The following is a 43,995-nucleotide window of genomic DNA, read 5'->3' on the forward strand; positions in this document are numbered from 1 at the left end:
CGCCACCCCCGAGGGCGATATCGAGACCGATTACGACTTCACCAACGTGATCCCGCCGATGGTGGCCCCCGACGTGCTGCGCAACTCGCCCCTGCCCTGGCAGGGTGGCCCCTGGATCAACGAGGGCTGGGCCGAGGTGAACCAGGAGACGATGCGCCATGTCCGCTATCCGAACGTCTTCGCGGTCGGCGATTGCGCGGGCGTGCCCAAGGGCAAGACCGCGGCCTCGGTCAAATGGCAGGTGCCGGTCGCCGAGGATCACCTGATCGCCGATATCGAGGACAGGCTGAGCCCGGCCACCTATAACGGCTATACCTCCTGCCCGATGATCACCCGGGTCGGCCGCGCGATGCTGATCGAGTTCGACTACAAGAACAACCTGGTCGAATCCTTCCCCGGGGTGATCGCGCCGCTGGAGGAATTGTGGATTTCCTGGCTAATGAAGGAGGTGGCGCTGAAGGCCACCTACAACGCGATGCTGCGCGGCAAGGCTTGAGGAGGACGGATCATGAAGGAACTGACTTTCGGAACGTTGATCGCCGTGTTCGAGGAAATGTATGGCCCCTGGCTGTTCTGGGCCATGGTGCTCGTCGCTGCAATGATTACTCTGGCATTCATCTTTGTCCTGATTCGGGACCGCAGCATCGAGGGCCGCTATCTGGCGCGGGCCGAGCTGACGGCACCGATCGGGGCAATCGCCGCGATCCTGTTCGTGCAATACATCACGAATTCGGGCTTTGCCGATATCGGCGGACCGATCGACGTGATCGTCGTGCTGATGATCGGGGTCGCGGGGGCGGGCGGCCTGACCTTCCTGGCCTATGTGGCGCAGGCATTCATGAGGCAGCCCGGGAACAACCGGAACTGATTGCAAGGGATCGCCACCGCGATGAACGCATCCGTCGAAACCGGGACGGGCCAGCCCGAAAGCCGCCTGGCCCATTTCCCGATCACCTTCTTCGCCACCGTCATGGGGATGCTGGGGCTGACGCTCGCGCTCCATGCCGGGGAACGGGCCTTCGGGCTGAGCGGGCTGTTTTCCAACACGGCGCTGATCGCCTCGGTGGCGCTGCTGGTGACGGTTGCCGCGCTTTACGGGCTGAAGCTGCTCACGCAGTTCCGGATGGCGGCCGCGGAATGGCACCATCCGGTGCGGCTGGCCTTCTTTCCCACGGTCTCGATCTCGCTGATCCTGCTGGCAACCGCGCTGGTGGGCGCGCACCCTGCGCTGGCCGAACCGATCTGGATCGTCGGCACCGTCCTTCAGGGCGGGCTGGCGCTTCTGGTGATCTCGGACTGGATCGGGCATCGCGACTTCAAGCCCGGACAGATGAACGCCGCCTGGTTCATCCCGGCGGTCGGCAACATCCTGGTGCCGATTGCCGGGGCGCCGCTGGGCTATCTGGAAATCTCGTGGCTGTTCTTCTCGGGCGGCCTGCTGTTCTGGGTGGTGCTGCTGACTCTGGTGATGAACCGGCTGACCTTTCACGAACCGCTGCCGAGCCGTCTGCAGCCGACGCTGGTGATCCTGATCGCGCCGCCTGCGGTGGGCTTCATCGCCTGGATGCGGCTGAATGGCGCGATGGACCAACTGGCGATGTTCCTGATCCATGCGGCCTATGTCTTTGCGCTGATCGTGGCCACGCAATTGCCGAAGATCCTGCGGCTGCCCTTTGCGCTGTCGTTCTGGGCGCTCAGCTTTCCGCTGGCCGCGCTGACCGTGGCGACCTTCGTCTATGCCGAGGAGATGGGATCGGCATTCCACAAGGGGCTGGGCGCGGGTCTGCTGGCACTGCTGCTCGTGGTGATCGCGGTTCTGGTCGGGCGCACCGGCGTGGCGATCGCGCGCGGGGAAATCTGTCGGCCGGAATAGGTCTGGACCGGCCCGGGGGACACTCCCGCCCCCGGGGCGAAGCGGCGCCTGCGCGCCGCGTCGCCCCGGGGTTGGGCGTGGCGCGCCCGGCTGACGCCGGGCGCGTGCCTCCGGCGGGGATATTTCGGGCCAGAAGAAGGGGCCGGGTCAGGCCCGGCGCGGCGCGAGGCGGCTGAGCGCGAAGAGCGCGGTCGCGGCGACCACGATGCTTGGGCCTGCGGGGGTGTCGAAGGTCAGTGAGCCCCAGAGACCGCCCAGCGCGGACAGCGCGGCCAGGGCGGTCGCCAGAAGCGCCATTTCCTCGGGCGAGCGGGCCAGCGGGCGCGCCGCGGCCGCCGGGATGATCAGCATCGCCACGATCAGAAGCGCGCCGACAACCTGCAGCGCCACGGCCACGACAAGGGCAAGCGCCACGGTCAGAACCAGACGCTCGCGCTCGGGGTCGAGGCCCGAGGCCTTGGCGAGATCCTCGCTGACGGTCACCGTCAACAGCGCGCTCCAGCGCCAGAGCAGCAGCGCCAGAACGCAAAGCGCTCCCGCCCAGATTGACGCCAACTGGCCCCGGCCCACGGCAAGGATATCGCCGAAGAGATAGGCCGAGAGGTCGACCCGCACGGATGGCAGGAAGGACACCGCGACCAGCCCGATGGCCAGCGCGCCATGGGCCAGCACGCCAAGCGCGGTGTCGATCGCAAGGCCGCGCCCCGCCAGCGCGGTGACGGTCAGAGCCATGGCCAGCGCCGTTGCAAGCGTGCCCGCGAAGAGCGAGATCTGGAAACCCAGCGCCAGCGCCACGCCGAGGATCGCGGCATGCGCCGTCGCCTCGCCGAAATAGGCCATCCGACGCCAGACAACGAAGCTGCCCAAGGGGCCGGCCGCGATGGCCACAGCCAGACCGGCCAGGGCGGCGCGCACCAGGAAATCATCCAGCATGGGCCGGTTCCTTGTGCGCGACGTGGCCGTCGTCATGGTCGTGGTCATGCGCGCAGGCATCGTGATCGTGGTCATGCGCATGCTGGTAAAGCGCCATCGTGCCCTGGGTGCCAAGTCCGAACAGTGCCCGGTATTCCGGCGCGGCGGTCACCACATGGGGCTGGCCCTGGCAGCAGATATGACCGTTCAGGCAGATCACCCGGTCAGAGGCGGCCATCACCACATGCAGGTCATGGCTGACCATCAGGATGCCCGCGCCGGTCTCGCGCCGGACATCCTCGACCAGCTGGTAGAAGGACGCGGTGCCGGGCTGGTCGAGGCCCTGCGTCGCCTCGTCCAGGATCAGCAGTTCGGGCTCGGCCAGCAAGGCGCGCGCCAGCAGCACCCGCTGGAACTGCCCGCCCGACAGCGCGGTCATCTGGCGGCCCTCGAGCCCCGGCACCCCGACATGGGCCAGCATCGCCGCGATCTCGGCCCGACCGCGGCGGTCGGGCAGCGACAGGAAGCGCGCGACACTCAGCGGCATCCGGTCATCCACCGCCAGCCGCTGCGGCACATAGCCGATACGCAGCCCGGCGCGGCGCGTCACCTGCCCCTCGGACGGCCGGATCACCCCCAACAGCGCGCGCACCAGCGAGGACTTGCCCGACCCGTTCGGGCCGACAAGTGTCACGATCTCGCCGGGCTCGATCGAGAAGGCGACATCGCGCAGCGCGACCATCGCGCCATAGCGCACCCCGAGCCCGCGCGCAGCGATCAGCGTCATTCGTCGCCCTCCTGGCAAGCGGGGCAGAGGCCGACCGCCTCGATGCTCATCCGCTCGACCCGGAAGCCGAGCGGCCCGGCCGATTGCCGAAGGGCCGTGGCCACCGCCGCCCCCGGCGCCTCGGCCAGCCCGTTGCAGGCCGAGCAGATCAGGAAGACCGGCACATGCGCCTCGCCCGGGTGCATGCAGGCGGCAAAGGCGTTCAGCCGCCGGATGCGATGGGCAAACCCATGCTCGACCAGGAATTCCAGCGCGCGATAGGCCACGGGCGGCTGGCGGCCGAACCCCTCTTCGGCCAGCCGGTCGAGCACATCATAGGCGCCCAGCGCCTGATGCGACTCGAGCAGGATTTCCAGCGCGCGGCGCCGCACGGGGGTCAGGCGCAGGCCCTTTGCCTCGGCCACGGCTTCGGCATGGGCCATCGCCCCGTCGCGGCAGGCGGCGTGGTCATGGCTGGCAAAGGCCAGCGTGCCGTCGGGGTCCATCCGATTCCCTCTTGACTAGTTATCTTATAACATATTCCTTGCCTGCCGAGCCGCACAACCCCGAAACGAAGGAGCCGCCCATGCGTTCGCTGACCGCCCTTGCCCTTGTCCTGACCGCCGCCCCGGCACTGGCCGAGCCGCCCAGAGTAATGACGGATATCCCTGCCGTCCATGCGCTGACCGCCGCTGTCATGGGGGATCTTGGTACGCCCGACATCCTGCTCGACAAGGGGGCTGACCCGCATCATTTCCAGCTGCGCCCGTCCCAGGCCAAGGCGCTGTCCGAGGCCGATCTGGTGCTCTGGATCGGGCCGCGCTTGACGCCCTGGCTGGAACGCGCCATCGCCGGCGTCGGGCTTTCGGGCGAAAGCGTTGCGCTGCTCGATCTGCCGGGCACGTTCCGGCGCGATTTCGGCGACACGGACGGGCATGATCACGACCATGACCACGATCACGGCCATGACCACGCGCATGAGACGGCCGAGACACATGACCATACCGGGCTCGATCCCCATGCCTGGCTCGACCCCGAGAACGGGCGCGTCTGGACGCGGGCCATCGCCGATCGGCTTGCCGCGCTCGACCCCGACAACGCCGCCACCTATGCCGCCAATGCCGAAGCGACGCTCGCCGCCATCGACGCGGCCGAGGCCGAGACACGCGACCTGCTGGCCCCGGTGGGCGATGCGCCGATCATGGTCTTCCACGATGCCTATGGCTATTTCGCCGATCATTTCGGGATCACGGTCGCCGGGTCCATCGCGCTCGGCGATGCCGCCTCGCCGGGCGCCGGGCGGCTGACAGAGCTGCGCGGCCAGCTTCGCGACGGCGCGGTGGTCTGCATCTTCCCCGAGGCCCAGCACGATCCGGCCTATGTCACCGCCATCGTCGAGGACACCGGAACGCGCATCGGCGGGCTGCTGGACCCGTCGGGCAGCACCATGGAATTCGGCCCCGGCCTTTACCCTGCCCTCCTGACCGGCCTTGCCCGGACCATCGCGGACTGCGTCACGGGCGAAACCGGCTGACGCAGGGGAATGCCCCGACCCGGTTGCCGGGCCGGGGCCCCCACCGCTTCAGAAGTCGATCTCGACCGCCACGCCGCGGGCCCGCGCGATTTCCACCGCCTTCGCCGCGACCGCCAGATCCTGCAAGCCCACGCCGGTCCCGTCGAACAGCGTGATCTCGTCCGCCGATTGCCTTCCCGGCTCCATACCGGCGATCACCGCGCCGATCTGGGTGATGTCACTCTCGGCGATCAGCCCCGCCGCCACCGCATGCTGCGCCTCGCCGATGCTGACCGATTGCGCCACCTCGTCGGTGAACACCCGCGCGCGGCCCAGGATCGCCGGGTCCACCTCCTGCTTGCCCTTGGTATCGGTCCCCATGCAGGCCAGATGCGTGCCGGGCCGCACATGGGCATCCAGCAACTGCGGCTCGAAGCTCGACGTGATCGTGACGATCACATCCGCCTGCGCGCCCAACTCCGCCAGCGATGCCGCCTCGAAGGGCAGGCCCAGCTCCTCGGCGGTCTCCGCGAGCCGCGGCAGCATTTCGGGGTGATAGTTCCAGCCCACCACCTTCTCGAAATCCCGCTCGCGCACCGCCGCCCGCATCTGGAAGGCCGACTGGTGCCCCGCGCCCATCATGCCCAAGACCTTCGCATCCTCCCGAGCCAGATGCCGGATCGACACCGCGCTCGCGGCGGCCGTCCTCAGCGCCGTCAGCAGGTTGCCCCCCACAAGCGCCCTGGCCTGCCCCGTATCGGCGTCGAACAGCACGACCGTCGACTGGTGATTGGTCAGCCCCCGGGCCATGTTGCCCGGCCAGTAGCCGCCCGATTTCAGCCCCAGCACCAGCCCCGCCCGGTCGAACCCCGACTTGAACCCGTAAAGCGCATCCGCATGGCCGATCGCCTCGCGGATCACCGGGAAATTATAGGCATCCCCCCGGGCCATCGCTGCAAAGACCGCCTCGACCGCCTCGAAACACTCCTCGGCCGAGATCAGCCCTGCGATCTCTCTCTCGGGAACGATGATCATCCCTGCCCCTCCTTTTCCCTCATTCAAAGGGGCGCCGACACAGCGCCCCTCCCCTCGCTTCTTCTTGGCCGAAATACCCCCGCCGGAGGCGCCGCGCGCGTCCGCGCGCGGCCACGCCCAACCCCGGACAAGCGGGGGCGCGCAAAGCGCCCCGCGCCGGCCCGGGGGCGGGAGAGCCCCGTCAATACGCCTTGCCGCGCGCCGAGACCGGCCAGACAACCTCGACCTTGCCGCCTCTGACGCCCACATACCAGTCATGCACGTTGCAGGTCGGGTCGCAGTGTCCGGGCACCAGCTTCAGCTTCTCGCCGACCTTCAGCACGCCCTTGGGATCGGCAATCACCCCGTGCTCGTCCGAGCACTTGACGTATTCCACATCGTCGCGGCCAAAGATGAAGGGCAACCCGCTATCGACCGATTGCGCCTTCAGCCCCGCATCGCAGATCGCCTTGTCGGCCTTCGCATGGCTCATCACGCTGGTCAGGATGAACAGCGCGTTCTCCCATTCGCCTTGGTCGATCCGCTTGCCGTCCTTGTCGAGGATCCGCCCGTAATCGGCATCCATGAAGGCGTAGGAGCCGCATTGCAGCTCGTTATAGACCCCCGAATTGCCCTCGAAGTAATAGGATCCGGTGCCGCCGCCGCCGACGATGTCACATTCCAGCCCCTCGGCCTTCAGCCCCTCGACCGCATCGCGCACCATCGCCACCGCGATATCGATCTTGGCCTTGCGGTCCTCGTAGAGATCCATGTGCTGCATCGCGCCCTGATAGGCCTGGATACCGGCGAATTTCAGCCCCGGTGCCGCGTCGATGGCCTTGGCGATCTCGACCACGGCGGGCGTGGTCGTCACCCCGCAGCGCCCCGCGCCGCAGTCGATTTCCACAAGGCATTCGATCTGGGTGCCATGTTTCACCGCCGCCGCCGACAGGTCGGCCACGTTGGCCACGTCATCGACGCAGACGATGGCGCGCGCGCCCAGTTTCGGGATGCGCGCCAGCCGGTCGATCTTGGCGGGGTCGCGCACCTGGTTCGAGACCAGCACGTCCTTGATCCCGCCGCGGGCAAAGACCTCGGCCTCGCTCACCTTCTGGCAGCACACGCCGCAGGACCCGCCCAGGCGCTCCTGCAACAGTGCCACATCCACCGACTTGTGCATCTTGCCATGCACCCGGTGGCGCATGCCGTGTTCCTTGCACCAGTCGCCCATCTTCCTGATGTTGCGCTCCAGCGCGTCGAGATCCAGCACCAGGCAGGGCGTCTGGATATCGGCCTCGTCCATCCCTGGAACGGCGGGGATGTCATAGCCAACCTCGAGCCCCTGGAAATCGGTCACGTCCTTCATCTGCGTTCTCCCTGTTCAGCCCTTGGTCCAGGGCAGCTTGTCCAGATCGACATTGCCGCCGGTGATGATGACACCCACGCGCTTGCCCGCGAAGACCTCACGGTTCTTCAGGATGGTGGCCAGCGGCACGGCGCAGCTTGCCTCCATCACGATCTTCATCCGCTGCCATGTCAGCTTCATGGCGTCGATGATCTCCTGCTCGCTGGCGGTCAGGATGTCGGTCACGTGGTTCGACACGAAATGCCATGTGAGTTCCTTGAGCGGCACCTTCAAGCCGTCGGCCACCGTCTCGGGCGCGTCGTCGGCGATGATGTGACCGGCCTTGAAGCTGCGATAGGCATCGTCCGCCTGCTCGGGTTCGGCGGCGTAGATCTCGATCCCCGGCGCGATGTTGGACAGCGTCAGGCAGGTGCCCGACACCATCCCGCCGCCGCCGATCGGCGCGATCACCGCGTCCAGCCCCGGCACCTGTTCGTTCAGCTCGCGCGAGCAGGTCCCCTGCCCCGCGATCACCCGCCAATCGTTGTAGGGGTGGACGAACTCGGCCCCCGTGCGGGCCTGCACCTCGGCAAAGACCGCCTCGCGGCTGGACGTGGACGGTTCGCATTCGGTGATCGACCCGCCATAGCCGCGCACGGCGTCCTTCTTGGCCTGCGGCGCGGTCCGCGGCATCACCACATGACAGGGAATACCCCGCCGCCCGGCCGCGTAGGACAGCGACAGCGCGTGGTTGCCCGAGGAATGCGTCGCCACACCCTTCTTCGCCGTCTCGTCGTCCAGCCCGAACACCGCGTTGCAGGCGCCGCGCACCTTGAACGCGCCCGCCTTCTGGAAATTCTCGCATTTGAAGAACAGCTCGGCCCCGGTCAACTCGTTGAAATAGCTCGAGGTCAGGACCGGCGTGCGATGGATGTAGGGCGCGATCCGTTCATGCGCCGCCACCACGTCATCATAGGTCGGGATGTACATCTGCTTGTCGTCCTTCATCGCAGCCTCACGCTGCCGCCTTCACCGGGGCGGCCTTGTTCGTCCGGTAATAGTCCTGCGCCGCGGCGACACCGCTGCCCAGCGTGACCGGAGCGCCCATATCCGCCATCGCCATCTCGGCCGCAGCGATCCCCGACAGCGCCAGAACGTCGGTCAGCATCCCCAGATGGCCGATGCGGAACACCTTGCCCGCGACCTCGCCCAGCCCCGCGCCAAAAGCGACGCCATAGGCATCGGCCGCATGACGGCACAGCGCATTGCCGTCGATCCCCTCGGGCAGCACGATCGCCGTCACGGAATTAGAGTAGAGCGCAGGCGCCACCGCGCAAGGCCGCAGCCCCCAGCCGGCGACCGCCTTGCGCACCCCTTCGGCGATGCGGTGATGGCGGGCAAAGACATTGTCCAACCCCTCGGCCAGCAGCATGTCACAGGCCGCGCCCAGCCCGTTCATCAGCCCCACCGCGGGCGTGTAGGGCGTGCCCAGCTTCAGCATGTCGCGGAAATCGAAGAAACAGCGCGACAGCCTGGCCCCCTCCATCGCCGCCAGCGCCTTGGGGCTGACCCCGACGATGGCCAGGCCCACCGGCAGCATGAAGCCCTTCTGCGACCCGGTCACCGCCAGATCGACGCCCCATTCGGTCATCCGGAAATCCATCGAGCCGATGGAACTGACGCCATCGACCATCAGCAGTGCAGGGTGCCCCGCCGCGTCCAGCGCCCGGCGCACACCGGCCACGTCGGAAACGACGCCCGTTGCGGTCTCGTTATGGGTGACCAGAACCGCCTTGATCTCATGCGCGGTATCCGCGGCCAGGATCTCGGCGAAGCGTTCGACCGGGGCACCCTCGCCCCAGGGGCAGGTCACGACCTCGACAATCAGACCGTGACGCTGGCAAAGGTCGATCCATTTCATCGAGAACATGCCATGCCGCGCGGCCAGCACCTTGTCGCCGGGGCTCAGCGTGTTGGTGACCGCGGCCTCCCAACCGCCGGTGCCCGAGGCCGGGAACAGGATCACCTCGCCCTCGTCCATCTTCAGCACGCGCTTCACGCCCGATTTCGCACGCTCGAAGAGCGGCGGGAAGGCGGCCGAGCGGTGATCCATCGTGGGAATGTCGCAGGCCCGGCGCAGCGCCTCGGGGATATTGGTCGGGCCGGGAATGAAGACGGGGTTCTGACTGGACATGCGGACGATCCTCCCTGTGTCGCGCCCCGTGGATAGCGCGACATAGTCGGCGCAGGCAATTTTTTTGAAAAATTCCACCGCCTGACGAAAAAACATCCGACCTGCATGAATTCATGTAATTTTCTGGCTTCCCAGAAATGAAAAATCATTTCATTTTTCAGCGCAGCACGCCAGAGGACCGATTCGCATGACCCAGCCCCGGCCCCGCGGCCGCCCGCGCGCCTTCCATGACAAGACCGACCAGAACACCATCCAGTCGCTCGACCGGGCGATGTCGCTCTTGCGTGCGCTGGCCAGGACGAACGGCCTGACGCTGAGCGAACTGGCCGAGCGCAGCGGGCAAAGCGCCGCCACGGTCTACCGCGTTCTGGTCACGCTTCAGGGCCACGAGATCGTCGAGTTCGAGGAAGGCGCCCAGCGCTGGCATGTCGGCGCGGGCGCGTTCCGCATCGGCTCGGGCTTCCTGCGGCGGGCCAATGTCGCCGAACGCTCGCGCGCGGCGATGCAGATGCTGATGCGCGCCACCGGCGAGACGGCCAATCTGGGGATCGAGACCCGCGACGAGGTGCTGTTCCTGACCCAGGTCGAGACGCATGAGGCAATCCGCGCCTTCTTTCCGCCCGGCACCCGCAGCCCGATGCATGTCTCCGGCATCGGCAAGGCGCTGCTGGCCTATTACCCCGAGGCGCGGGTGGCGGCGATCGTCGCGGAAAAGGGGCTGCCCGGCTTCACCTCGCTGTCGATCACGTCCGAGGCCAGCCTCGCCCGCGACCTGGCCCGCACCCGCGAACGCGGCTTCGCCATCGACGACCAGGAACGCGCCGAGGGCATGCGCTGCGTCGCCGCCCCGATCTTCAACGCCCATGGCGAACCGGTCGCGGGGCTGTCGGTGTCGGGGCCGGCCTTTCGCATGACCCTGTCCGAGGCCACCCGCATGGGCCAACAGGTGCGCCGCGCCGCCGACAGCGTGACCGCGGCCATCGGGGGCAGCACGCCGGCCTAGCGCGTGCCCCAGCCCCCGCCGCCCGGCGTGCGCAGCTTGAACAGCGCGCCCGCGGGCAGCGCGATCTCGTCATTGCCCTTCAGCCGTTGCCGCCGGCCGTCGGGCCATTCCGCCCAGTTCTCGCCCACCGCGCCCGGCGCCCCGCCATCGACGCCGAAGGGCGGGATTTCCCGGTGCGAACACAGCGTCGTCACCGTCACGTCGTCCAGGAACCGCAGCCGCCGGATCACCCCGTTGCCGCCATGCCAGCGCCCCGCGCCACCGGACCCCGCCCGGATGCCGAACGCCTCCAGCCGCACGGGGAAGCGTTTCTCCAGCACTTCCGGATCGGTCATCCGCGTGTTGGTCATGTGGCTTTGCACCGCGTCGCAGCCGTTGAACCCGGGCCCCGCCCCGGTGCCGCCCGCGATGGTCTCGTAGTTCTGGAACCGGTCGTTGCCCCAGACGAAATTGTTCATCGTCGCCTGGCTGCCCGCGATCACCCCCAGCGCGCCATAAAGCGCGTTGCACGCCGCCTGGCTGACCTCGGTATTGCCCGCGATCACCGCGGCCGGATAGGCCGGGTTCAGCATGCAGCCCTCGGGCGCGATGATCTTCAGCGGCTTCAGGCAACCCTCGTTCAGGGGAATATCCGCCCCGACCATCGTGCGGAACACGTACAGAACCACCGCCCGGCAGACCGCGAAGGGCGCGTTGTAATTGCCCGCGTGCTGGGCGCTCGTGCCGGTGAAGTCGATCACCGCCTCGCGCGCCGCGCGGTCCACCCGCACCGCCACCCTGATGACCGCGCCGTGGTCCATCGGGTAGGTGAAGCTACCATCGGACAGCCGCCCGATCACCCGGCGCACGCTTTCCTCGGCATTGTCCTGCACGTGGCCTGTATAGGCAACGACCACGTCGCGGCCGTACTGTTCCACCACCTTCAACAGCTCGCGCCGCCCGGTCTCGTTGGCGGCCACCTGCGCCTTGAGGTCGGCCATGTTGTGCGCGACGTTGCGGCAGGGATAGCGGCCCGAACGCAGCACCGCCTCTGCCTCGTCCTCCAAGAGCCGCCCCCGGTCGACCAGTCGCACGTTGTCGATCAGCACGCCCTCTTCCTCGATATGGCTGGAGTCGGGCGGCGAAGACCCCGGCGTGCGCCCGCCGATATCGGCATGGTGCCCGCGCGAGCCCAGCCAGAACAGCACCTCGTCGCCCACGAAGACCGGCGTCACAACCGTCACGTCGGGCAGGTGCGTGCCGCCATTGTAGGGCGAGTTCAGCATGAAGGCGTCGCCCGGCCGGATCGCCCCCGCATTCTCGCGCATCACCGTCTTGATCGAGTCGGACATGGACCCGAGATGCACCGGCACATGGGGGGCGTTCGCAACCAGGTCACCGTTCGCATCGAAGATCGCGCAGGAAAAATCCAGCCGTTCCTTGATGTTGACCGACCACGAGGTATTGGCCAGCGTCGCGCCCATCTGGTCGGCGACCGACATGAACAGGTTCGACATCACCTCCAGCAGCACCGGGTCCGCCTCGGTGCCCAGCGCGCGGGGCCGCGCCTTGGCCGCAATGCGGGTCAGGATCAGGTTGCCGCGCGAATCGACCTCGGCCGCCCAGCCCGGTTCCACCATGTTGGTGCCGGTGGGTTCGGTGATGATCGCGGGGCCGTCGATCCGGGCGCCTGCGCCCAAGGTCGCGCGGTCGTAAAGCGGCACCTCGACCGTTTCGCCCTCAAGGTAGACCGGCACGCGGGCCTTGACCTGCGCGCGGGCCTCGGGCGCCATCGCGGCAGGCGCCTCGCCGGTCTCGCCGATCGCCTCGACGTCCAGCATGTCGAAGAACAGCGCCCGTTCCGGCGAGGTGAAGCCGAAGCGCGCCAGGTGCGTTTCCTCGAACGCCGCCTGCATCTCGTCCGCGTTGCCGAACGGCACCTCCAGCGTCTGGTGCGAGCCCTCGTAACGCAGATGGGCGCGGGCCACGCAGCGGATGGCATCCTCGGGCACGCCCTGCCCGGCCACCTCGGCCACCGCCCTTTGGCGCAACCCGTCCAGCGCCGCCTGGGCCTGCGCGATATCCGCCAGCGGCGCGTCCAGCTGGCATTCCTCCATCGCCCGGATCTCGGCCAGCCCCATGCCATAGGCCGACAGAACGCCCGCAAACGGGTGCAAGAACACCCGCGTCATGCCCAGCGCATCGGCCACCAGGCAGGCATGCTGCCCGCCCGCGCCGCCGAAACATTGCAAGGTATAGCCGGTGACGTCATGGCCCCGCTGGACGCTGATCTTCTTGATCGCGTTCGCCATGTTGTCGACCGCGATCTTCAGGAAACCCTCGGCCACCTCCTCGGGGCTGCGCGGCGCCTCGCCGGTCTCGGCGGCGATCTCCTCGGCCAGCGCGGCGAACCCCGCGCGCACCGCTTGAACGTCCAGCGGCTGATCCCCGTTCGGCCCGAACACCGCCGGGAAATGGTCGGGGTTCAGCTTGCCCAGCATCGCGTTGCAATCGGTCACGGTCAGCGGCCCGCCGCGCCGGTAGCACGCGGGCCCCGGGTCCGCCCCTGCGCTTTCCGGCCCCACCTGGAACCGGCCCGAGGCGAACTTGCAGATCGACCCGCCGCCCGCCGCGACCGTGTGAATGTCCATCATCGGCGCGCGCATCCGCACGCCCGCGACCTCGGTTTCGAAGCTGCGCTCATAGGCGCCCGCGTAGTGGCTGACATCGGTCGAGGTGCCGCCCATGTCGAACCCGATCAGCCGGTCGAACCCCGCCGCCTCGGCGGTCTTGACCATGCCCACGATGCCCCCCGCTGGCCCCGACAGGATCGCGTCCTTGCCCTGGAACAACGCCGCATCGGTCAGCCCGCCATTCGACTGCATGAACAACAGCCGCTCACAGCCGCCCTGGCCGACATCCAGCGCGCCCGCCACCTGGTCGACATAGCGGCGCAGGATCGGCGAGAGATAGGCATCGACCACCGTGGTATCGCCCCGCCCCACCAGCTTGATCAGCCGCGAGACGCGATGGCTGACCGAGACCTGCGCAAACCCCTCCTCGGCGGCGATTTCGGCCAGCCTGTCCTCATGCGCGCCGTTCAGATAGCCATGCATCAGCGCGATGGCGACGGCCCGGATGCCGCGCCCATGCGCTGCCCTGAGCGCCGCCCGTGCCGCGTCTTCGTCCAGCGGCAGCAGGATATTGCCGTCGGCATCCAGCCGCTCGGCCACCTCGGCCACGTCCTCGTACAGCAATTCGGGCCGCCGGATATGCAAATCGAACAGCCGCGGCCTTGTCTGGTAGCCGATGCGCAGCAGGTCCGCGAAACCCTGCGTGATCAGCAACAGAACCCGCTCGCCCTTGCGCTCCAGAAGCGCGTTGGTGGCAACCGTCGTACCCATCTTGACCGCCCGGATCGCACCCTCGGGCAAGGGCGCATCCCTGCCCAGCCCCAGCAGGTCGCGGATGCCCTGCACCGCCGCATCCCGGTAACGTTCCGGGTTCTCGGACAGGAGCTTGTGGGTGGCAAGCCGCCCATCGGGCGCGCGCGCGACGATATCGGTGAATGTGCCGCCCCGGTCGATCCAGAATTCCCAGCCGCCCATGTCCCTGCCCCTGCTGCCCCGCGCACCATGTCCGCCCCGCGCACCAAAGGTCAAGGCCGCCACGGGCATTGTGCGGAACATCGTCCCGCCGATTTGCCGTTTGCCCTTGCATGAATAGAACTTTGTTCCGATTGTGACCCAGCCCCGGAAGGAGAATACCATGGCCCGCCACGACGACAGATCCGAACTTGACGCGCTGGACCGGCGCATCCTGGGCGAGTTGCAGGCCGATGCCGCCCAGTCGCTGGACGATATCGCGAAAAAGGTCGGCTCGTCCAAGACGCCCGTGTGGAACCGCATCCGCAAGATGCGCGAGGCGGGCGTGATCCGCCAGCAGACGGTGATCGTGGACCCCAGGGCGCTGGATCGCGGCACCTGTTTCTTCGTGCTGATCCGCACCTCGGAACACGAGGCGGACTGGCAGCGCCGCTTCCTTGCCGCGCTCCTGAAACGCCCCGAGGTGCTGGAAGCGCACCGGCTGGCGGGCGAGATCGACTATATCCTCAAGGTGCGCGTGTCGGACGCCGCGGCCTATGACACGTTCTACCAGGCGCTGATCGCGGATGTGCGCATCTTCAACGTCACGGCGCTTCTGTCGATGGAGGAGATCAAGGCGACCACCGTCCTGCCGGTTGGATGAACCGTCCGCCCGACCGTGACGCTTGACTTGTCGGCACCGATGGCCCATGTGACACGCAACGCTGCGCTGCCGCGTGAGCAGGCCGCATCCCCCGGGTGCATCAGCGCAAACGAAACCAAAGTTCCCCATCACGCAGGGTTCCTGATGCGACGGCCGGATGGCGCGGGATTCCCCCGTCCGTTCCGAGGCTGCGCAGACCCAATTGCGCCGCGCTGGTTGCGCTGCGTTCCGGCTTTCCGTGCGGGGCCTCATGCCCTTGCGCGACCAGTAAAGGATATCCCTTGACCGACTTCACCACGCTTGGCCTTGCACCGGCCCTGACCGACGCGCTCCGCCAGGCGGGCTTTACCCAACCGACCCCGATCCAGACCCAGGCGATCCCGCTGGCGCTGGAAGGGCATGACATCCTGGGCCTTGCCCAGACCGGCACCGGCAAGACGCTGGCCTTCGGCCTGCCGCTGATCGACCGGCTGTTGGCGACCCCCGACAGGCCCGCACCGAAATCCGCCAGGGCGCTGATCCTGGCCCCCACGCGCGAACTGGTCACCCAGATCGCCGACGCGCTGCGCGCCCTGACCACGGGCACGAAACTGCGCGTGGCGACCGTGGTGGGCGGTCAGTCGATCAACCGGCAGATCAGCCTTCTGGACCGCGGCACCGATATCCTCGTGGCGACGCCGGGTCGGCTGATCGACCTGATGGACCGGCGCGCGGTCGATCTGGGCCGGGCACGGTATCTGGTGCTGGACGAGGCCGACCAGATGCTGGATCTGGGCTTCATCCACGCCCTGCGCCGGATCGCCCCGAAACTGGGCACCCCGCGCCAGACCATGCTGTTCTCGGCCACCATGCCGAAACAGATGGAGGAACTCAGCCGCGCCTACCTGACCAACCCCCGGCGCGTGCAGGTCTCCCCCCCGGGCAAGGCCGCCGACAAGGTCACCCAGTCGGTGCATTTCCTCGACAAGGCCGAGAAACCCGCCCGCCTGCGCGAGATCCTGATCCGGGATCCCGGCGCGCTGACGCTGGTCTTCGCGCGCACCAAGCATGGCGCCGAAAAGCTGATGAAGGGGCTGGTCGCCGACGGGCACAACGCCGCCTCGATCCATGGCAACAAGAGCCAGGGCCAGCGCGACCGCGCGATCAAGGCGTTCCGCGAGGGCACGATCACCACGCTGGTCGCCACCGATGTCGCCGCGCGCGGCATCGACATTCCCGGCGTCGCCTATGTCGTGAACTACGACCTGCCCGAGGTGCCGGACAACTATGTTCACCGCATCGGCCGCACCGCCCGCGCCGGGCGCGAGGGCGAGGCGATCGCGCTTTGCGCGCATGACGAGGTGGGACTTCTGCAACAGATCGAACGTCTGATGAAGATCGAGATCCCTGTGGCCCGCGGCGACCGCCCCGCCGGCAGCGCCACACCGACCCGCAACGCGGGCAAGCCGCCGCGTCGGGGCGGCAAACCGGCCGCCCGCCCGTTCGCCGAGGCCCCGGCGGCAGGCAAGGGACGTCGCCCGCGTCGCCGCCGCGCGGCCTGAGGCCAGTCACCACCCGCGCGCGGCACCCGTTGCCGCGCCGGGCTCTGGCATCCGGCGGTCCGGCCCCTATATCCCTTGGCAAGAGGGAGACATGCCATGACCGACCGGACCCGCCGCGCCGAGGAAGCGCGGCAGAAGATCCTCGCCTCGGGCGATGCCGAGCTGATCAATCGCCTTCATCTTCTGGACGCCGCCGCCGGAACGGCCCCGCCCGCGCGGCCTGCGCGCAATCGGGCCGGGCCGGGACTTCTGGGCACCGGGCTTGCCGTCGCGGGCGGCGCGTGGCTCGGGACGGTGCTGGCCGGGATGACGCTGTCGGGCGAGATGCAGGCGGCCTTTGCGGCGGTGGCCGACGAGCTTGGGCTCGACCCCGACCTTGCCGGGCTTGACGGCGAGGCGCTGGCCGAGGCGGGCGATGACGGCGACTTTCTGGACGATTTCGGCCTCGGCGATCTGTTCGACGTCTGAGACCGCGCCGCGTCACCGCCAGTCTGCGCAAGGCAGGCGGGGCACCTTCGCCCCCTTCCCGAACTGCGCCGCAATCCCGGTGGATCGTAACCGATCCTTAGCCTCGTCCTGAGACAAGCGGGGAACACGGTCAGTCGCACCCGGCGAAAGGCGCGCGCCCATGGCCACCTATACCCTCGGCGGCTATGCCGTCTCGCAATTCCTGATCGAGGGCGGCGGCGCTCCGGACATCGGCGCGCGCTTCATGCTCGAACCGGATTTCGTCGCGGAAGCCGACCGGCTGATCATCACCGTCACCGATGACGATGGCATCTTCCACGGCTCGGCCAACACCGTCCTTGACAACACGCAGAGCGCGACGATCACCAATGCCGGGGGCGACACCCTTGCCTCGGGCGATATCCGGCTGGGCTATTCCACGACGCTGAGCAGCCCGGCGGGTGGCACGATCACGGTCTATCAGGTGCTGGTGAACGGCACGCTTGCGGGCTATGTCGCCGACGGCCAGCTGGAACCCGGCGTCACCTATCTGATCGCCAACTGGTCGGACACCCTGCTTGCCGACTCGCCTGACTACAACGCCCTATCGACCCCGGCGCAGGATCCCGAACAGGGCGCAGTCATCCAGGGCGGCATCCATGACGATCGCATCCTGGCAGGTGGCGGCAACGACTCGGTCGATGGCGGGGACGGCAACGACACCCTGGACGGTGGCGATGGCGACGACACGCTGCATGGCGGCGCGGGCGACGACTATATCGCCGGGCAGGAGGGCAATGATTTCATCACCGGCGGCACTGGCAACGACACCATCTTTGCCGGGGCCGGTGACGATTTCGTCGAGGGCGGCGACGGTGACGACATCATCCATGGCAACGAAGGCAACGACACGCTTCATGGCGAGGACGGCAATGACCGCATCTACGGCGATAGCGGCAATGACGTCATCCATGGCGGCGCGGGCCACGACACGCTGGAAGGGGGCGACGGCAACGACCTGATCCATGGCGGCGAGGGCGACGATTCGATCGACGGCAACGATGGCGACGACACGCTTTACGGCGGCGCGGGCAACGATGTCATCGAGGCCGGAGCCGGGAACGACCTGATCCATGGCGAGGACGGCGACGACTTCATCCATGGCCGCGATGGCAATGACACCATCATCGGCGGCGCCGGCAACGACATGATGCTTGGCGGCGAGGGGTCGGACCTGTTCATCATCGGCCATGCCGATGGTTTGGACACGCTCATCGGGAGCGAGACAGGCTACGATTACGACTCGATCCGGTTCACCTCGGTCCCCGGCGCGGGCGGCGTCACCGTCACCTTCACCGGGGCCGAGACGGGAACCTATGCCTTCGTCGGGGGCGGTTCCGGCGAGTTCTCCGAGATCGAGGCGATCACCGGCACCGACCAGGCGGATACCATCGACGCCTCGGCCAACACCGCGGCGGTCAATGTCAATGCGGGGGCAGGCAATGACAGCATCATCGGCGGCAGCGGCAATGACTTCCTCGAAGGCGAGGACGGCAACGACACGCTGATCGGCGGGGCGGGCAACGACGCCCTGAGCGGCGGCAACGGCGACGACCTCCTGCTCGGGGGCGAGGGCAACGACACGCTTTTCGGCGGTTGGGGCAACGACACGCTCGACGGCGGCGAGGGCGACGACTACATCAGCGCGTTCGGCGGGAACAACCTTGTCCTTGGCGGTGCGGGCAACGACACGATCGTTCTTGGCACGATGGGCGCGGGCAACGACACGATCATCGGGGGCGCGGGCGACGACCGCATCACCACCGGCGGCGGTTCGGACCTGATCGTTCTGGACCCGGGCGGCGGCTGGGACACCGTCACCGATTTCGACATGACCATGATCGACGGTCAGACGCGCGATCAGCTCGATGGCGCGACCCTGCTCGACCAAGCAGGAAACCCGGTCCGGGCGCGCGACGTCACCATCGAGGATGACGGCGCGGGCAATGCGATCCTGGTCTTTCCGAGTGGCGAGAAGGTTACGCTTCTGGGCGTCACGCCCGAACAGGTCGCCCCGATCGAGACGCTTCAGGCCATGGGCATCACCTGCATCGGGTCGGGCACGCGGATCGACACGCCCGACGGCCCCCGCCCGGTCGAGACGCTGCGCGAGGGTGACGCGGTCCTGTCCTGGGACGCGCGCGGCCTGCCGGTTGCCCGCCCCATCCTGTTCGCCGCCGCCCGCCGGGTCGAGGCCGACGAGATGACCCGCACCCCGCGCCATGCCCCCATCGAGATCGCCGCGGGCGCGCTCGGCCCGCATGGGCGACTGTGGCTGTCACGCCAGCATGCGGTGCGGGTGGGGCCGCCCGGGCGGCCCGGCTGGCTGGCGCGCGCGGGCCACCTGGCCGATCTGGGCGTGCCGGGCGTCACCCGCCGCCAACCCCAAGACGGCATCGGCTATCACCACCTCATGCTGGACCGCCACGCGCTGATCCGGGCCGAGGGGCTGACGGTGGAAAGTTTCTGGCCCGGTCCCCGGGCCTTTGCCGCGTTCGACGCCGCAACCCGCCTGCGCTTCCTGGGCGACTGGCCTGCGCTGGCCCGCGCGGCGCTGGGCCTTTGCCCGGTCGATACGGTCTATGGCCCCATGGTCCTGCCGTTGAGGAAGAAGACCGCGATCGATCCGCAGCGGCTGGCGCATTGGGCCCGCAAGGCCGCGCTGGTGACGGCCTGACCCGTCCCGCCCGAACCACGGCCGGCAGGCGCGGAAAGGGGGTTGCAACCCGGCATTGTTCCCTTATTGTTCCCATTGGAGCATCAGGGGAAATCCGCCACTATGTTGGATATGACAAGCTCTCCAGCACAAGACCTGCGCGTGTTTCTGGATGCTGGCCGGTTCGGCACCGTGCTGGCCGATCCGCCCTGGCGATTCGTCAACCGCACCGGCAAGGTCGCGCCGGAACATCGGCGCCTGTCGCGCTATCCCACGCTCGATGTGGACGAGATCTGCGCCCTGCCCGTGGCGGACCACCTTGCGGACCGGGCGCATTGCTATCTGTGGGTGCCGAACGCGCTGTTGCCGCAGGGCTTGCAGGTGCTTTCGGCCTGGGGGTTCGAGTACAAGTCGAACATCGTCTGGCACAAGGTGCGCAAGGATGGCGGCTCGGACGGGCGCGGCGTGGGCTTCTATTTCCGCAACGTGACCGAGATCCTTCTGTTCGGCACGCGGGGGCGCAATGCGCGCACGCTGGATGCGGGGCGGCGGCAGGTCAACATGCTGCAGACCCGCAAGCGCGAACATTCCCGCAAGCCGGACGAACAATACGAACTGATCGAAAGCTGTTCCTGGGGTCCCTATCTGGAACTGTTCGGCCGCGGTGTCCGGCAGGGCTGGACGGTCTGGGGCAACCAGGCGGATGCCGATTACAAGCCCGACTGGAAGACCTACGCCTATAATTCAGGCATCGCCGCCGAATAGGTCGCGCGGCGCGGGCGGCACCGGCAGGTCGGCATCGGTGATCAGCCCATCGGGCATCCCGATCAGCAGCAGCGGACAGGGATTGCCGACGCCGCGGGCCACCCGATCCTCCAGCTTGCGCCAATGGGTCGTGGCGATGCCGAACTTGTTGGCGACGAAGATCCGCGCGAAAGCCTCGGTGAAGTGCATGCCGCGGGCGACGGCACGTGCCACCGCCTCGCGCTGGGCGCGGGTGCGCTCGCCGATCCCCAGCCGGTCCAGATCGTCCTCGGAGGCCAGTCCATTGGCCTCCATCCAGGCGCTGATGCGCGGCAGGAACCCCTCCTGCATCGACCGTCCGCGGGTGACGATGATCCCGACCGAGATCGCCGACATCGCATGCAGCCGCTGGAAATTCTCGAGATCCCGGTCAAAGAACGGATCCTTGTTGTTCCACTCGATCTCCAGCGCCAGCCGTCCCGCCGCGGCGAACCGCACATGGTCGACCTCGTGGCTGATCGCCTCGCGCTCGACCCCGTCGACCATGATGCGCACCGAAAAGCTGTGCTTGGACCAGCCCGCATCGGACAGCGTGTGGCGCAGCCGCTGGGTCTGGCCGCTTTCGCCGCCGCCGCCTGCCACGATATCGGCAATCGCGATGCGATGCGCCGTCAGCGCAGCCACAAGCTCCGCCGTCTCGGCGGCGAAGTCATGGGCCAGGATCGCCTCGGCATGGTTGCGGGTCAGCACGTCGAAGCCGCGCGCCCGCAGCGCCTCCAGCATCAGTCTTCCTCGGGGATGACCCTGAGCCTGAGTTCGCGCAACTGCTCGTTGCTGGGCAGGGTGGGCGCGCCCATCATCAGGTCCTCGGCGCGCTGGTTCATCGGGAACATGATGACCTCGCGGATGTTCATCTCGTCCGCCAGCAGCATCACGATCCGGTCGATCCCCGCGGCACAGCCCCCGTGCGGCGGCGGGCCGAAGCGGAAGGCGTTGACAAGGCTGGGGAACCGGCTGCGCACCTCGTCCTCGGCGTAACCGGCGAGGCTGAACGCCTTGAACATGACGTCCAGCCGATGGTTGCGGATCGCGCCCGAGATCAGTTCGTAACCGTTGCAGGCCAGGTCGTACTGATAGCCCAGCACCTCCAGCGGATCGCCCTCCAGCGCCGCCATGCCGCCCTGGGGCATCGAGAACGGGTTGTGGCTGAAGTCGATCGCGCCGGTCTCGGGGTCCATTTCATACATCGGGAAATCGACGATCCAGGCGAAGGCGAAGCGGTTCTTCTCGGTCAGGCCCAGTTCCTCGCCGATGACGTTGCGCGCACGCCCCGCGACCGATTCAAAGGCCGAGGGCTTGCCGCCAAGGAAGAAGGCCGCATCGCCCACGCCAAGGCCAAGTTGACGACGGATCGCCTCGGTACGCTCGGGGCCGATATTCTTGGCCAGCGGGCCGGCGGCCTCGAACTCTCCGAAGTGGCCCGCGAAAAGCAACTCTGCTTTGTCTTTTTCACCTGCCTTTAGGTGCGCGGCAATCTGATCCGCTATGGCGATATCACCCTCTGATTTCTTCTCCTGCCGAAGCCTCTCAAGCGCAGGATCCGGTTCGTATCCAAAAAGCGCGTTACGAATTTCGTTTGTAACTTCCCTATGTGCCTGTTCCGCACCCTTCTCCCGCCAGAAGATATACCCCATCCCCGGCAGCCCTTCCTTCTGGGCGAAGGCGTTCATCCGGTCGCAGAACTTGCGCGAGCCGCCCGTGGGCGCGGGGATCGCGCGGATCTCGGTGCCGTCCTGTTCCAGCAGTTTCGCGAAGATCGCAAAGCCCGAGCCGCGGAAATGCTCGGACACGTCCTGCATCTTGATCGGGTTGCGCAAGTCCGGCTTGTCGGTGCCATACCATTTCGCGGCGTCGGCATAGGAGATCTGCGGCCAGTGCTGGTCGACCTTGTGGCCGCCCCCGAATTCCTCGAACACGCCCGCGATCACCGGCTGGATCGTGTCGAACACGTCCTGCTGGGTGGCAAAGCTCATCTCCATGTCGAGCTGGTAGAAATCGGTGGGGCTGCGGTCGGCGCGCGGATCCTCGTCGCGGAAACAGGGCGCGATCTGGAAATAGCGGTCGAAGCCCGAGACCATGATCAGCTGCTTGAAGATCTGCGGCGCCTGCGGCAGCGCGTAGAACCGCCCCGGATGCAGGCGCGAGGGCACGAGGAAGTCGCGCGCGCCCTCGGGCGAGGACGCGGTGATGATCGGCGTCTGGTATTCGCGGAACCCCTTGTCCCACATCCGCCGCCGGATCGAGGCCACCACGTCCGAGCGCAGTTTCATGTTGGCCTGCATGCTGTCGCGGCGCAGGTCGAGATAGCGATAGCGCAGGCGCGTTTCCTCGGGGTAGTCCTGATCGCCGAAGACCATCAGCGGCAGTTCCTCGGCCTGGCCCAGAACCTCGACCTCGCGGATGAAGACCTCGATCTCGCCGGTCGGCAGTTTCGGGTTCACCAGGCTTTCATCGCGCGCCTTCACCAGCCCGTCGATGCGGATGCACCATTCGCTGCGCAGCTTTTCCACCGCGGCAAAGGCGGGGCTGTCGCTGTCGGCCAGCACCTGCGTGACGCCGTAATGGTCGCGCAGGTCGATGAACAGCACGCCGCCATGGTCGCGCACCCGGTTCACCCAGCCCGACAGGCGAACGGTTTCGCCGACATTGGCCTTGGTCAGCTCGGCGCAGGTATGGCTGCGGAAGGGGTGCATCGGGCGATCCTTCGGGATTGGGACAGGTCCGCGCCGATACACCCCCGATGGGGGCCGAAGTCAAGGGGAGGCAGGGCCCCTCAGCCGCGGGTGATCTCGAACCGGCAGAGCGGGGCGCCGGTCGCGGCGCAGGCGGTTTCGCGGGTGCGCAGCCGCTTGTCCACCAGTGTCTGGAACAGCCGGTCGAACACCGCCTCGTGCCAGCCGCAGATCGGATGCGGGGCATGCTCGCCCCGGATCAGCGGGTTGTCGGTCAGTTCGAACACCAGCGGCCGGGTCGAGACGACGCGGAACGCCCCCGATCCGGCGAAGGTCCAGCTATGCTTGGCGATCGCCTTGGCCAGCACCGGCGCGGCCAGCGCGAGCGGCAGCGCCTTCAGGACCTTTTGCGCAAGCGGCGGGATGCGGTGGGCAAGGATATAGTCCCCGGTCCGCGCACCCGCCTCCCGCAGGAGGTCGGGCGCGCGGCCGGGCAGGCGGCGGCGCAGCGCATGATGCATGGCGGCGGCCGGTCCCTCGTCCATGAGGCCGGTATCCGACGGGGGCGCATCAAGGCCCGCCGCCTCAAGCATCTCGTCGCGAAGCGCCGCTCCGCCCGCCGTCTCCAACACAGGGAGAAGCTGGAGAACGGCATTCGGTCCGATCCGGCCGGAACCATGGCCGGACAGGCTGTCCTTCATCTTGCGTCTTCCAGTTGCTGGTCGCCGCCGCCGCAGACCTTGACCTCGGACGCGCCGCCCTCGGTGGGCATCTTGAACGAGGCGTCCTTGGACTTGCGCTTGGCCGCGGCCTGCGCCGCCTTGTCGGCGTTCGACACCCAGTCGTCGATCTGCGCCTGGGCGGGCTGGCGGGTCATGTCGAACTCGAACTTGACCTTGTCCTTGGATTGCGGACCCCAGTAGTTGTTCTTGCCCAGATCGTAGAAGGTCCGCCCGACGCCCGCCTTGAGGAACGCCTTGAGGCAGCCCAGCAGGTAACGCCGACGGAACCCGGTGCCGCGCCACGGATAGTGGAACAGCGCCTTGCGCATGTAGAACCGGCGATAGTTGTTCATCACCCGGTCCAGCAGCTCGGCACGGTCCATCGCCTCGGGCTTCATGATCGGGTTCACGAAGTTGTAGCGCGAGTAGTCGAAGACCTCGACCTTGTTGTGCAGTTCCTGGAACAGCGGCGTGAACGGCCAGGGCGTGTACATCGCCCAGTTGGCCAGGTCCGGCTGCCAGTCCCAGGCCATCTGGAAGGTCTCTTCCAGCGTCTCGGGGGTCTCGTTGTCCAGCCCCACGATGAACTGCGCCTCGGTCAGGATGTCGGCCTCGCGCAGCAACTGGATCGCGCGCTTGTTGTCCTCGACCCGGGTTTCCTTGTTGAACTGGTCAAGCTTCAGCTGCGCCGCCGCCTCGGTGCCGAGGCTGATATGGACGAGACCGGCCTTGCGGTAGAAGGGCAGCAATTCCTCGTCGCGCAGGATGTCGGTGACGCGGGTATTGATGCCCCACTTGACCTTGTCGGGCAGGCCGCGGTCGATCAGTTCCTGGCAGAAGGCGATGAACTTCTTGCGGTTGATCGTGGGTTCCTCGTCCGCAAGGATGAAGAAGCCGACCTGGTGCTTGGTCACCAGTTCCTCGATCTCGTCGACCACCAGTTTCGGGTCGCGGATGCGATAGTCGCGCCAGAATTTCCACTGCGAGCAGAACGAGCAGGTGAACGGGCAGCCGCGCGCCATGTTCGGGATCGCCACCCGGCAGTTGAGCGGGATGTAGATGTATTTCTCCCACTCCAGGATGTCCCAGTCGGGCTTGATCGCATCGACATTCTTGATCGTGGGCGCGGCGGCGGTGGCGACGATCTCGTCACCGTCGAGGAAGGCCAGACCCTTGATGTCGCGGCGGCTTTCCGGCCATTTGCCATCCCGGATCGCGTTCATCAGCTCGACGACGATCTCTTCGCCCTCGCCGCGGACGATCACGTCGACCCAGGGGGCCTCGGACAGGACCTGCTTGAACATGAAGGTGGCATGGATGCCGCCCAGCACGCGCACCGCGTTCGGCACTTCTTCCCTGGCGATTTCCAGCAACCGCTCGGCGGCATAGATCGACGGCGTGATCGAGGTCGTGGCGACGACATCGGGCCGCAATTCCTTCAGTTGCGCGCGAACCACATCCTCGGAAAGGTTGTTCGTCATCGCGTCGATGAAGACGATGTCGTCATATCCCGCCACCCGCAGCGCGCCGGTCAGGTAGGCTACCCAGGCCGGGGGCCAGTTGCCCGCAATCTCGGCACCGCCGGACTTGTAGTTGGGATGCAAAAAGACAATGCGCATGGATCGACTCCCCTGTTTCGCGGGACAACATGACACATCCGCTGTCAACCTGAATTGACACAAGTCAAATCGGTGTCAGCTTCGCCCACCAGCCGGACACAGGTCAGAACGGGCGCTCTATGTTGCCGGAATAAAAGAACATTCCCAGCCCCGCGGCGAACACGATCCAGCCCGCGACGCTGTGCAGGACGACCGCCATGGGGAAATTCCGCCGGGATTCATAGGCCCAGGCGAAGGCGATTCCACCGCAGAAGGTCATCGCCGCCACGATCCAGCTCCAGAACATCAGATGCGCCAGCGAGAACAGCGCGGCGTTCAGGACGATCGCGGGCCACAGACCCGGCAGAAGCGGCCCGTAGCGCCGGAAGAAGAGCGGGCGGAACACGATCTCCTGCGGCAGCGCCGAGAGCGGCGGGTAAAGCAGCATGACCGCCACGAACAGCGCCGGCTGCTCGCGCGGCAGGATCAGCGCCTGCTCGGGCGCACGCAGCGCAACGACCGTCCCCGCCACCGCAGCGGTCAGCAGCGCGAACAGCCCGACCGCGCGCCAGCCGATCCGGTCCAGCCCGCGGACAAGCCCGGACCAGCGGAACCCCTCGGTGACATGCAGCAGCACAAGCCCCAGCGCGGTCACGCCGAACAGCGCCGGGAACAGCGCCGAAGGCGGCAACAGGAACGCCATGACCAGCGGCGCAGCAAGGAAAAGCGCACCGAACTCCGCCCAGAGCCGGGCGCGCGAGGGCGCGCGCTTGTCCATCCGCAGGCTTTCGGTCATCGCCCTCTCCGCTGCACCGCCCGGTCCCGGAAAGGACCTAGCTGCGATCCCACCGGGTCTCCAGTCCGGGCCGGACCTCCCGCCATCACATTGCCGCATGGCGGGCCTGTCCGCGCGAAAGGGATTGTAAAGGCGCGCCGTTCTACGCTGTCACCTCTTTCTCACGGCAATTGACAGGCAGATATTTCGCATGTTCCGGACAAGGACCGCCACCGCGCCGCCCCCCCTTTCGGCAAGCATCCTGCGGGCCGCCCCCATCGTTCTGGGCATGACGGTCCTGGGCCTCGCCATCCTCGGCTTCCTCGACATTCCGCGGATTTCGGGCGATCTGCTTCCGCTCTGGCTGGCAGGACAGGCCTTCGCCGAGGGCGCGCCGGGAGAGGTCTATGCCCCGGTCGAACCCGTCTTCCGCATGCTGCCCCCCGACAGCTGGGCCGAGCGGGCGCGCGCGGCGGGGTATGAGGGGTTCATCTATCCCTTCGTCTACCCCCCGCTCTGGGCCTGGGTCTTCGGGTTGATCGGGCGGATCGCCGACTTCCAGACGCTTGCCGGGCTGGCCAGCATCGTCAATCCGGCCCTGCTTCTGGCGACCTGCCTGCTGGCATGGCGGGCCAGCGGCGCGGCGCAGGGCGTTGTCGTTCATGTGGTGATCGCGCTGGCGCTTCTGCTGATGACACCGGTCGGCAGGATAGCGATCATGCAGAATCAGGCCCAGATCCTTGTCGCCTTCCTGGTCGTTCTGGCGCTGGAGCGGACGCGCGCGAACCGCCCGGTCAGCGCGGGCGCGGCGCTGGCGCTGGCCGCCTCGATCAAGCTGTTCCCGGCGATCTTCGCCCTGTTCTGGCTCGCCTCGGGCGAGCGGCGGGCCTTCGCCGCCTTTGCGGCCATGGGGCTCGGGCTCGGCCTGATGTCGCTCGCCGTCGCGGGCTGGCCGCTGCATGCCGAGTTTCTGGGGCATGTCGCGTCAATCGGGCGGACCGGCTTCTTCAGCCCGCTCTCGTTCAGCCTCGACGGGGTGCTGGCCAAGTACATGACCGGGGCACCGATCGAGGTGTTGCTTGGCCATACTGCCCCCGGGGCCGAAGTGCCGCGCCGGATCACGGTCGCCGAAAAGGGTCCGGCGCTGGTCCTTTCCGGGCAGGCGGCGCTTCTGCTGCTGACGGCGAGTTTTGCCTGGGCGATGGCGCGCGCCAGGCAGACGACACGCAATGCCGCGCTCTGGCCCGCCGCGCTGACGCTGTTCCCGCTGATCGGCCCGATCGCCTGGAGCTACTATTTCATTGCCGCCACCGCCTTCGCCCCCACCCTGCTGTCACGTCTCGGAATGGCCCGGGGCGCGGCCGTGCTGATCGTCGTGTTCGGCCCGATCCATGTCTGGGCACTGCCGGGAATGCAGGCGCTCGGCACCGATTTCCAGCGTCTCGGCGCGGTGCTGTTCCTGATCCTCGGCCTCGCGTTCCTCGTCGCGGCCCGGGCGGGACCGGAACGCAGCGGAAAAACCTGAGCCCCGCCCTTGCGTGCCCCCGGCGCTTGTCTATAAACCCCAGCAATTTGCCAGCCCCGGGGGAAAGACCCATGCCGAAGAGAACCGATATCAAGTCCATCATGATCATCGGCGCGGGCCCCATCGTGATCGGCCAGGCCTGCGAGTTCGACTATTCCGGCGCCCAGGCCTGCAAGGCACTCAGGGAAGAGGGCTACCGGGTCATCCTGGTCAACTCGAACCCGGCCACGATCATGACCGATCCGGGTCTGGCCGACGCCACCTATATCGAGCCGATCACCCCCGAGGTGGTCGCCCGCATCATCGAGAGGGAGCGCCCCGACGCGCTGTTGCCCACCATGGGCGGGCAGACCGGGCTGAACACCTCGCTGAAGCTGGCCGACATGGGGGTGCTGGACAGGTTCGGGGTGGAACTGATCGGCGCCAACCGCCAGGCCATCGAGATGGCCGAGGACCGCAAGCTGTTTCGCGAGGCGATGGACCGGATCGGGCTGGAAAACCCCAAGGCCACCATCGCCAACAGCATGGAGGAATGCATCGCAGCCCTCGACCATGTCGGCCTGCCCGCGATCATCCGCCCGGCCTTCACGCTTGGCGGCACCGGCGGCGGCATCGCCTATAACCGCGAGGAATTCGTGCATTACTGCAAGACCGGCCTCGACGCCTCGCCGGTCAACCAGATCCTGATCGACGAAAGCCTGCTGGGCTGGAAGGAATTCGAGATGGAGGTGGTCCGCGACAAGGCGGACAACGCGATCATCGTCTGTTCCATCGAGAACGTCGATCCGATGGGCGTGCATACCGGCGATTCCATCACCGTGGCCCCCGCGCTGACGCTGACCGACAAGGAATACCAGATCATGCGCAACGGCTCCATCGCCGTGCTGCGCGAGATCGGTGTGGAAACCGGCGGGTCGAACGTGCAATGGGCGATCAACCCCGAAGACGGGCGCATGGTGGTGATCGAGATGAACCCGCGCGTGTCGCGGTCCTCGGCGCTGGCGTCCAAGGCGACCGGGTTCCCGATTGCCAAGATCGCCGCGAAGCTCGCCGTTGGCTATACGCTGGACGAACTGGACAACGACATCACCAAGGTCACGCCCGCCAGCTTCGAGCCGACCATCGACTATGTCGTGACCAAGATCCCGCGCTTTGCCTTCGAGAAGTTTCCGGGTGCCAAGCCGGAACTGACCACCGCGATGAAATCGGTGGGCGAGGCCATGGCCATCGGGCGGACCATCCACGAATCGCTGCAAAAGGCGCTGGCCTCGCTGGAAACCGGCCTGACCGGGTTCGACGAGATCGAGATCGAAGGCGCGCCGGACCATGCGCAGGTCGTGGCCGCCCTGTCGAAGGCCACGCCCGACCGGCTGCGGGTGATCGCGCAGGCGATGCGGCACGGGCTGTCGGATGACGACATCCATGCCGCCACGAAATACGATCCCTGGTTCCTCGCCCGCATCCGCGAGATCGTCGAGACCGAGGAAAAGCTGCGCAAGGATGGCCTGCCCGTCACCGAGGAAGGCCTGCGCAAGCTCAAGATGATGGGCTTCACCGATGCCCGCCTTGCCCAGTTGACCGGCCGGGACGAGGATCAGGTGCGCCGCGCCCGCCGCAATCTGGGCGTCACCGCCGTCTTCAAGCGCATCGACACCTGCGCGGCCGAGTTCGAGGCGCAGACACCCTACATGTATTCGACCTATGAAACGCCCGTGATGGGCGAGGTCGAATGCGAGGCGCGGCCCAGCACCCGCAAGAAGGTGGTGATCCTGGGCGGCGGCCCCAACCGGATCGGCCAGGGGATCGAGTTCGACTATTGCTGCTGCCATGCCTGCTTTGCGCTGACGGATGCGGGCTACGAGACCATCATGGTCAACTGCAACCCCGAGACGGTGTCCACCGACTACGACACCTCGGACCGGCTCTATTTCGAGCCGCTGACCTTCGAGCATGTGATGGAGATCCTGCGCGTCGAGCAGGAGCGCGGCACGCTGCATGGCGTGATCGTCCAGTTCGGCGGCCAGACGCCGCTGAAGCTAGCCAATGCGCTGGAGGCCGAGGGCATCCCGATCCTGGGCACCACGCCCGACGCCATCGACCTTGCCGAGGACCGCGAGCGGTTCCAGGCGCTGGTCAACCGGCTGGGGCTGAAGCAGCCGCATAACGCCATCGCCGCATCCGCCGCGGCGGCGGTCAGGGCGGCCGGAGAAATCGGCTTCCCGCTTGTGATCCGCCCCTCCTATGTGCTGGGCGGCCGCGCGATGGAGATCGTGCGCGACATGGCGCATCTGGAACGCTACATCGCCGAGGCGGTCGTGGTCTCGGGCAAGTCGCCGGTCCTGCTCGACAGCTACCTGTCGGGCGCGACCGAGATCGACGTGGACGCGCTGTGCGACGGCAAGGACGTGCATGTGGCCGGCATCATGCAGCATATCGAGGAGGCGGGCGTCCATTCCGGCGACAGCGCCTGTTCCCTGCCGCCCTATTCGCTGGCCCCCGGGATCGTCGAGGAACTGAAACGCCAGACCCGCGCGCTGGCCCTCGAACTGGGCGTGGTGGGGCTGATGAACGTGCAATTCGCGGTCAAGGATGGCGAGATCTACCTGATCGAGGTGAACCCCCGCGCCAGCCGCACGGTGCCTTTCGTCGCCAAGGCGGTGAATTCGCCGATCGCGTCCATTGCCGCGCGGGTGATGGCGGGCGAGAAGCTGGCCGATTTCGACCTGGTCGATCCCCAGATCGAGGGTTTCGCGGTCAAGGAGGCCGTGCTGCCCTTCGCCCGCTTCCCCGGCGTCGATACGCTGCTGGGCCCCGAAATGCGCTCGACCGGCGAGGTGATGGGCTATGACCGCACCTTCCCGCGCGCCTTCCTCAAGGCGCAGATGGGCGCGGGCACGCATCTGCCGCATGAGGGCACGGTGTTCCTGTCGATCAAGGATGCCGACAAGACGCCCGAGCTGCTGGAAACCGCGCAGGTCCTGACCGAACTGGGCTTTTCCATCCTCGCCACGCGGGGCACGGCGAAATTCCTGGCCGAGCACGGGATCGCGTCCGAGATCGTCAACAAGGCCTATGAGGGCGGGCGCACCATCGTCGACGTTATGAAGGACGGGCTGGTGCATCTGGTGATGAACACCACCGAGGGCGCGCAGGCGGTCGAGGACAGCCGCTCGATGCGCACCGTGGCGCTGATGGACCGCATCCCCTATTTCACCACGGCCGCAGGCAGCCATGCCGCCGCATTGGCCATGAAGTCCCGCGAAGAGGGCGAACTGAGCGTCGTCAGCCTTCAGGAATAGCCCCGCCGGGCGCCCGCACAGGCGATTGACGCACCGGCCATTGGATGCGAGCCTCCCGCCGCAATCATGGGGAGGATGCGTGGCGTGAGGATCGCGATCACCGGCGCGGCCGGGTTTCTGGGGCAGATGCTGGTCACGGCCCTGTCCGCGCGCGACACGCTTGCCCTGAATGGCGAGCCGCGCCGCATTTCGGCGATCATCGCCAATGACATCGCGGCCGAACCGCTTGACCGGCTGGCCCGGCTGCGCCGCGTCCATGCCCTGCCCGGCGCCTTGTCCGACCCCGCCACGCTGGCCCGGCTGGCCGAGGACAGCCCCGATCTGGTGATCCATCTGGCCGCCGTGGTCTCGGGCCAGGCCGAGGCCGATTTCGACCTTGGCATGGCGGTCAACCTGCACGGCACCGTCGATCTGGTGAATGCCTGCCGCGCGATGCGCCGCCCGCCGGTGCTGATCTTCGCCTCGTCCGTGGCGGTGTTTTCCTGCACCGCGAATGACACGATCACCGAGGACACGCCGCCCGCGCCGCGCTCCTCCTACGGCACGCAAAAGCTGATGGGCGAATTGCTGGTCCGCGACGCCACCCGCCGGGGCTTCATCCATGGCCGGTCGCTGCGCTTTCCCACCATCGCGGTGCGCCCCGGCGCCCCCAACCGCGCGGCTTCGGGCTTTGCCAGCGGCATCCTGCGCGACCCGCTGGCCGGGCAGCCCGCCGATCTGCCCGTGGGGCGCGACTTGCGGCTGCATCTTTGCTCGCCCGCCCGGGCGCTTGACCATATCCTGAGGGCCGCGGCGCTTGCGCAGGAGGCGCTGGGCGGCGAGCCGACGATCACCCTTCCGGGCATTTCCGTCACCGTGGGCGAGATGATCGACACGCTGGCCCGGCTTGCCGGACCCGAAACCGCCGCCCTGATCCGCCCCGTCCCCGACCCCGCGACCGAGGCCATCGTCGCAAGCTGGCCCGGCGGGATCGAGACACCCCGCGCCCGCGCGCTGGGCTTTGCACCCAATGCCGATTTCGCCGAACTTCTGCGCGAACACATGGACCGCAGGGGCGTAGCTGCGGCCTGAAAGACCGGAAAAACCAAGGGAGGAGACCCATGAAACACGTCCTGATCGGCACCATCGCCGCGCTTGCGCTGACCACCGCCGCCGAGGCCCAGCAAAAGATCGTGGTCGGCCATTCGCTGTCGCCGACCTCGCATTACGGCGTCGGCGCGCAGGCCTTCATCGACACGCTGACCGAGCTATCGGGCGGCGCCTTCACCGGCGAACAGGCCCCCGCGGGCCAGCTGGGCGGCGAGCGCGACATGATCGAGGGCTTGCAGATCGGCTCGATGGACGTGGTCATCACCTCGACCGGCCCCCTGGGCAATTTCGTGCCCGAGATCTTCGCGCTCGACCTGCCCTTCCTGTTCCGCGACTACGACCATGCCCGCAAGGTTCTGGATGGCGAGATCGGGCAGGAATTGCTGGACAAGATCGGCGAGAACACCCTCGTGGGCCTCGCCTGGACAGAAAACGGCTTTCGCCATGTGACCAATTCCCAGCGCCCGGTGCGCACGCCCGAGGACCTGCAGGGGCTGAAGCTGCGCACCATGGAAAACAAGGTCCACATGGCCGCCTTCACCGGCATGGGCGCGGCCCCCACGCCGATGGCCTTCCCCGAATTGTTCGGCGCGATGCAACAGGGCGTCGTGGACGGGCAGGAAAACCCGGTCACCGTCATCACCGCGGCCAAGTTCTGGGAGGTGCAGAAATACGTCTCGCTCACGGGGCATGTCTATTCCCCCGCCGTCGTTCTGGCCGCGCCCGCGCTTTATGACGGGCTCAGCGACGAGCAGAAGGACTGGTTCCTTCAGGCCGCCCGCGCATCCGCCGCCGCAACCCGGGCCGAGGTCAACCGGCTGGAGGAAGAAGGCGTCGCCATGCTGATCGAAAACGGGATGGAGGTCATCACCGAGATCGACAAGGCCCCCTTTGCCGCGCTGGCCGAGCAATCCTCCTATGCCGTCTATACCGACCAGTACGGCACCGAGATGGTCGAGCGGATCAAGGCGGTCGAGTGACCCCGCACCCAAGGGCCTGGCCCGGCGCAGCCCCCTGCGCCGGTGCTGCGGCAGGCCGGTTCGCGCCATGACCCTGTTCCTGCGGATCGAGGCGGTCACCACCCGCATCGCGCTGTGGCTCGCGATCCTGTTCCTGCTGATCGCGGCCGCACTCGCGCTCTATCAGGTGACGGCGCGTTTCGTCTTCGGCACGCCCTCGACCTGGTCCGAGGTGGTCACGCGCTCCGCGATGATCTGGTCGGTCTTCCTGGGCGTCGCGCCCGCCTTTCGCGAAGGCGCGATGATCGCGGTCGGGATCGTGCAGACCGCCCTGCCCCGCCGCCTGGGCCGCGCGCTTTACCAGCTGTCGATGATCCTGACGCTGAGCTTCTTTTCCATCCTGCTCTGGCAGGGCTGGGCCATGACCGGCCGGGTGATGCGCCAGAAGCTTGCCGCCCTCGATATTTCCATCGCCTGGGTCTATGCCGCGCTTCCCGTGGGCTCCGCCTTCATCCTGATCGCCGTTCTGGGCTGCATGATCCGCGCCTGGCAGGGCATCGACGACCCGCTGGAGTCCCCCCGATGAACGCAGCCCTTGCCCTGTCGCTGGCGATCCTGTTCCTGCTGGGCGTGCCCATCGCGGTCGCCATCGGCCTGGCCTCGGTCATCGGGATCGAGGTGCAGGGGCGGCTGCCGCTTCTGCTGGTGGCGCAGCGGATGTTCACCGGGCTCGACAGCTTTCCGCTGATGGCGATCCCCCTGTTCATCCTGGCGGGCAACCTGATGTCGGCGGGCGGCATCTCGCATCGGCTGGTGGAACTGGCGAAATCCATCGTGGGCGGCATCCAGGGTGGGCTTGCGGCCTCCTGCGTGCTGACCTGCATGCTGTTCGCCTCGGTCTCGGGCTCGTCGGTCGCGACGACTTTTGCCATCGGGGCAATCCTGATCCCGGCCATGGTGCGCCATGGCTATCCCGCCCCCATGGCGGCCTCGGTGCAGGCCAGTTCCGCGGAACTGGGCGTGCTGATCCCGCCCTCGATCCCGCTGATCCTGTATGGCGTCTCGACCGATACCTCGATCGGGCAGCTGTTCCTTGCCGGCATCGGCCCCGGGCTTCTGGTCGGCGGCGCGCTGATGGCGCTGGTGCTGATCCTGTGCCGGGTCCGCGGCATCGGGCGCGAGGATGGCGCCGACCGCCCCCGCCTTGGCCCCGCGCTCTGGGCGGCGCTGCCCGCGCTGATGGTGCCGGTGGTGATCCTTGGCGGCATCTATTCCGGCATCTTCACCCCGACCGAGGCCAGCGCGGTCGCGGTCGCCACCGCCCTGATCGTCGGCATCGGGGTCTACCGCGACCTGCGGCTGCGCGACCTGCCGGGCGTGCTGAAGAAAACCGTCATCGCCACCTCGGCGATCATGCTCATCATCTCGGCGGCGGCGCTGTTCTCCTTCCTCGTCACCCGCTCGGGCCTGCCGAACGAGATCGCGGCCTGGTTCAGGGATGTCTTCGAAAGCCGCATCGCCTTCCTGCTGGCGGTGAACCTGCTGCTTCTGGTGGTCGGCATGTTCATCGAAACCTCGGCCGCGATCCTTGTTCTGGCCCCGATCCTTGCGCCCATCGCGGTGGCCTATGGCGTGGACCCCGTGCATTTCGGGCTGATCGTGGTGGTGAACCTGGCACTGGGGATGATCACGCCGCCGCTCGGCGTGAACCTGTTCGCCGCCTGCGCGGTGGCGCGCCTGCCGGTCGAAAGGATCATTCCCCAGCTTCTGTGGTTCGTGCTGACCGTGTTCGCCGCGCTGATGGTCATCACCTATGTCCCCGCGATCACGCTCTGGCCGGTCGAGATGCTGATGCGGGGACGTTGATGGGGCGGCTGCGGTTCTCGGCCAATCTGGGCTTCCTGTTCACCGACCTGCCCTTGCCACAGGCGATCCGGGCCGCCCGGGGCGCGGGCTTCGACGCGGTCGAGTGCCATTTCCCCTATGCGGTTCCGGTGTCCGAGGTGGCGGCCGCGCTGGCCCAGACGGGGTTGCCGATGCTCTCGCTCAACACGCCCCCCGGCGACCGTGCGCGCGGCGAATTCGGCCTTGCCGCCCTGCCCGGCCGCGAAGCGCAGGCCCGGGCGGGGATCGCGCAGGCGCTGGACCATGCCGCGGCGATGGGCACGTGCGCGGTGCATGTGATGGCGGGCATCACCCACGGCGCGGCGGAGGCCGAGGCGGCATTCCGCGCCAATCTGGCACATGCCTGCGACCTGGCCGCGGGCCGGGGGATCACCATCCTGATCGAGCCGCTGAACCCGCGCGACGTGCCGGGCTATCACCTGGCCAGCCTCGATCACGCCCTGCGGATCGTTGCGGCGCTGGATCGCCCGAACCTGAAGATCATGTTCGACTGCTATCACATGCAGATCACCGGCGGCGACCTGCTGACCCGGTTCCGCGCCGCGCGCGACCGGATCGGCCATGTCCAGTTCGCAGGCGTGCCCGACCGGGCCGAACCGGATCGGGGCGAGGTGGATTTCCGCTGGCTGCTGTCGGAATTCGCCGCCGAGGGCTGGACCCGCCCCTTCGGCGCGGAATACCGGCCGCGGGGCGACATCGCGGCCGGTCTGGGCTGGCTGTCCGACTGGCGCGGGGGCTGAAATCAGCCCCAGGGCCCCGCGGACGGCCCACGCGGGGCCGCGCCCCAGGGCGCACCGCCACCCGCACGCGGCGCAGCCCCCGCCATCGCGCGCAGCGCCGCGATCCGGTTCTCGGTCGCGGGATGCGTGGCGAACAGGTTGTCGCGCTTGTGGGCATGCAGCGGGTTGATGATGAACATATGCGCGGTCGCCGGGTTCCGCTCGGCCGCGTCATTGTCGATCCGCGCCGCCCCCACCTGAATCCGCTCCAGCGCTGAGGCAAGCCACAGCGGCTGGCCGCAGATCTCGGCCCCGGCCTTGTCGGCGGCATATTCCCGCGTCCGGCTGATCGCCATCTGCACCAGCGCCGCGGCCATCGGCGCCAGGATCATCAGCGCGATGGTCCCGATCGGCCCCATCCTGTTGTCACGCCCGCCGCCGAAGAACAGCGCGAAATTCGCCAGCATCGTGATCGCCCCGGCAAAGGTCGCCGTCACCGTCATGATCGCGGTGTCATGGTTGCGGATATGGGCCAGCTCATGCGCGATCACGCCCGCCAGTTCCTCGCGCGAGAGCGTCTGCATCAGCCCCGTGGTCACCGCCACCGCCGCATTCTCGGGGTTGCGGCCGGTGGCAAAGGCATTGGGCTGCGGCGTGTCGATCAGATAGACCGCGGGCACCGGCATGTTCGCGTTGCGCGCCAGGTCCGCCACCATCTGCGACAGGCCCGAGCGGTCATTCGGGCCGACCGGCTGGGCGTTGTGCATCCGCAGCACCATCTTGTCGGAATTCCACCAGCTAAAGGCGTTCATCAGCGCCGCCACCACCAGCGCGATGGTCGCCCCGCCGCTGCCGCCCAGCAGATAGCCGATCCCCATGAACAGCGCGGTCATCGCCGCCATCAGCATCGCGGTCCGGAAATAGCCCACGGCTCCGATCCTCCATCCTGGCGCCCCTCTCGGGCGCGGTTGCGGAGAAATATAGGAGCCGCGGGCGGCCGCGCAATCGGGCCTAGCGCAGGATCAGGCCCCGGCCCTCGGCCACCCGGCCCACGACGCCCGCGCGCTCGAAGCCGTGGGCGGCGAACGCCGCCAGCACCTCCGCCTCCGCGTCGGGCGCGCAGGCGACCAGCAGGCCGCCGCTGGTCTGCGGGTCGGTCAGCAGCGCCCGCTCGGCCTCGGCGAACCCCTCGGGCAGCGTCACCTCGCCGCCATAGCTTGCCCAGTTGCGCCCCGAGGCGCCCGTCGCGCAGCCCTGCGCCAGCAGATCGCGCACCCCCTCCATCACCGGCACGCGGGCCCAGTCGATCTCGACCAGGCAGCCCGCGCCGCGCGCGAGTTCCAGCGCATGGCCCGCAAAGCCGAAGCCGGTGACATCGGTGATGGCATGCACGCCCGCCATCTCGGCCAGGTCGGGACCGGGGGTGTTCAGCCGCGTCGTGGTGGCCAGCATCTCGGCATAGCCCGCCGCGCTCAGCTGGCCCTTCTTGAACGCCCCCGACATCACCCCGCTGCCCAGCGGCTTGCCCAGGATCAGCACGTCGCCCGCCCGCGCGGCGTCGTTCCGGCGCACGCGGTCGGGATGGACAAGGCCCAGCGCCACAAGCCCGTAGATCGGTTCGACGGAATCGATGCTGTGCCCGCCCGCGACCGGGATGCCCGCCGCCGCACAGGCCGCCGCCCCGCCTTCGAGGATGCGGCCGATCGTATGGGTGGACAATTGCGCGAGCGGCATCCCCACCAGCGCGAGCGCAAGGATGGGCCGCCCGCCCATCGCGTAGACATCGCTGATGGCGTTGGTCGCGGCGATCCGGCCGAAATCGAACGGGTCGTCCACGATGGGCATGAAGAAATCGGTGGTGGCGACCAGCGCCTGGGCATCGTTCAGCCGGTAGACGGCCGCGTCGTCCGAGGTCGCGGTGCCGACCAGCAGATCGGCGGGCACCGGCAGACCGGCGGTGCGCGACAACAGGTCGGACAGCACGCCCGGCGCTATCTTGCAGCCGCAGCCGCCGCCATGGGCCAGCGAGGTCAGGCGCGGTTCATCGGCAAGGGGGCGGGTCATCGCAGGGCTCCGGTCCGGGGGTGCCCTGTCTTACCCCCGGACGCAGACCCGCGCCAGCGCCCCGCGATCAGGCGGCCACGCGCCTGGCCAGCACATCGGCCATGGTCTGGCCCATGGAGGACGGGTTCGGCGCGACCGTGATGCCGACCGCGGACAGGATTTCCACCTTCTCCTGCGCGCTTTCCCCGAAGGCCGAGATGATCGCCCCGGCATGGCCCATCTTGCGGCCCTTGGGCGCGGACAGCCCGGCGATATAGGCGACCACGGGCTTGGTCATCTGCGCCTCGACATAGGCCGCGGCCTCGGCCTCCTGCGGGCCGCCGATCTCGCCGATCAGCATCACGGCATCCGTATCCGGATCGGCCTCGAACAGTTCGAGGATGTCCTTGAAGGACGAGCCGTTGATCGGGTCGCCGCCGATGCCCACGCTGGTCGACACCCCGATGCCCAGCGCCTTCATCTGGCTGGCCGCCTCGTAGCCCAGCGTGCCCGAGCGGCCGACGATGCCGACCCGGCCCGGCATGTAGATATGCGGCGGCATGATCCCCATGAAGCCCTTGCCGGGCGAGATCACGCCCGCGCAGTTCGGCCCGATCAGCTGCATCTTCTTCTCGCGCGGATAGCGGCGCAGGAAGCGTTTCACCCGCATCATGTCCTGCGAGGGGATGCCGTCGGTCACGCTGACCGCGGTGCGGATACCGGCATCCGCCGCCTCCATCATCGCATCGGCCGCAAAGGGCGGCGGCACGAACAGCAGCGCCGCCTCGGCCCCCGTCGCCTCGACCGCCTCGCGCACGGTGTTGAAGACGGGCCGTCCCAGCACCGTCTCGCCCCCCTTGCCCGGCGTCACGCCCGCCACGACATTGGTGCCGTATTCGATCATTTCCTCGGCATGGAACTTGCCGATCCGGCCCGACATGCCCTGAACCAGGACCTTGGTGTTCTCGTCGATCAGAATGGCCATGGGTCTCCTCCCTCAGGCAGCTTTCTTCGGGCGCGCGGCCACGGCCTTTTCGGCGGCCTCGGCCAGCGTCTCGGCGGTGATCAGCGGCAGGCCGGATTCGTCGATGATCTTGCGGCCCTCATCCACATTCGTTCCCGCAAGGCGAACCACCACGGGCAGGGTCAGCCCCTCGGCCCTGTAGGCTTCGACCACGCCCTTGGCGACCCAGTCGCAGCGGTTGATGCCCGCGAAGATGTTGACAAGGATCACGCTGACATTGGGATCCGACAGGACGGTGCGGAAGGCGGTCATCACCCGTTCGGGGCTGGCGCCGCCGCCGATATCCAGGAAATTCGCAGGCTCGCCGCCCGACAGCTTGATCATGTCCATCGTCGCCATGGCCAGCCCGGCACCGTTGATGATGCAGCCGATATCGCCATCGAGCCCGACATAGGCGAGGCCATTGTCATGGGCCATCGCCTCGCGCGAATCCTCCTGGCTGGGATCGCGCAGCGCGGCGACCTGCGGGCGGCGATAGAGCGCGTTGGTGTCGAAGCTCATCTTGGCATCCAGCGCCACCAGATCGCCCGCACCGGTGATGACCAGCGGGTTGATCTCGACCATGGTGGCGTCAAGGTCGCGATAGGCGCGGTAGCAGGCGCGCACCGCCTTGACCATCTGGCCGATCTGGTCGCCCTTCAGCCCCAGCCGGAAGGCCAGTTCGCGGGCCTGATACTCGACCAGGCCATGGGCAGGATCGACCACCATGCGCACAAGGCTGTCGGGGTCTTCCTCGGCGATCTCCTCGATCTCCATGCCGCCGCTGGACGAGGCGACGAGCATGATGCGCTCGGACTTCCGGTCGAGCACGAAGCCCAGGTAAAGTTCCTTGGCGATATCGGTGGCTTCCTCGACCCAGAGCCGATAGACGCCCTTGCCGTTCTGGTCGGTCTGGCGCGTCACCAGTTGCCGCCCCAACAGACCCTTGGCGAAATCGTAGACCTCATGTTCGGACTTGCAGACCTTGACGCCGCCCGCCTCGCCACGGCCGCCCGCATGGACCTGCGCCTTGACGACCCAGCCGGTCCCGCCCAGCTCGCGGGCGCGAAACGCCGCCTGTTCGGGGCTGTAGGCCAGCCCGCCGCGCGGCACCGGCACACCGAAGCCCGCAAGGATTTCCTTGGCCTGATGTTCGTGAATGTCCATCTGTTTCCTCCCGGATGCTGCGAAATCCGCCGCCCTAACCCTTGGCCGCGATCGCGTCGGCCACCGTGATGACGTTCATCGCCATCCGTTCCGACGCCGCGTCGATCATCTTGCCGTCCAATGCTGCGGCCCCCCGCCCCTCGGCCTCGGCCTTGCGCAATTCCTCGATGATGCGCCGGGCACGTGTCACTTCGGATTCAGGCGGGCTGAAAACCTCGTTGGCCAGCGCGATCTGGCTGGGATGGATCGCCCACTTGCCCTCGCAGCCCAGCGCCGCGGCCCGCCGCGCCCCGTCCTTGTAGCCCTCGGGGTCCGAGAAATCGCCGAAGGGGCCATCGACCGCGCGCAGGCCATAGGCCCGGCAGGCCACCACCATCCGGGTTATCGAGGCATGCCACTGATCGCCCGGGTAGTTCGGGTTGAGCCCGCCGATATTCACCGTGCGCGCGCGCATCGACGCCGCGTAATCCGCGACCCCGAAATGCAGCGCCTCGAGCCGGCCACCAAAGCGCGCGATCTCCTCGACATTGGCCATCCCCAGCGCGGTCTCGATCAGCGCCTCGAGGCCCACGCGGGTCTGGTATCCCTTGCCCTGCTCGATCTGGTTCACCATCGCCTCGACCATGTAGAGGTCGGCGGGCACACCCACCTTGGGCACCAGCAGCGTGTGGACCCTGTCGCCCGCCTGCTCCATCACGTCCACGACATCGCGATACATGTAATGCGTATCAAGCCCGTTGATCCGCACCGAGACCGTCTTGCCCTTGGCCGCCCAGTCGATGTCGTTCAGCGCCTGGATCGCGTTCCTGCGGGCCTGTTCCTTTTCGGGGGGCGCGACCGCGTCCTCGAGGTCGAGAAAGACGTAATCGGCCTCGCTGTCGGCGGCCTTCTCGACCATCGTCGGGTTCGAGGCCGGGACCGCGAGTTCGGACCGCTGCAGGCGTTGCCGCCTGAGCGGGTGTAGGGTGTGGCTCATGCCTTGTCTCCGTTCTGGAGGGTTTTGACCTGCCTCATTCGGCGGCGATGTTCATCCGGGCCGCCGGGGCGGTTTCCGCATACCATGCCTGCGCCGCCGCCACGCCCGAACCGAAAGCGACCTTGGCACCCGCCCCGGCCAGCGATAGTTCCGCCAGCGAAAGCGCGGTCAGGCACATCCCCTCGTTCAGATCGCCCAGATGGCCGATGCGGAACACCTTGCCCGCAAGCTGCGCAAGCCCGCTGCCGAAGGAAATGTTGTAGTGTTCATAGCCGATGCGGATCACCTCGCGCGCATCCACATCCGCGGGCACCCGGATCGCGGACACCGTGTCCGAGTAGAAGACGGGCGCCTCGGCCACCAGGTTCAGCCCCCAGGCCTGCACGCCACGGCGCACCCCCTCGGCCAGCCGGCGATGGCGGGCGATGACATTGTCCAGCCCCTCGGCGAAGATGCGGTCCAGCGACCGGCGCAGCCCGTGGAACAACTGGGTCGGCGGGGTATAGGGGAAATAGCCCGTGGCGTTCAGGCTCACCATGTCGGAAAACTCGAAATAGGCCCGCCGCATGGTGGCGGTCCTGGACGCCGCCATGGCCTTTTCGCTGACCGCCAGAACGCCCAGCCCCGCGGGCAGCATCAGCCCCTTCTGGCTGCCGGTCACGGCCAGATCGACACCCCATTCGTCCATCCGGAAGTCGATGGACGCGATCGAGGACACGCCATCCACGAACAGAAGCGCGTCGTGATAACTCTCGTCCAGCGCCTGGCGCACCCCCGCCACGTCCGAGGTCACGCCGGTCGCGGTCTCGTTATGGGTGACGAAGACCGCCTTGATCTCGCCCTTGCGGTCGGCGCCCAGGCGGCGGGCATATTCCTTGACCGGGCAGCCCGCACCCCAGGGCACGTCGATCACCTCGACATCGAGGCCCAGCCGTTCCGCCATCTCGACCCACAGATGCGAGAACTGGCCAAAGCGCGACATCAGCACCTTGTCGCCGGGGTTCAGCGTGTTCGTGATCGCCGCCTCCCACGCGCCCGTCCCCGAACCCGGGAACAGGAAGACCGTGCCCGTCTCGGTCCGGAACACCCGTTTCAGATCCCGGAACAGCCCCAGCGTCAGATCGCCGAAATCGGGCGCCCGCATGTCCTGCATCGGCACGTTCATGGCCTGTCGGACGGGTTCGGGAATGTTCGTGGGGCCGGGAATGAACAGATGGGTCAATCCGGTCTTCATGTCAGGATCCTCCTCGCGCGCCTGGTTCTTGGCCTGATCTGCGCCGACTTGCCCACATGCCAAGCCAAAGGAGAAACGAATACGGGTCCTGCTGTGAACGCGAGGTTTTACATTTCCGGAAAGTTGTGAAAATGTGAAATCGACGCGCCGGGGAGGGCGCGGAGGGGAGCAATGCAGAAGACGTTCATCGGTCCGCATCTGCGGCGCCTCCGGCTGGAGCGCGGCGAGACCCAGGCGCAGATGGGCAAGGCGCTGGGGATCAGCACCTCCTACGTCAACCTGTTGGAAAAGAACGAACGCAGCGTGTCCGCCGCGGTCATGCTGCGGCTGTTCGAGACCTATGGAGTCGACTGGCGCGATATCGCCGAGGACGAGGACACCACCGTTCTGGCCGACCTGCGCGCGACGGTGCAGGATCCGCTGTTCGACAGCCGCCGCCCCGACCTTGCGCAACTGCGCGCAGCCCAGGTCCACAGCCCGGAACTGGTGGCCTGCTTCCTGCAATTGCACCGTGCCTATCTTGCCGCGACCGACCGGCTGCTCTCGGTCACCGATGCCTCGCGCGAGGATGGCGACGGGCTGCTTGCCTCCTCGCCCGAGGCGGTGGTGCACGACTACTTCCGGCGCAAGCGCAACCATTTCGCCGAGCTTGAAACCGCCGCCGAAACCTTCTGCGAGGGGCTCTGCATCGCCCCCGACGACCTCTATCCCGCGCTCAAGGCCCGGTTGCGCGACCGGCTGGGCCTGATGGTGCGCGTCGTGCCGGTGGACGACCTGCGCCAGGGGCTGCGCGAACATGACGAAAGCCGGCGGGAAATCCTGCTCTCCGAGGGGCTCGACCATCCCAACCGGGTCTTCCAGCTCGTCCATGTCGCGGGGCTGATGGAACAGCGCGCAACGCTGGATGCGCTGCTCGAACAATCCGGCATCACCGATCCGCAGGGCCTGTCGCGCTGCCGGGTGGAACTGGCCAACTACTTCGCCGCCGCCGTCCTGATGCCCTATGACCGCTTCCTCGCCGAGGCGCGCGCCAGCAAGTACGATTTCGACCATCTCGCGATCCGCTTCGGCGTCAGCTTCGAACAGGCCTGCCACCGCGCCACCACGCTGCAACGCTCGGGCGCGCAGGGGGTGCCGTTCTTCTTCCTGCGGATCGACAAGGCGGGCAATGTCACCAAGCGGTTCAACGCAACCGATTTCCACCTCGCCGAACATGGCGGCGCCTGCCCGCGGCTCGATGTCCACACCTCGTTCCGCACGCCCGGCCGGATCGTGCCGCAATTCGTCGAGATGCCCGATTCCAGCCAGTTCTTCGTGTTCTCGCGCACCGTGGACCGGCCGACCTTCACCCGCCACAGCCAGGATCTGCGGCTGGCCGTGGCGATGGGCTGCGCGATCGAGCATGCCGCCGAGATCGGCTATTCCGAGGGGCTGACCGGCGCCCGCGTCACGCCGATCGGCATCAACTGCCGGATCTGCCCGCGCGCCAGTTGCGACCAGCGCGCCCATCAGGCGGCGATCCTCGCCACGCCCGTGGACGAACGGCGCCGGGGCGCCACGCGCTATGAGACCTGAGCCCGGGTCCGCCCCCGGAGGGGCGGCCACGCATCACGATGGACGAAAGGAGGTTGTCAATGCTTTTACAAAACGCGCCACCCCCGTGGTCAGCGCCTTCACAATTTCGCAAATGAACCGGCATTACCGCGTTGATTCTTTACAGACTGTGGTAAATGCCAAAAAAGTGAAATCCGGTGACGCAACGGCGTCTGCCGGTCGGTAGGAAGAGGAGACCGAGACGATGAACGTGACTGCGCCCGGGGACGATACCGACAAGCTTTACGCGCCGTCTTCTGATTTTGTGCGTTCGGCGCATGTTGACGGGGCGTTGTATGCGCAGATGTATCGCCGGTCGGTGGAGGATCCGGAAGGGTTCTGGGGGGAGCATGGGCGTCGT

General features: G+C 67.6%; 38 protein-coding genes (1 of these 38 only partly in view). 19 read left to right on the top strand and 19 right to left on the bottom strand.

The window, feature by feature from the left end; genetic code table 11:
• The 3 genes in view from NHN26_RS08510 to NHN26_RS08520 are tightly spaced (at most 21 nt apart) and all read left to right on the top strand, a layout consistent with a single transcriptional unit that may run on beyond the window.
• Positions 1 to 496, top strand: the 3' portion of a protein-coding gene (locus tag NHN26_RS08510; RefSeq protein ID WP_253089060.1) for an NAD(P)/FAD-dependent oxidoreductase. It extends 824 nt beyond the left edge of the window; only the last 496 of its 1,320 coding nucleotides appear in the window; its start codon lies off the left edge, out of view; the stop codon is at positions 494 to 496.
• A gap of 12 nt (positions 497 to 508) precedes the next feature.
• Positions 509 to 868: a DUF5368 domain-containing protein gene (locus NHN26_RS08515; protein WP_253089061.1), complete on the top strand. Its 360-nt coding sequence runs from the start codon at positions 509 to 511 to the stop codon at positions 866 to 868.
• A 21-nt stretch (positions 869 to 889) separates the two neighbouring features.
• A complete protein-coding gene (locus NHN26_RS08520; protein WP_253089062.1) occupies positions 890 to 1,873 on the top strand; it encodes an SLAC1 anion channel family protein in 984 nt (327 codons plus the stop codon).
• A gap of 147 nt (positions 1,874 to 2,020) precedes the next feature.
• On the opposite strand, the gene NHN26_RS08525 is transcribed toward NHN26_RS08520, so the two are convergent.
• From NHN26_RS08525 to NHN26_RS08535, 3 genes are read right to left on the bottom strand one after another with little or no spacing between them, the layout of a single operon-like run.
• Entirely contained in the window at positions 2,021 to 2,806 is a 786-nt protein-coding gene (locus tag NHN26_RS08525; RefSeq protein ID WP_253089063.1) for a metal ABC transporter permease, read from the bottom strand.
• A complete protein-coding gene (locus tag NHN26_RS08530; RefSeq protein WP_253089064.1) occupies positions 2,796 to 3,572 on the bottom strand; it encodes a metal ABC transporter ATP-binding protein in 777 nt (258 codons plus the stop codon). Before NHN26_RS08530 ends, NHN26_RS08525 begins: the two co-directional genes overlap by 11 nt.
• Positions 3,569 to 4,057 (bottom strand): Fur family transcriptional regulator, encoded by a 489-nt coding sequence (locus NHN26_RS08535; protein WP_253089065.1) that lies wholly within the window; start codon positions 4,055 to 4,057, stop codon positions 3,569 to 3,571. Before NHN26_RS08535 ends, NHN26_RS08530 begins: the two co-directional genes overlap by 4 nt.
• A gap of 80 nt (positions 4,058 to 4,137) precedes the next feature.
• Between NHN26_RS08535 and NHN26_RS08540 the strand changes: the two genes are divergently transcribed.
• Entirely contained in the window at positions 4,138 to 5,085 is a 948-nt protein-coding gene (locus tag NHN26_RS08540; RefSeq protein ID WP_253089066.1) for a zinc ABC transporter substrate-binding protein, read from the top strand.
• Positions 5,086 to 5,133: 48 nt separating this feature from the next.
• On the opposite strand, the gene bhcD is transcribed toward NHN26_RS08540, so the two are convergent.
• The 4 genes from bhcD to bhcA all read right to left on the bottom strand — a co-directional run bounded on the left by bhcD (position 5,134) and on the right by bhcA (position 9,617).
• Positions 5,134 to 6,099: an iminosuccinate reductase BhcD gene (gene bhcD / locus NHN26_RS08545; protein ID WP_253089067.1), complete on the bottom strand. Its 966-nt coding sequence runs from the start codon at positions 6,097 to 6,099 to the stop codon at positions 5,134 to 5,136.
• Between the two features lie 181 nt (positions 6,100 to 6,280).
• Complete coding sequence (gene bhcC / locus NHN26_RS08550) at positions 6,281 to 7,444, bottom strand: 3-hydroxy-D-aspartate aldolase BhcC (protein ID WP_253089068.1); 1,164 nt, start codon at positions 7,442 to 7,444, stop codon at positions 6,281 to 6,283.
• A gap of 15 nt (positions 7,445 to 7,459) precedes the next feature.
• A complete protein-coding gene (gene bhcB / locus NHN26_RS08555; RefSeq protein WP_253089069.1) occupies positions 7,460 to 8,431 on the bottom strand; it encodes a beta-hydroxyaspartate dehydratase BhcB in 972 nt (323 codons plus the stop codon).
• Positions 8,432 to 8,438: 7 nt separating this feature from the next.
• A complete protein-coding gene (bhcA, locus tag NHN26_RS08560) occupies positions 8,439 to 9,617 on the bottom strand; it encodes an L-aspartate--glyoxylate aminotransferase BhcA (RefSeq protein WP_253089070.1) in 1,179 nt (392 codons plus the stop codon).
• Between the two features lie 187 nt (positions 9,618 to 9,804).
• Here bhcA and bhcR point away from each other — a divergent pair, with 187 nt between their 5' ends.
• On the top strand, positions 9,805 to 10,620 hold the full coding sequence (bhcR, locus tag NHN26_RS08565; protein WP_253089071.1) for an HTH-type transcriptional regulator BhcR: 816 nt from the start codon (positions 9,805 to 9,807) through the stop codon (positions 10,618 to 10,620).
• Here bhcR and NHN26_RS08570 read toward each other — a convergent pair.
• The gene (locus NHN26_RS08570) at positions 10,617 to 14,207 is read right to left on the bottom strand and encodes a hydantoinase B/oxoprolinase family protein (RefSeq protein ID WP_253089072.1); all 3,591 of its coding nucleotides are present in this window, start codon (positions 14,205 to 14,207) and stop codon (positions 10,617 to 10,619) included. The two genes, bhcR and NHN26_RS08570, sit on opposite strands and share 4 nt — an antisense overlap.
• Before the next feature lie 160 nt (positions 14,208 to 14,367).
• Between NHN26_RS08570 and NHN26_RS08575 the strand changes: the two genes are divergently transcribed.
• The 5 genes from NHN26_RS08575 to NHN26_RS08595 all read left to right on the top strand — a co-directional run bounded on the left by NHN26_RS08575 (position 14,368) and on the right by NHN26_RS08595 (position 20,316).
• On the top strand, positions 14,368 to 14,847 hold the full coding sequence (locus NHN26_RS08575) for an Lrp/AsnC family transcriptional regulator (RefSeq protein ID WP_253089073.1): 480 nt from the start codon (positions 14,368 to 14,370) through the stop codon (positions 14,845 to 14,847).
• Between the two features lie 281 nt (positions 14,848 to 15,128).
• Positions 15,129 to 16,388 carry a DEAD/DEAH box helicase gene (locus NHN26_RS08580; RefSeq protein WP_253089074.1) on the top strand — a complete coding sequence of 420 codons (1,260 nt, stop codon included), beginning with the start codon at positions 15,129 to 15,131 and terminating at the stop codon, positions 16,386 to 16,388.
• Positions 16,389 to 16,484: 96 nt separating this feature from the next.
• On the top strand, positions 16,485 to 16,856 hold the full coding sequence (locus NHN26_RS08585; RefSeq protein WP_253089075.1) for a hypothetical protein: 372 nt from the start codon (positions 16,485 to 16,487) through the stop codon (positions 16,854 to 16,856).
• Between the two features lie 160 nt (positions 16,857 to 17,016).
• Complete coding sequence (locus tag NHN26_RS08590; RefSeq protein ID WP_253089076.1) at positions 17,017 to 19,572, top strand: Hint domain-containing protein; 2,556 nt, start codon at positions 17,017 to 17,019, stop codon at positions 19,570 to 19,572.
• 111 nt (positions 19,573 to 19,683) lie between these two features.
• Complete coding sequence (locus NHN26_RS08595; protein ID WP_253089077.1) at positions 19,684 to 20,316, top strand: MT-A70 family methyltransferase; 633 nt, start codon at positions 19,684 to 19,686, stop codon at positions 20,314 to 20,316.
• Here the strand turns inward: NHN26_RS08595 and NHN26_RS08600 are convergent.
• From NHN26_RS08600 to NHN26_RS08620, 5 genes are all read right to left on the bottom strand, one after another.
• Positions 20,296 to 21,078, bottom strand: a complete 783-nt coding sequence (locus NHN26_RS08600; protein ID WP_253089078.1) for a BglII/BstYI family type II restriction endonuclease — start codon at positions 21,076 to 21,078, stop codon at positions 20,296 to 20,298. The genes NHN26_RS08595 and NHN26_RS08600 overlap by 21 nt on opposite strands.
• The gene (aspS, locus tag NHN26_RS08605) at positions 21,078 to 23,048 is read right to left on the bottom strand and encodes an aspartate--tRNA ligase (RefSeq protein ID WP_253089079.1); all 1,971 of its coding nucleotides are present in this window, start codon (positions 23,046 to 23,048) and stop codon (positions 21,078 to 21,080) included. The genes NHN26_RS08600 and aspS overlap by 1 nt, the downstream gene beginning before the upstream one ends.
• 80 nt (positions 23,049 to 23,128) lie before the next feature.
• A complete protein-coding gene (gene bchJ / locus NHN26_RS08610) occupies positions 23,129 to 23,728 on the bottom strand; it encodes a bacteriochlorophyll 4-vinyl reductase (RefSeq protein WP_253089080.1) in 600 nt (199 codons plus the stop codon).
• The gene (bchE, locus tag NHN26_RS08615; protein ID WP_253089081.1) at positions 23,725 to 25,368 is read right to left on the bottom strand and encodes a magnesium-protoporphyrin IX monomethyl ester anaerobic oxidative cyclase; all 1,644 of its coding nucleotides are present in this window, start codon (positions 25,366 to 25,368) and stop codon (positions 23,725 to 23,727) included. Before bchE ends, bchJ begins: the two co-directional genes overlap by 4 nt.
• Before the next feature lie 103 nt (positions 25,369 to 25,471).
• Positions 25,472 to 26,143 (bottom strand): CPBP family intramembrane glutamic endopeptidase, encoded by a 672-nt coding sequence (locus NHN26_RS08620; RefSeq protein WP_253089082.1) that lies wholly within the window; start codon positions 26,141 to 26,143, stop codon positions 25,472 to 25,474.
• Positions 26,144 to 26,333: 190 nt separating this feature from the next.
• Here NHN26_RS08620 and NHN26_RS08625 point away from each other — a divergent pair, with 190 nt between their 5' ends.
• The 7 genes from NHN26_RS08625 to NHN26_RS08655 all read left to right on the top strand — a co-directional run bounded on the left by NHN26_RS08625 (position 26,334) and on the right by NHN26_RS08655 (position 35,639).
• Positions 26,334 to 27,647, top strand: a complete 1,314-nt coding sequence (locus tag NHN26_RS08625) for a glycosyltransferase 87 family protein (RefSeq protein ID WP_253089083.1) — start codon at positions 26,334 to 26,336, stop codon at positions 27,645 to 27,647.
• A 71-nt stretch (positions 27,648 to 27,718) separates the two neighbouring features.
• The gene (gene carB / locus NHN26_RS08630; protein WP_253089084.1) at positions 27,719 to 30,946 is read left to right on the top strand and encodes a carbamoyl-phosphate synthase large subunit; all 3,228 of its coding nucleotides are present in this window, start codon (positions 27,719 to 27,721) and stop codon (positions 30,944 to 30,946) included.
• 84 nt (positions 30,947 to 31,030) lie between these two features.
• The gene (gene denD, locus NHN26_RS08635) at positions 31,031 to 32,017 is read left to right on the top strand and encodes a D-erythronate dehydrogenase (RefSeq protein ID WP_253089085.1); all 987 of its coding nucleotides are present in this window, start codon (positions 31,031 to 31,033) and stop codon (positions 32,015 to 32,017) included.
• Positions 32,018 to 32,046: 29 nt separating this feature from the next.
• A complete protein-coding gene (locus NHN26_RS08640; protein WP_132694120.1) occupies positions 32,047 to 33,015 on the top strand; it encodes a TRAP transporter substrate-binding protein in 969 nt (322 codons plus the stop codon).
• A 67-nt stretch (positions 33,016 to 33,082) separates the two neighbouring features.
• Positions 33,083 to 33,580: a TRAP transporter small permease gene (locus tag NHN26_RS08645; RefSeq protein ID WP_253089086.1), complete on the top strand. Its 498-nt coding sequence runs from the start codon at positions 33,083 to 33,085 to the stop codon at positions 33,578 to 33,580.
• Positions 33,577 to 34,860 carry a TRAP transporter large permease gene (locus NHN26_RS08650; protein ID WP_253089087.1) on the top strand — a complete coding sequence of 428 codons (1,284 nt, stop codon included), beginning with the start codon at positions 33,577 to 33,579 and terminating at the stop codon, positions 34,858 to 34,860. The genes NHN26_RS08645 and NHN26_RS08650 overlap by 4 nt, the downstream gene beginning before the upstream one ends.
• An 8-nt stretch (positions 34,861 to 34,868) precedes the next feature.
• Positions 34,869 to 35,639: a hydroxypyruvate isomerase family protein gene (locus NHN26_RS08655; protein ID WP_253089100.1), complete on the top strand. Its 771-nt coding sequence runs from the start codon at positions 34,869 to 34,871 to the stop codon at positions 35,637 to 35,639.
• 2 nt (positions 35,640 to 35,641) lie between these two features.
• Here NHN26_RS08655 and htpX read toward each other — a convergent pair whose 3' ends face one another.
• From htpX to NHN26_RS08685, 6 genes are all read right to left on the bottom strand, one after another.
• Positions 35,642 to 36,547 (bottom strand): zinc metalloprotease HtpX, encoded by a 906-nt coding sequence (gene htpX / locus NHN26_RS08660; protein WP_253089088.1) that lies wholly within the window; start codon positions 36,545 to 36,547, stop codon positions 35,642 to 35,644.
• A gap of 82 nt (positions 36,548 to 36,629) precedes the next feature.
• On the bottom strand, positions 36,630 to 37,682 hold the full coding sequence (gene selD / locus NHN26_RS08665; protein WP_253089089.1) for a selenide, water dikinase SelD: 1,053 nt from the start codon (positions 37,680 to 37,682) through the stop codon (positions 36,630 to 36,632).
• Positions 37,683 to 37,749: 67 nt separating this feature from the next.
• A complete protein-coding gene (sucD, locus tag NHN26_RS08670) occupies positions 37,750 to 38,646 on the bottom strand; it encodes a succinate--CoA ligase subunit alpha (protein WP_253089090.1) in 897 nt (298 codons plus the stop codon).
• Positions 38,647 to 38,658: 12 nt separating this feature from the next.
• Positions 38,659 to 39,831 carry a malate--CoA ligase subunit beta gene (locus NHN26_RS08675; RefSeq protein WP_253089091.1) on the bottom strand — a complete coding sequence of 391 codons (1,173 nt, stop codon included), beginning with the start codon at positions 39,829 to 39,831 and terminating at the stop codon, positions 38,659 to 38,661.
• Between the two features lie 34 nt (positions 39,832 to 39,865).
• On the bottom strand, positions 39,866 to 40,807 hold the full coding sequence (locus NHN26_RS08680; RefSeq protein WP_253089092.1) for an HpcH/HpaI aldolase/citrate lyase family protein: 942 nt from the start codon (positions 40,805 to 40,807) through the stop codon (positions 39,866 to 39,868).
• 34 nt (positions 40,808 to 40,841) lie between these two features.
• The gene (locus tag NHN26_RS08685) at positions 40,842 to 42,041 is read right to left on the bottom strand and encodes an aminotransferase class V-fold PLP-dependent enzyme (protein WP_253089093.1); all 1,200 of its coding nucleotides are present in this window, start codon (positions 42,039 to 42,041) and stop codon (positions 40,842 to 40,844) included.
• Between the two features lie 171 nt (positions 42,042 to 42,212).
• On the opposite strand from NHN26_RS08685, the gene NHN26_RS08690 reads away from it, so the two are divergent.
• Together NHN26_RS08690 and NHN26_RS17480 are read left to right on the top strand one after the other, a co-directional pair.
• Complete coding sequence (locus tag NHN26_RS08690) at positions 42,213 to 43,616, top strand: helix-turn-helix domain-containing protein (RefSeq protein ID WP_253089094.1); 1,404 nt, start codon at positions 42,213 to 42,215, stop codon at positions 43,614 to 43,616.
• A gap of 223 nt (positions 43,617 to 43,839) precedes the next feature.
• The coding region (locus NHN26_RS17480; protein ID WP_290442896.1) for an acetyl-coenzyme A synthetase N-terminal domain-containing protein at positions 43,840 to 43,995 on the top strand (156 nt) is incomplete at its 3' end.

Source organism: Rhodovulum tesquicola (assembly GCF_024128855.1).
GTDB classification, from domain to species: Bacteria; Pseudomonadota; Alphaproteobacteria; order Rhodobacterales; family Rhodobacteraceae; genus Rhodovulum; species Rhodovulum tesquicola.

Coding starts and splice junctions, on each gene's coding strand:
- NHN26_RS08600 (WP_253089078.1), bottom strand. CDS start 21,078: ATGCTGGAGGCGCTGCGGGCGCGCGGCTTCGACGTGCTGACCCGCAAC.
- NHN26_RS08680 (WP_253089092.1), bottom strand. CDS start 40,807: ATGAGCCACACCCTACACCCGCTCAGGCGGCAACGCCTGCAGCGGTCC.
- NHN26_RS08570 (WP_253089072.1), bottom strand. CDS start 14,207: ATGGGCGGCTGGGAATTCTGGATCGACCGGGGCGGCACATTCACCGAT.
- NHN26_RS08585 (WP_253089075.1), top strand. CDS start 16,485: ATGACCGACCGGACCCGCCGCGCCGAGGAAGCGCGGCAGAAGATCCTC.
- NHN26_RS08650 (WP_253089087.1), top strand. CDS start 33,577: ATGAACGCAGCCCTTGCCCTGTCGCTGGCGATCCTGTTCCTGCTGGGC.
- NHN26_RS08625 (WP_253089083.1), top strand. CDS start 26,334: ATGTTCCGGACAAGGACCGCCACCGCGCCGCCCCCCCTTTCGGCAAGC.
- NHN26_RS08620 (WP_253089082.1), bottom strand. CDS start 26,143: ATGACCGAAAGCCTGCGGATGGACAAGCGCGCGCCCTCGCGCGCCCGG.
- selD (WP_253089089.1), bottom strand. CDS start 37,682: ATGACCCGCCCCCTTGCCGATGAACCGCGCCTGACCTCGCTGGCCCAT.
- NHN26_RS08520 (WP_253089062.1), top strand. CDS start 890: ATGAACGCATCCGTCGAAACCGGGACGGGCCAGCCCGAAAGCCGCCTG.
- NHN26_RS08525 (WP_253089063.1), bottom strand. CDS start 2,806: ATGCTGGATGATTTCCTGGTGCGCGCCGCCCTGGCCGGTCTGGCTGTG.
- NHN26_RS08690 (WP_253089094.1), top strand. CDS start 42,213: ATGCAGAAGACGTTCATCGGTCCGCATCTGCGGCGCCTCCGGCTGGAG.
- bhcD (WP_253089067.1), bottom strand. CDS start 6,099: ATGATCATCGTTCCCGAGAGAGAGATCGCAGGGCTGATCTCGGCCGAG.
- bchE (WP_253089081.1), bottom strand. CDS start 25,368: ATGCGCATTGTCTTTTTGCATCCCAACTACAAGTCCGGCGGTGCCGAG.
- carB (WP_253089084.1), top strand. CDS start 27,719: ATGCCGAAGAGAACCGATATCAAGTCCATCATGATCATCGGCGCGGGC.
- NHN26_RS08535 (WP_253089065.1), bottom strand. CDS start 4,057: ATGGACCCCGACGGCACGCTGGCCTTTGCCAGCCATGACCACGCCGCC.
- NHN26_RS08515 (WP_253089061.1), top strand. CDS start 509: ATGAAGGAACTGACTTTCGGAACGTTGATCGCCGTGTTCGAGGAAATG.
- NHN26_RS08640 (WP_132694120.1), top strand. CDS start 32,047: ATGAAACACGTCCTGATCGGCACCATCGCCGCGCTTGCGCTGACCACC.
- bhcC (WP_253089068.1), bottom strand. CDS start 7,444: ATGAAGGACGTGACCGATTTCCAGGGGCTCGAGGTTGGCTATGACATC.
- NHN26_RS08590 (WP_253089076.1), top strand. CDS start 17,017: ATGGCCACCTATACCCTCGGCGGCTATGCCGTCTCGCAATTCCTGATC.
- NHN26_RS08575 (WP_253089073.1), top strand. CDS start 14,368: ATGGCCCGCCACGACGACAGATCCGAACTTGACGCGCTGGACCGGCGC.
- NHN26_RS08540 (WP_253089066.1), top strand. CDS start 4,138: ATGCGTTCGCTGACCGCCCTTGCCCTTGTCCTGACCGCCGCCCCGGCA.
- NHN26_RS08685 (WP_253089093.1), bottom strand. CDS start 42,041: ATGAAGACCGGATTGACCCATCTGTTCATTCCCGGCCCCACGAACATT.
- NHN26_RS08530 (WP_253089064.1), bottom strand. CDS start 3,572: ATGACGCTGATCGCTGCGCGCGGGCTCGGGGTGCGCTATGGCGCGATG.
- NHN26_RS08645 (WP_253089086.1), top strand. CDS start 33,083: ATGACCCTGTTCCTGCGGATCGAGGCGGTCACCACCCGCATCGCGCTG.
- NHN26_RS08595 (WP_253089077.1), top strand. CDS start 19,684: ATGACAAGCTCTCCAGCACAAGACCTGCGCGTGTTTCTGGATGCTGGC.
- sucD (WP_253089090.1), bottom strand. CDS start 38,646: ATGGCCATTCTGATCGACGAGAACACCAAGGTCCTGGTTCAGGGCATG.
- aspS (WP_253089079.1), bottom strand. CDS start 23,048: ATGCACCCCTTCCGCAGCCATACCTGCGCCGAGCTGACCAAGGCCAAT.
- bhcA (WP_253089070.1), bottom strand. CDS start 9,617: ATGTCCAGTCAGAACCCCGTCTTCATTCCCGGCCCGACCAATATCCCC.
- bhcB (WP_253089069.1), bottom strand. CDS start 8,431: ATGAAGGACGACAAGCAGATGTACATCCCGACCTATGATGACGTGGTG.
- bhcR (WP_253089071.1), top strand. CDS start 9,805: ATGACCCAGCCCCGGCCCCGCGGCCGCCCGCGCGCCTTCCATGACAAG.
- NHN26_RS08675 (WP_253089091.1), bottom strand. CDS start 39,831: ATGGACATTCACGAACATCAGGCCAAGGAAATCCTTGCGGGCTTCGGT.
- bchJ (WP_253089080.1), bottom strand. CDS start 23,728: ATGAAGGACAGCCTGTCCGGCCATGGTTCCGGCCGGATCGGACCGAAT.